The 57,671-nt window shown below is 35.5% G+C and carries 54 protein-coding genes, 3 tRNA genes, 1 other RNA gene, 1 riboswitch and 1 other annotated feature (1 of these 60 running past the window's edge); of the genes, 26 read left to right on the plus strand and 32 right to left on the minus strand.

Annotated elements, in window-relative coordinates:
* Positions 1–203 precede the first annotated feature (203 nt).
* From QNJ52_RS05075 to QNJ52_RS05120, 10 genes are all read right to left on the minus strand, one after another.
* Positions 204–1,055: a patatin-like phospholipase family protein gene (locus QNJ52_RS05075; RefSeq protein WP_219493374.1), complete on the minus strand. Its 852-nt coding sequence runs from the start codon at positions 1,053–1,055 to the stop codon at positions 204–206.
* A gap of 240 nt (positions 1,056–1,295) precedes the next feature.
* Positions 1,296–1,892 (minus strand): recombination mediator RecR, encoded by a 597-nt coding sequence (gene recR, locus QNJ52_RS05080; RefSeq protein WP_120786360.1) that lies wholly within the window; start codon positions 1,890–1,892, stop codon positions 1,296–1,298.
* A 1-nt stretch (position 1,893) separates the two neighbouring features.
* Complete coding sequence (locus QNJ52_RS05085) at positions 1,894–2,214, minus strand: YbaB/EbfC family nucleoid-associated protein (RefSeq protein WP_086043586.1); 321 nt, start codon at positions 2,212–2,214, stop codon at positions 1,894–1,896.
* A gap of 16 nt (positions 2,215–2,230) precedes the next feature.
* On the minus strand, positions 2,231–3,871 hold the full coding sequence (dnaX, locus tag QNJ52_RS05090; RefSeq protein WP_219493375.1) for a DNA polymerase III subunit gamma/tau: 1,641 nt from the start codon (positions 3,869–3,871) through the stop codon (positions 2,231–2,233).
* Positions 3,872–4,027: 156 nt separating this feature from the next.
* Positions 4,028–4,293, minus strand: an RNA gene (ffs, locus tag QNJ52_RS05095) — signal recognition particle sRNA large type.
* Positions 4,294–4,344: 51 nt separating this feature from the next.
* Positions 4,345–5,073: a trehalose operon repressor gene (treR, locus tag QNJ52_RS05100; protein ID WP_283722007.1), complete on the minus strand. Its 729-nt coding sequence runs from the start codon at positions 5,071–5,073 to the stop codon at positions 4,345–4,347.
* A 49-nt stretch (positions 5,074–5,122) separates the two neighbouring features.
* Entirely contained in the window at positions 5,123–6,760 is a 1,638-nt protein-coding gene (gene treC, locus QNJ52_RS05105; protein WP_283722008.1) for an alpha,alpha-phosphotrehalase, read from the minus strand.
* Between the two features lie 82 nt (positions 6,761–6,842).
* Positions 6,843–8,315 carry a PTS system trehalose-specific EIIBC component gene (gene treP / locus QNJ52_RS05110; protein ID WP_120786356.1) on the minus strand — a complete coding sequence of 491 codons (1,473 nt, stop codon included), beginning with the start codon at positions 8,313–8,315 and terminating at the stop codon, positions 6,843–6,845.
* 168 nt (positions 8,316–8,483) lie between these two features.
* A tRNA-Ser gene (locus tag QNJ52_RS05115) sits at positions 8,484–8,576 on the minus strand.
* 63 nt (positions 8,577–8,639) lie between these two features.
* Entirely contained in the window at positions 8,640–9,008 is a 369-nt protein-coding gene (locus QNJ52_RS05120) for a nuclear transport factor 2 family protein (RefSeq protein ID WP_283722009.1), read from the minus strand.
* A gap of 394 nt (positions 9,009–9,402) precedes the next feature.
* Between QNJ52_RS05120 and QNJ52_RS05125 the strand changes: the two genes are divergently transcribed.
* Entirely contained in the window at positions 9,403–9,582 is a 180-nt protein-coding gene (locus QNJ52_RS05125; protein WP_283722011.1) for a hypothetical protein, read from the plus strand.
* A gap of 41 nt (positions 9,583–9,623) precedes the next feature.
* Here the strand turns inward: QNJ52_RS05125 and guaA are convergent, their stop codons facing one another.
* The 4 genes from guaA to xpt all read right to left on the minus strand — a co-directional run bounded on the left by guaA (position 9,624) and on the right by xpt (position 14,595).
* Complete coding sequence (gene guaA / locus QNJ52_RS05130) at positions 9,624–11,165, minus strand: glutamine-hydrolyzing GMP synthase (protein ID WP_219493406.1); 1,542 nt, start codon at positions 11,163–11,165, stop codon at positions 9,624–9,626.
* Positions 11,166–11,228: 63 nt separating this feature from the next.
* Positions 11,229–12,698 (minus strand): IMP dehydrogenase, encoded by a 1,470-nt coding sequence (gene guaB, locus QNJ52_RS05135; protein WP_219494865.1) that lies wholly within the window; start codon positions 12,696–12,698, stop codon positions 11,229–11,231.
* Positions 12,699–12,742: 44 nt separating this feature from the next.
* A complete protein-coding gene (locus tag QNJ52_RS05140; RefSeq protein ID WP_219493408.1) occupies positions 12,743–14,011 on the minus strand; it encodes a nucleobase:cation symporter-2 family protein in 1,269 nt (422 codons plus the stop codon).
* The gene (gene xpt, locus QNJ52_RS05145; RefSeq protein WP_099482390.1) at positions 14,011–14,595 is read right to left on the minus strand and encodes a xanthine phosphoribosyltransferase; all 585 of its coding nucleotides are present in this window, start codon (positions 14,593–14,595) and stop codon (positions 14,011–14,013) included. The genes QNJ52_RS05140 and xpt overlap by 1 nt, the downstream gene beginning before the upstream one ends.
* Positions 14,596–14,661: 66 nt before the next feature.
* Positions 14,662–14,763: riboswitch (purine riboswitch) on the minus strand.
* Positions 14,764–15,098: 335 nt separating this feature from the next.
* On the opposite strand from xpt, the gene QNJ52_RS05150 reads away from it, so the two are divergent.
* Together QNJ52_RS05150 and QNJ52_RS05155 are read left to right on the plus strand one after the other, a co-directional pair.
* Complete coding sequence (locus tag QNJ52_RS05150; protein ID WP_283722012.1) at positions 15,099–16,118, plus strand: DUF2382 domain-containing protein; 1,020 nt, start codon at positions 15,099–15,101, stop codon at positions 16,116–16,118.
* 100 nt (positions 16,119–16,218) lie between these two features.
* Positions 16,219–16,833 carry a GNAT family N-acetyltransferase gene (locus QNJ52_RS05155; RefSeq protein WP_283722013.1) on the plus strand — a complete coding sequence of 205 codons (615 nt, stop codon included), beginning with the start codon at positions 16,219–16,221 and terminating at the stop codon, positions 16,831–16,833.
* A gap of 224 nt (positions 16,834–17,057) precedes the next feature.
* Here the strand turns inward: QNJ52_RS05155 and rpsR are convergent, their stop codons facing one another.
* The 16 genes from rpsR to rpmH form a co-directional block, all read right to left on the minus strand.
* Positions 17,058–17,300 carry a 30S ribosomal protein S18 gene (rpsR, locus tag QNJ52_RS05160; protein ID WP_041636240.1) on the minus strand — a complete coding sequence of 81 codons (243 nt, stop codon included), beginning with the start codon at positions 17,298–17,300 and terminating at the stop codon, positions 17,058–17,060.
* Between the two features lie 32 nt (positions 17,301–17,332).
* Complete coding sequence (gene ssb, locus QNJ52_RS05165) at positions 17,333–17,851, minus strand: single-stranded DNA-binding protein (protein ID WP_219493413.1); 519 nt, start codon at positions 17,849–17,851, stop codon at positions 17,333–17,335.
* A gap of 24 nt (positions 17,852–17,875) precedes the next feature.
* The gene (rpsF, locus tag QNJ52_RS05170) at positions 17,876–18,166 is read right to left on the minus strand and encodes a 30S ribosomal protein S6 (RefSeq protein ID WP_219494866.1); all 291 of its coding nucleotides are present in this window, start codon (positions 18,164–18,166) and stop codon (positions 17,876–17,878) included.
* Between the two features lie 136 nt (positions 18,167–18,302).
* Complete coding sequence (locus tag QNJ52_RS05175) at positions 18,303–18,620, minus strand: hypothetical protein (RefSeq protein WP_283722014.1); 318 nt, start codon at positions 18,618–18,620, stop codon at positions 18,303–18,305.
* A 23-nt stretch (positions 18,621–18,643) separates the two neighbouring features.
* Entirely contained in the window at positions 18,644–19,744 is a 1,101-nt protein-coding gene (gene ychF / locus QNJ52_RS05180) for a redox-regulated ATPase YchF (protein ID WP_219493416.1), read from the minus strand.
* An 18-nt stretch (positions 19,745–19,762) separates the two neighbouring features.
* Positions 19,763–19,951 (minus strand): DUF951 domain-containing protein, encoded by a 189-nt coding sequence (locus QNJ52_RS05185; protein ID WP_283722015.1) that lies wholly within the window; start codon positions 19,949–19,951, stop codon positions 19,763–19,765.
* A gap of 1 nt (position 19,952) precedes the next feature.
* Entirely contained in the window at positions 19,953–20,840 is an 888-nt protein-coding gene (locus QNJ52_RS05190) for a mechanosensitive ion channel family protein (RefSeq protein WP_283722017.1), read from the minus strand.
* Positions 20,841–21,704: a ParB/RepB/Spo0J family partition protein gene (locus tag QNJ52_RS05195; protein WP_283722019.1), complete on the minus strand. Its 864-nt coding sequence runs from the start codon at positions 21,702–21,704 to the stop codon at positions 20,841–20,843. It lies immediately after the preceding gene.
* Entirely contained in the window at positions 21,697–22,458 is a 762-nt protein-coding gene (locus QNJ52_RS05200; RefSeq protein ID WP_219493422.1) for a ParA family protein, read from the minus strand. Before QNJ52_RS05200 ends, QNJ52_RS05195 begins: the two co-directional genes overlap by 8 nt.
* A gap of 137 nt (positions 22,459–22,595) precedes the next feature.
* A complete protein-coding gene (noc, locus tag QNJ52_RS05205; protein WP_219493424.1) occupies positions 22,596–23,435 on the minus strand; it encodes a nucleoid occlusion protein in 840 nt (279 codons plus the stop codon).
* 29 nt (positions 23,436–23,464) lie between these two features.
* Entirely contained in the window at positions 23,465–24,181 is a 717-nt protein-coding gene (rsmG, locus tag QNJ52_RS05210; protein WP_283722021.1) for a 16S rRNA (guanine(527)-N(7))-methyltransferase RsmG, read from the minus strand.
* Positions 24,182–26,056 (minus strand): tRNA uridine-5-carboxymethylaminomethyl(34) synthesis enzyme MnmG, encoded by a 1,875-nt coding sequence (gene mnmG / locus QNJ52_RS05215; protein ID WP_219493427.1) that lies wholly within the window; start codon positions 26,054–26,056, stop codon positions 24,182–24,184.
* Positions 26,057–26,068: 12 nt separating this feature from the next.
* The gene (gene mnmE / locus QNJ52_RS05220; RefSeq protein ID WP_219493428.1) at positions 26,069–27,448 is read right to left on the minus strand and encodes a tRNA uridine-5-carboxymethylaminomethyl(34) synthesis GTPase MnmE; all 1,380 of its coding nucleotides are present in this window, start codon (positions 27,446–27,448) and stop codon (positions 26,069–26,071) included.
* Positions 27,449–27,569: 121 nt separating this feature from the next.
* Positions 27,570–28,313, minus strand: coding sequence for an RNA-binding cell elongation regulator Jag/EloR (gene jag, locus QNJ52_RS05225; RefSeq protein WP_283722022.1), 744 nt, complete (start codon positions 28,311–28,313; stop codon positions 27,570–27,572).
* A 16-nt stretch (positions 28,314–28,329) separates the two neighbouring features.
* The gene (gene rnpA, locus QNJ52_RS05230) at positions 28,330–28,677 is read right to left on the minus strand and encodes a ribonuclease P protein component (protein ID WP_015912456.1); all 348 of its coding nucleotides are present in this window, start codon (positions 28,675–28,677) and stop codon (positions 28,330–28,332) included.
* A gap of 98 nt (positions 28,678–28,775) precedes the next feature.
* Positions 28,776–28,913, minus strand: coding sequence for a 50S ribosomal protein L34 (rpmH, locus tag QNJ52_RS05235; protein WP_041636245.1), 138 nt, complete (start codon positions 28,911–28,913; stop codon positions 28,776–28,778).
* A gap of 474 nt (positions 28,914–29,387) precedes the next feature.
* Here rpmH and dnaA point away from each other — a divergent pair, with 474 nt between their 5' ends.
* The 12 genes from dnaA (at position 29,388) to budA (ending at position 44,118) form a co-directional block, all read left to right on the plus strand.
* Positions 29,388–30,725: a chromosomal replication initiator protein DnaA gene (gene dnaA / locus QNJ52_RS05240; protein ID WP_219493429.1), complete on the plus strand. Its 1,338-nt coding sequence runs from the start codon at positions 29,388–29,390 to the stop codon at positions 30,723–30,725.
* 174 nt (positions 30,726–30,899) lie between these two features.
* Positions 30,900–32,033, plus strand: coding sequence for a DNA polymerase III subunit beta (gene dnaN, locus QNJ52_RS05245; RefSeq protein WP_219493430.1), 1,134 nt, complete (start codon positions 30,900–30,902; stop codon positions 32,031–32,033).
* 89 nt (positions 32,034–32,122) lie between these two features.
* A complete protein-coding gene (locus QNJ52_RS05250) occupies positions 32,123–33,025 on the plus strand; it encodes an ABC transporter ATP-binding protein (protein ID WP_283722023.1) in 903 nt (300 codons plus the stop codon).
* Complete coding sequence (locus QNJ52_RS05255; protein ID WP_219493431.1) at positions 33,018–34,259, plus strand: ABC transporter permease; 1,242 nt, start codon at positions 33,018–33,020, stop codon at positions 34,257–34,259. The genes QNJ52_RS05250 and QNJ52_RS05255 overlap by 8 nt, the downstream gene beginning before the upstream one ends.
* An 89-nt stretch (positions 34,260–34,348) precedes the next feature.
* Positions 34,349–35,056: a DsbA family protein gene (locus QNJ52_RS05260; RefSeq protein WP_219493432.1), complete on the plus strand. Its 708-nt coding sequence runs from the start codon at positions 34,349–34,351 to the stop codon at positions 35,054–35,056.
* Positions 35,053–35,469: a disulfide oxidoreductase gene (locus QNJ52_RS05265; protein WP_219493433.1), complete on the plus strand. Its 417-nt coding sequence runs from the start codon at positions 35,053–35,055 to the stop codon at positions 35,467–35,469. Before QNJ52_RS05260 ends, QNJ52_RS05265 begins: the two co-directional genes overlap by 4 nt.
* A 138-nt stretch (positions 35,470–35,607) precedes the next feature.
* Positions 35,608–35,829 carry a S4 domain-containing protein YaaA gene (yaaA, locus tag QNJ52_RS05270; protein WP_041635745.1) on the plus strand — a complete coding sequence of 74 codons (222 nt, stop codon included), beginning with the start codon at positions 35,608–35,610 and terminating at the stop codon, positions 35,827–35,829.
* Positions 35,826–36,935, plus strand: a complete 1,110-nt coding sequence (gene recF, locus QNJ52_RS05275; RefSeq protein ID WP_283722024.1) for a DNA replication/repair protein RecF — start codon at positions 35,826–35,828, stop codon at positions 36,933–36,935. The genes yaaA and recF overlap by 4 nt, the downstream gene beginning before the upstream one ends.
* A 7-nt stretch (positions 36,936–36,942) precedes the next feature.
* On the plus strand, positions 36,943–38,871 hold the full coding sequence (gene gyrB, locus QNJ52_RS05280) for a DNA topoisomerase (ATP-hydrolyzing) subunit B (RefSeq protein ID WP_481817290.1): 1,929 nt from the start codon (positions 36,943–36,945) through the stop codon (positions 38,869–38,871).
* A gap of 27 nt (positions 38,872–38,898) precedes the next feature.
* Positions 38,899–41,538 (plus strand): DNA gyrase subunit A, encoded by a 2,640-nt coding sequence (gene gyrA, locus QNJ52_RS05285; RefSeq protein ID WP_283722026.1) that lies wholly within the window; start codon positions 38,899–38,901, stop codon positions 41,536–41,538.
* A 200-nt stretch (positions 41,539–41,738) separates the two neighbouring features.
* Positions 41,739–43,406: an acetolactate synthase AlsS gene (alsS, locus tag QNJ52_RS05290; protein ID WP_283722027.1), complete on the plus strand. Its 1,668-nt coding sequence runs from the start codon at positions 41,739–41,741 to the stop codon at positions 43,404–43,406.
* A 10-nt stretch (positions 43,407–43,416) separates the two neighbouring features.
* On the plus strand, positions 43,417–44,118 hold the full coding sequence (budA, locus tag QNJ52_RS05295; protein ID WP_283722028.1) for an acetolactate decarboxylase: 702 nt from the start codon (positions 43,417–43,419) through the stop codon (positions 44,116–44,118).
* A gap of 23 nt (positions 44,119–44,141) precedes the next feature.
* Here the strand turns inward: budA and QNJ52_RS05300 are convergent, their stop codons facing one another.
* On the minus strand, positions 44,142–44,960 hold the full coding sequence (locus QNJ52_RS05300; RefSeq protein ID WP_283722029.1) for an NAD(P)H-hydrate dehydratase: 819 nt from the start codon (positions 44,958–44,960) through the stop codon (positions 44,142–44,144).
* 97 nt (positions 44,961–45,057) lie between these two features.
* Positions 45,058–45,251 (plus strand) — a binding site (T-box leader).
* 53 nt (positions 45,252–45,304) lie between these two features.
* Between QNJ52_RS05300 and serS the strand changes: the two genes are divergently transcribed.
* From serS to QNJ52_RS05335, 7 genes are all read left to right on the plus strand, one after another.
* A complete protein-coding gene (gene serS / locus QNJ52_RS05305; protein WP_219493441.1) occupies positions 45,305–46,576 on the plus strand; it encodes a serine--tRNA ligase in 1,272 nt (423 codons plus the stop codon).
* 226 nt (positions 46,577–46,802) lie between these two features.
* Positions 46,803–47,318 (plus strand): YceI family protein, encoded by a 516-nt coding sequence (locus tag QNJ52_RS05310; RefSeq protein WP_219494789.1) that lies wholly within the window; start codon positions 46,803–46,805, stop codon positions 47,316–47,318.
* 131 nt (positions 47,319–47,449) lie between these two features.
* The gene (locus QNJ52_RS05315; RefSeq protein ID WP_283722030.1) at positions 47,450–48,361 is read left to right on the plus strand and encodes a DUF2232 domain-containing protein; all 912 of its coding nucleotides are present in this window, start codon (positions 47,450–47,452) and stop codon (positions 48,359–48,361) included.
* 29 nt (positions 48,362–48,390) lie between these two features.
* Positions 48,391–50,352 (plus strand): DHH family phosphoesterase, encoded by a 1,962-nt coding sequence (locus QNJ52_RS05320; protein WP_283722031.1) that lies wholly within the window; start codon positions 48,391–48,393, stop codon positions 50,350–50,352.
* A gap of 1 nt (position 50,353) precedes the next feature.
* Positions 50,354–50,800: a 50S ribosomal protein L9 gene (gene rplI, locus QNJ52_RS05325; RefSeq protein WP_219493444.1), complete on the plus strand. Its 447-nt coding sequence runs from the start codon at positions 50,354–50,356 to the stop codon at positions 50,798–50,800.
* Between the two features lie 17 nt (positions 50,801–50,817).
* Positions 50,818–52,224 carry a replicative DNA helicase gene (dnaB, locus tag QNJ52_RS05330; protein WP_283722032.1) on the plus strand — a complete coding sequence of 469 codons (1,407 nt, stop codon included), beginning with the start codon at positions 50,818–50,820 and terminating at the stop codon, positions 52,222–52,224.
* A 322-nt stretch (positions 52,225–52,546) separates the two neighbouring features.
* On the plus strand, positions 52,547–53,836 hold the full coding sequence (locus QNJ52_RS05335) for an adenylosuccinate synthase (protein ID WP_283722033.1): 1,290 nt from the start codon (positions 52,547–52,549) through the stop codon (positions 53,834–53,836).
* Between the two features lie 76 nt (positions 53,837–53,912).
* On the opposite strand, the gene QNJ52_RS05340 is transcribed toward QNJ52_RS05335, so the two are convergent.
* Positions 53,913–54,800: a YitT family protein gene (locus tag QNJ52_RS05340; protein WP_283722034.1), complete on the minus strand. Its 888-nt coding sequence runs from the start codon at positions 54,798–54,800 to the stop codon at positions 53,913–53,915.
* A 121-nt stretch (positions 54,801–54,921) separates the two neighbouring features.
* On the opposite strand from QNJ52_RS05340, the gene QNJ52_RS05345 reads away from it, so the two are divergent.
* The 4 genes from QNJ52_RS05345 to walK all read left to right on the plus strand — a co-directional run.
* A tRNA-Glu gene (locus tag QNJ52_RS05345) sits at positions 54,922–54,996 on the plus strand.
* 24 nt (positions 54,997–55,020) lie between these two features.
* A tRNA-Asp gene (locus tag QNJ52_RS05350) sits at positions 55,021–55,093 on the plus strand.
* Between the two features lie 126 nt (positions 55,094–55,219).
* Complete coding sequence (gene yycF / locus QNJ52_RS05355) at positions 55,220–55,921, plus strand: response regulator YycF (RefSeq protein ID WP_283722035.1); 702 nt, start codon at positions 55,220–55,222, stop codon at positions 55,919–55,921.
* Positions 55,922–55,925: 4 nt separating this feature from the next.
* A protein-coding gene (gene walK, locus QNJ52_RS05360) for a cell wall metabolism sensor histidine kinase WalK (RefSeq protein ID WP_283722036.1) crosses the window boundary here: on the plus strand, positions 55,926–57,671 show its 5' portion. It continues 93 nt past the right edge of the window; the window shows 1,746 of its 1,839 coding nt (coding positions 1–1,746); the start codon lies at positions 55,926–55,928; the stop codon falls past the right edge of the window.

The following is a 57,671-nucleotide window of genomic DNA, read 5'->3' on the forward strand; positions in this document are numbered from 1 at the left end:
CGTTATTCTTTGCGTCTCACAAGATTTAATTATACTCTCTTGTTTTTCGAAAGTCAACAACTTTTTTTAAAAAGTTTTTTGTTGTCTTTCGAAGCGCTTGTCCTGTATGAATTATCTCTTCCGGACAAGATATAACTATACAGGGTTTCAAGCACTATAACAAGCATAAAAATTACACTTTCGCTACTTTTTTTAAAAAGTTTTTACTTTTCTTTTGGATCGAGCCATCCTTTTATCTTAGGAAGTTGTTCTAAAGCATCATGATAGCCTAATTCGTACATTGCTGAAAGCTTATCGCAATTCTTTTCCATACGATCTACTTTTAAATCTTTAGATGGACGAATTACTATTGCATGCCCGCTTTTTTCCTGATTGTCTATATATTGCAACGTCTCATTATAAACTGCGGGTCTTTTCTGCATCGCTTCATCCACTTTCTTATACCCCTTTACTTTAAAGTATTTAGAAAGTCGGCTGGAACGTTTTACATATCCTTTCGGCCTAGTGAGTACGACTACATTATTGATCATGCCATCGCGCTGTGCCTTTCTTAAAGGTATCGGGTCTGTTACTCCACCATCTAATAGTTTCTTACCATCGTACTCTACTATTGGTGCCATTAGTGGCAAAGAACTTGAAGCTCGAAGAATCGTCATTAAGTCTTTTCTTAAATATGCTTTATTAAAATATTCCGTTTCTCCGGTTTCACAGTTAGTACATGCGATGACATATTCTCCATTATATCGAAGAAACTCTTCCATATTGAACGGTACATATTCTTTTGGTATTTCATCAAAGATAAAATCCATTCCAAACATCTCTTTATTCTTTATATAGTTAGAAAGTGATAAGTAACGTTTGTCATCTAAAAAATCTAATGATACTTTCTTATTTCTTCCTTTCTGCTTTGAAAGATAAGATGCTGCCATATTCCCACCTGCTGAAACACCGATTACATAATTAAATTGAACACCATGCTCTAAAAAACAATCCAGGACTCCTGCAGTATATATACCTCTCATACCGCCGCCTTCTAATACTAATCCAGTTGTCATTTTATTCACCTCATTATAATTATTAATTATAACAGCCTATATACAAAATTACTTATTGTAGTATCTATAATCTTTTAATATGTTTGTCATGTAATGCAAATACATCAATCTTTACTTCATAATAACGTCTATATTGGGATGTTTAACGATATATCTAACATGGTTATTATCACTGATACTTAGGCACTATTCGAAAAAGCATCCCCAATCATTGATTGAGGATGCTTTTTCATGATTTCTCTAGATTTCCGTTCTTCCTGTTATTGCTTTGGATAACGTCACTTCATCCGCATACTCTAAATCTCCACCTACTGGAAGACCGTGCGCTAGACGTGTCACTTTAATTCCGATGGGTTTCACGAGTCTTGCAATATACATCGCCGTTGACTCACCTTCAATATTTGGATTTGTTGCTAATATTAATTCCTGTACATGCTCATCACGTAATCTCGTGAGCAACGAAGGGACATTAATATCTTCAGGTCCAACGCCTTCCATCGGAGAAATCGCACCGTGCAGAACATGATACAGTCCTTTATACTCTCGCATCTTCTCCATTGCGATAACGTCTTTAGTTTCTTCTACTACACATATCATAGATTGATCACGCGTCTTATCTTCACATATATAACATGGATCTGTATCCGTAATATGTCCGCAGACTGAACAATACGTTAATTCACGCTTCACATCTACAAGTGCCTTCGCAAAACCTACTACATCGTCTTCTTTCATATCTAACACATGAAAGGCCAGACGACTTGCAGTTTTCGGGCCGATTCCAGGTAATTTCATAAAACTATCAATTAATTTGGAAATTGGTGCAGGATAATGCATATTACATCATTCCCGGAATGTTTAATCCTTTAGTATGTTGTCCTAAACGTTGCGCTGTGACATCATCCGCTTTAGATAATGCATCGTTTGTCGCAGCTAATACTAAGTCTTGTAACATTTCGATATCTTCTGGATCTACTACTTCTTCTTTGATAATTACATCAAGTACTTCTTTATGGCCTGAAACGACAACAGTAACCATGCCGCCACCAGCTGTTCCTTCAATTCTTTCTTCTTTTAATTTCTCTTGCTCTTCAGCCATCTTCTTTTGCATTTTTTGCATTTGTTTCATCATTTGTTGCATATTTCCGCCACCGCGCATAATTTATTCCTCCTAATTAATCTATAATGTTAATTGCATCTTTACCAAACAGGTTTTCTGCCTGAGTAACAATATCATCTTCCACAGACTGCGTTTCCTGCTTTGGTTGCTTTTTATTCTCCAGATAATTATGTCTGACTTGCAGCCACTGAGAACCTGGCACTCCCACCATTTTAACTTGTTTTTCAATAATTGTGTATACTATTGACTCAATCTGTTCCCTTTTTGCGTCATCATTATTAACCATATCGCAATGAATTTCTTCGTCAAATTTAATTAATACGTGCGTGCTGCTTGCAGCAACAGGCTCAGAATTTTTTAGAAGGCTTACTAGCGCTTTCTTCCCCTCGTTTTCCACGTGCTGAATCAATGTATGCCAATTCTGCTTCAAATAGTTTAAATCCTGTCGATTTGCATGATCCAGCACCGTTTCAATTTGACGCATTGAAAATGCATTTTTCGAACGTTTTTGTTCTTTTTTTGGTCTGGACGCTTGCACGGGAGCACTTTGGATTCCACTTGCGACTTGCTTTTCAAGTTGTTGTAAACGCTTTTCTAAGTGCGAAGTATCAACTTGAACAACACTTTGTGTAGCACCTTGTCTACGTTTAATAAGTTCCGACAGTTTAACAATCAGCACCTCAAAGTGAACATTCGTATTTACTGCAAAACGCATAGATACTAATGTATCGTTTATTTTATCTATCATCTCATACAGTAATCCTATATTAAGCTGATAAATACTTTCGTCTCCTTTATTGTCTGCTGCATAATCCATAATAATATCTCTTAAAAAATAAATTAAATCATTTACTAAACGTGTCGTTTCTTTTCCTTCAGACAATAAGCGATGAAATTGTTTGAACGCTTCTTTAACGTCATGTGTGATTATATAATCCGTAAGTTCAAAGAAGTCTTCACGCCCTACACTTCCTGTGACACTATGGACATGTTCTAAAGTCAATGCCTCAGTTCCAAATGCAATTGCCTGATCAAGTATACTCAGCGCATCCCGCATACCACCTTCAGCAGTTGTCGCAATAAAATACAAGGCATCTTCATCATACTTAATCTCTTCTGTTCGACAGACGTAAGCAAGATGTTCAGCGATATCATTAACAGAAATTGCTTTAAAATCAAACCGTTGGCATCTTGAAATAATTGTCGCAGGAATCTTATGTGGTTCCGTTGTAGCAAGAATAAAAACAGCATGAGCAGGTGGTTCTTCTAATGTCTTCAATAATGCATTGAATGCACCTGTTGTCAGCATATGAACTTCGTCGATAATGTAGACTTTATATGTAGATTCACCTGGTGCATATTTTACTTTATCTCTTATATTACGAATTTCATCAACACCGTTATTACTCGCAGCATCAATCTCAATGACATCTGAGTTTGTTCCTTTCGTAATTGAGACACACGTATCACAAGAATTACACGGCTCGCCATCTGTACTCACGGTACAATTAATGGCTTTTGCAAATATCTTAGCGATACTTGTCTTGCCTGTTCCTCTTGGGCCATTAAATAAATAGGCGTGGGAAATCTTATTCTTTTGAATTGCATTCTTTAATGTCGTAGTAACATGTTTTTGTCCGACAACCTCTTCGAATGACTGAGATCTGAACACTCTATATAACGCTTGATAACTCAAAAGGGTTCCCTCCAAAAATATAATAATATTAATTATAACATTGAAAATATCAGCATCATATAAAAACGCTAATGATATTCTGAGTATATTAAAAAAAGTACCGAAACAATTGTTCCGATACTTTATCTATAATAAATGTATTATTTTAAATTAAAACCGTGCACCTTCGCTTCGAATAACAAGCACAAGCGTTACCTAAATCGACAGCTCAAGAACGGCTGCCCTAGCCACATACAAATGACCACTTAATGCTGCTTCCTTCCGGACCTGACATGATTCGTGGGTTTATATTGACTAGGACCGCTCTCTCAACACTACGTGTTCAGGTCAGACCTCACAACTCATTACCCTCAGCAAAGGAATTAGGTCTTACCTAAGCGGATTGTAAGTACAGGGAACCGCTACCTCCCCACTTAGCACGGCAAAGTTAATAATACTATATTTCTCATAGTTATTGCAACTATTTCGTTATACTATTTTCTTATCGTACGTCTTGAGAAGTCTACAAATTTAAACTCACTCGCTCTATGCTTGGATACATTGTATTGGAATGCAGACGCATCTTCCAAGTGTACAACCGAACGAACAACCGCTGCATATGGGGGCATAGTTTCTTTAAACAATTCAAGATCATCGTCTGTCATAGGCTCAAAAGTAATTGCTTTCTTCGAATATGAGATTAAAAGTCCTAGTCGTTTCTCAATATAATCATAGATTGAGTGCTGTGCTATTTCCTCATTTAATCCTGGCATCATCGATTTAATGAAATAATCAGTATCAATAATATTAACACGCTCTTTATCTCTTCTACTTCGTACTACACGATACAACTCTGTATCATCGCCTAAATTCAAAGCTTCTTGAACAGATTTATGATCTTTTGCTCTTACAGTTTCAAAAGATTCTACAACCGTATTATAATCCATATTCAATGAATGCTTAATTTCTTCGAAGCTGATGAGTTGAGAAACAGGGAAATTCATTGCTTGATTATAAATAACTATTGAACCTTTTCCTTTTAACTTTTGTATATAACCATTAGTTTGAAGCAGGCTCAATGCTTTACGTACTGTTTCTCTTGATACACCATAACTTTGTACGAGCAAGTTTTCGGAAGGTAGTTGTGCACCTTCTTTATATTCTCCGTTGATGATCTTTCCGCTTAAGTCCTGATAGATCTTTCTGTACTTATTGCTGTTCAATTCTTTCACCTCTATATCTAAAATATTGTTTTCAGATTAGGGAAATGCATTATCGAAGAATGGCAAATGCTTGATACGGCTTTATTTTATGCGATACATTATCGTTATTTGTTATTAGCACTTCGCCTTCTAGATCAAATGATACTGGTAGTTCTGCAGGTTCTTCACTAAAGTTTGCAACAACAAATAAAATTTGATTACCCAGTGTTCTCTCATAAACAAATAACTGTTTATGTTCTTCTAATAACGGTTTCACTTCTCCATAAGTTATTATATCTCGTTCATGTCTTAATTTTATCAGTTTTTGGTAAGTATAGAAGATAGAATTTTCATCTTTTAAAGCTTTCTCAACGTTTATCTGTTGATAATTATCTGCGACCTTAATCCAAGGTTCATTCGTTGTAAACCCTGCATACTTACTATCATCCCATTGTACCGGAGACCTTGAATTATCTCTTGATTTATCTTGAAGCACCTTTAGAATCTCATTTTCTGAGCGTCCTTCTGCTTTCATGATTTGATAAGCATTTAATGACTCTACATCACGATAATCTTCTATACTATTTAAATAGAGATTTGTCATACCAATCTCTTCTCCTTGGTAGATATAAGGCGTACCTTGAAGCAAGTGCAGAACAATTGCCAGCATTTTTGCAGATTTCACGCGTTCTGCTTCCGTCTTGTCACTACCGAAACGACTTACAACACGAGGTTGATCGTGATTGCACCAGAATATCGCATTCCATCCATTCCCTTTTGAAATCCCCGTCTGCCAGTGAAATAATATACGCTTTAATTCTACAAAATCAAAGGGCATCGTCGTCCATTTTTCACCATTTTTATAATCAACTTTTAAATGATGAAAATTAAAGACACTGCTCAATTCTTGACGATCTGGCCTTGTATAGCGAATACAATGCTCCAATGTCGTGGAACTCATTTCGCCTACTGTCATAAATCCTTCTTTATCACCGAACGTATTGCGATTTAATTCATGCAGAAATTCATGTACTCGAGGGCCATCTGTATAAAATTCTTTACCTATCTTATCAGAATCTTTGAATGTCCCTTTTGAAATCAAATTAATAACATCAAACCTAAAGCCATCCATCCCAAAATCAATCCAGTAGTTAATCATATCGTAAATTTCTTTACGTAGCGATTCATTCTCCCAGTTCAAATCAGCCTGTGTCACATCGAACAGTCGTAAGTAATATTGTCCTGATAATTCATCGTATTGCCATGCATTACCCCCAAACTTGGATTCCCAGTTCGTTGGAGGGTTGTCTTTCGACCCATCTTTCCAAATATAATAATCTCGGTAAGGATTATCTTTAGATTTGCGTGATTCTACAAACCAATTATGATGGGTAGATGTATGATTGATGACAATATCAGACATGATCTTGATACCACGTGCATGGGCTTCATCTAACAAGCGCCTGAAATCCTCCTTAGTTCCAAATTCAGGATTAATCTCATAATAATCGCTAATATCGTAACCGTTATCGTTCATCGGGGAATGATAAACCGGAGTAAGCCATATATAATCAATACCTAGATGCTTTAAATAATCCAGTTTCTCGATAATTCCATTGATATCTCCTTGTCCATCTCCTGTTGTGTCGTTAAATGATTTAGGATAAATCTGATAGACAACCGACTTTCTCCAATCTGTTACCGCCATTGTATTACCCCTAACTTAAAGTATTTATATAATTTTATACCGAACAACATGTATTTACAAGTTGTTCGGTATAATGTAAGTCCTATAACTTTTTATCTGCAACAATCGGTTCTGCAATATCATCGCCCATCTTCTTCTTCGCAAAGTTTGAGAATACTAATGTTAAAATCATCGGCAATACCATCGCGATAAGCATACCGATTAAGAACGTGCCTTTAAACCCGCTATTAATACTCATAATACCAGGGACACCACCAACACCGACTTTACCCAATAGTTGCTGAGAACCAAATAATGCACCAACAAGACCCGTAGTTATTACTGCCGCAATAAATGGATATTTCAGTGGGATGTTTACACCAAACATTGCAGGCTCTGTTACACCTAACCATCCAGAAATACCTGAAGTAAATGCTAAACCTTGTTCTTTAACCATCTTCTTACGTTTATATAAGAACCATGCTGCAAACGCTGCAGACCCTTGAGAAATATTAGAAATTGCTAAGATTGGCCATAAATATGTTCCATCTAATTTAGAACTCATCAGCTGGAAGTCTACCGCTAAGAACATGTGATGTAACCCCGTGATAACAAGCGGAGCATAAACTAGTCCATAAATTAATCCGCCTAACCATCCAGCTTGTTCAAAGATAAATTGAATTGCGCCAGTAATTTGGTTACCTAACCAGAATGCAACTGGCCCAATGATTATAAATGATAAGAAACCTACTAACAATAATGCAACAGGTCCTACGACTAACATCTTAATTGAATCATGTGCACGTTTATTTAAGAAACGCTCAACTTGTGCTAAACACCACGTTGCAATTAAGATTGGTAATACTTGGGCTGCATAGTTTAATTGTTGAACTTTCAATCCAAATACATCCCAAGTTGGAATTTCAACAAGTTTACCTGTTTTCGCATCCGCTAATCCGTATTGTGAAGCAAGTGCAGGGTTAACTAACACTAAACCTAATACTAATCCAAGAATCGGACTGCCCCCAAACACACGCATCGCACTCCAACCGATTAATGCAGGTAAGAAGTGGAATGGAGTTACAGCTATCAACTTGATGATTTCTGCAATACCTTTTATTTGTGGGTATACATCAACTACAGCTTTCCCTTTATAAATTGCACCAGCTTCTAATAATAAATTTGATAAACCAAGTAATAGACCCGCTGTTACGATCGCAGGAAGTAATGGAATAAATACATCACCTAATGTTTTTATCAACTTTTGAATCGGACTCATCTTCTCTGCTGCTGCTGTTTTAACTTCTTCTTTTGAACTCTCGCCGACACCCGTCTCATCTACAAATACTTTATATGCCTCGTCTACAGTACCAGGGCCGATAACAATTTGGAACTGGTTATTTGCTGCGAACGATCCTTTAACTAAACTAATTTTATCTAGAGCTGACTTATCTACTTTATTATCATCATCTAATACTAATCTTAATCTCGTAACACAATGCGTTGCGGCATTAACATTTTCTTTTCCACCAATGGCTTTTATAATATCTTTTACATCTTGTCTGTTGACTGCCATATGTTCCATCCCCTTTTCTTAATATGCTAACATTGTACTCTGTCTATACAAGTATGTAAAGGTTTTATGAAAGGGTTTTCAAAATACATTGACGATAGATATAAGTAAAAAAAGACCTTAACATAATGTTAAGGTCTTCAATATATAAAAGTTTAATTGTCAAAATAATGGCGGAGGAAGAGGGATTCGAACCCCCGCGAGCCGTTAAGCCCCTGTCGGTTTTCAAGACCGATCCCTTCAGCCGGACTTGGGTATTCCTCCAAATAAGACAATATCAATAATATAATATATCAAGGATGCTGTCAATAATTCACGATCAATATTTTAATACATTTTAGTCTCTATGTTACTAATCATCCATTCTTTTCCGAATTTCGCTAAAAATATCGTCAGTTCCAATGGCCAAACAATGCGATAGCCATCAGTTCTTGCATCCACTAAATTACGCGCAATAACACGTGCCGTTTTTTCTCTATAAATGATTTCCAGGAACTCTTCACGAACACTATAATATTTCATCGTTTCCGATTGAACAGCATGGAGCCATTCGCATTTCTTCTGCTTATACCCGGTAATATGTATAATATGACTGCCATCCATCATAATCCTATCGATTGAATGCGTATCCTTTTCAATCATACCATCGACCAACGTTCTATAAATCTCATGTAACTTTTTCTCCGTCATCGGCATAATATCGCTCCTATACAATATAAAAAATATTATAAATAAAGAGGCCAATTATGGCCTCTTTGTTATTCTTCTGACTTAATATCGGCAGCAACCTCTGTTACTGCTTCAGCACAAGATATATGCCTATTATAATCATTCATCTAATTAATATAACGATTAGCTGAAACTACTTTTACTCACTGCAGTAATTGTTGACTGTAATACGTTAATACCCTTCACATTAAAAATGAAACTACGTAAATTCTTAAATAAATCTTAATAATTCATTAAAATGATTTATATTTATCTTTTATACAAAGACATGTCAGTCTAGGATCATTAAGAAAAGAAACGTTTCACATGAAATAAACTATATCCCACCTTTTGTTATAATAAAGAAAACAGGAGGTGCCAAATGGAAATATTATTATTCGGACTCATGATCTTCATTATCTGTATCACAGCAAGTTATGTCACAGCTTTGTTAATCAATCGCTTCTCAAAGAATGAATATCGTTTTAATTTTAAATTTGCCGTGACAAATGCGTTGTTCTTTACAATCGCTTATTTGTTTATCATGTATTTTATGAAATAAAAGAATCCTTTAATCTTTATGATTAAAGGATTCTTTCTAATCTATTCCCACTCAATCGTGCTTGGTGGCTTAGATGTAATGTCATAGACAACGCGGTTAACGTGGTCTACTTCGTTTACGATACGGCTTGATACTTTCTGCAATACTTCCCAGTCGATTCTAGCGAAGTCACTTGTCATACCATCGATACTTGTTACGGCACGTACACCTACTGTATAGTCGTATGTTCTGTAGTCACCCATAACACCGACCGAACGGATATCAGGTAATACAGTGAAATACTGCCAGATGTCGCGTTCAAGACCTTCTTCGGCAATCACTTCTCTTAAAATCGCATCAGATTCACGTACGATTTCTAATTTTTCCTCGGTAATCTCACCTAATACACGAATTCCAAGTCCAGGACCTGGGAACGGCTGACGCCATACTAAGTGTTCAGGAATGCCTAATTCAATTCCTAACGCACGTACTTCATCTTTGAATAATGTATTCACAGGCTCGATTAATTCAAACTGCATATCTTCTGGTAGTCCACCAACGTTATGGTGTGATTTAATCGTTTGTGCAGTCTTTGTACCTGATTCAATAATATCTGTATAAAGAGTTCCTTGTGCTAAGAAATCAGCATCTTTTAATTTCGTTGCTTCTTCATCGAATAAGTATACGAACTCATTACCGATAATCTTACGTTTCTTCTCAGGATCAGATACCCCTGCTAATTTGCTCATGAAACGTTCTTTCGCATCAACGCGAATAATATTCATGTTAAATCCTTCACCGAACTGTTTCATCACCATATCGCCTTCACCTTTACGGAGTAAACCATGGTCAACGAAGATACATGTTAACTGATCGCCGATTGCTTTATGGATTAATACTGCAACAACTGATGAATCTACGCCACCACTCATCGCACAGATAACTTTTCTATCTCCAACTTTTTCGCGAATCTTCTCGATTTCGATTTCGATGAAGTTTTCCATTGTCCATTCGCCTGTACACTTACAGATTTCACGGATGAAGTTACGTAATAAATCATTTCCGTATTCAGAATGACGTACTTCAGGATGGAATTGAACTCCATATAAATTACGTTCAGGGTTCTCAATCGCTGCATATTTACAGCTTGGTGAATGTGCAATGACATTAAAACCTTCAGGTAGGTTGATGACTTTATCGCTGTGACTCATCCATACTGTTTGTTCTTCTGGAAGTTTTGTAAATAATGAATGTGTCTCTGCTTTAATGACTGCTTTACCGTACTCACGTTCATTTGCACGCTCTACTGAACCTCCTAGTAATTTCGTCATTAACTGCATACCATAGCAAATCCCCATTACAGGTACACCTAAATTAAAGATTTCAGGATCTACCGTAAACGAACCTTCTTCATAAACTGAATTTGGCCCCCCTGAAAGAATGATTCCTTTAGGATTCATCTTTTTAATCTCTTCAATTGAAATTTCATGATCGTGAAGTTCTGAATAAACACCCATCTCACGAATACGTCGCGTGATCAACTGGTTATACTGACTTCCAAAATCAAGAACGAGTATGAGCTCTTGTTCAAATGCCATTTCCATAGTTTGTTCTCCTTTTAGTTAAGTTAAATTTATTATAATGTAATTTGCCGTTAGAAGATATTCTTACATTGAATAGTTTGGCGATTCTTTTGTAATTTGAACATCATGTGGATGGCTTTCTATTAAACCTGCACCTGTCATACGAATAAACATTGCTTCTTCACGTAATGCTTCTAAGTCTTTAGAACCTGTATAACCCATACCGCTTCTTAAACCACCCATTAGCTGATACACTGTATCTTGCAATGCGCCTTTGTAAGCAATACGACCTTCAATACCTTCTGGAACAAATTTCTTAGCGTCTTTATCTTCTTGGAAGTAACGGTCTTTTGAACCTTTCTCCATAGCTCCAAGTGAACCCATGCCACGGTATACTTTGTACTGACGTCCTTGGAAGATTTCTGTATCTCCAGGTGATTCAGTTGTACCTGCAAGCAATGAACCTAGCATTACTGCATGCCCCCCTGCAGCTAACGCTTTTGCGATGTCACCTGAGAATTTAATACCACCATCTGCAATGATTGCTTTACCATGCTTTTTAGCTTCTGTCGCTGCCTCGTAAATTGCAGTAATTTGAGGTACACCGACACCTGCTACAACACGTGTCGTACAAATTGAACCTGGTCCAATTCCCACTTTAACAACGTCCGCACCTGCTTCAATTAATGCACGTGTACCTTCAGCTGTTGCTACATTACCAGCAATTAATGTCACTTCAGGAAAATGTTTCTTAAGTTCTGATACCATTTCTAATACACCTTTAGAATGACCGTGTGCTGTATCGATAACTAATGCGTCAGTTCCTGCTTCAACAAGTTTTGTGGCACGTGTAATCGTGTCTTTTGCAATACCTACTGCTGCTGCTACTAATAAACGTCCTTGCTCATCTTTTGCAGCATTAGGGAATTCAATGACTTTCTCGATATCTTTAATTGTGATAAGCCCTTTTAGCTGTCCAGATTCATTCACAATCGGTAATTTTTCAATTTTGTGACGTTGTAATATTTCTTCTGCTTGCTCTAATGTAGTACCTACTGGTGCCGTTACGAGTGCTTCACTTGTCATAACATCTGAAATTTTAATTGAATAATCTTCTATGAAACGAAGATCGCGGTTTGTGAGAATCCCTACAAGCTCCATATTTTCTGCACTGTTTACAATTGGCACACCAGAAATACGATATTTGCCCATTAAATGTTCAGCTGCAAATACTTGCTCATCAGGTGTCAGATAGAATGGATTAGTAATAACCCCATTTTCTGAACGCTTAACTTTTTGAACTTCGTCAGCCTGCTGCTCAATACTCATACTTTTATGAATAACACCTAAACCACCTTGGCGTGCCATAGCTATAGCCATTTTAGCTTCTGTAACAGTATCCATACCCGCTGATAATACTGGAATCTTTAAATTTAATCGTTCTGATAATGATACACTTAAATCGACAGTATGCGGTAATACCTCTGAATGACCTGGCACTAATAACACATCATCAAATGTTAAACCTTCTTTTTGAAATTTATTTTCCCACATATTCACTTTTACCTCCAAATATTTTTATAAATTTAGTAGTTCTATTATTTCATATTTTGACGCATTTGTTTATCATTTAATCCATTAAAAAATAAATTAAGGATAATGGCAGTAAAAGTACCAATAACAATCCCATTTTGTGTCAGCCATTCATAGTCGCTACCGAACTTGCTAAACGCTTCTGGAACGGTTGTAATTCCTAATCCAATACCTACAGATACTGCAATAATCAAGAGATTGTCTTGTCTTGTAAAATCAATGGCGCCAAGCATTTTTACACCGTATGCCATGACCATACCAAACATTGCAATCATTGCGCCTCCAAGTACAGATGTAGGGATGATTGTCGCAATTGCACCAAGCTTAGGAATCGATCCACATAGCAATAACAAAGCGACCATGCCATACATAACTTTATTTGATTTCACACCTGATAATGAAACCAACCCTACATTTTGTGAGTATGCTGTATATGGAAATGCATTGAAGATTGATCCTAATACAATTGCAATCCCTTCAGCACGGTAACCTTTAGATATATCTTTTCTATCTATTTTTGTTTTTGTAATCTCACTTAGCGCAGAATATACACCTGTTGATTCGATTAAGCTGACGATTCCTACAATAACAAACAATAGGATAGAACCTATTTCAAACTTAAATCCTGCAAATCTGAATGGTTTCGGTAATTCAAACCAGTTTGATTCATGCACTGCACCTATATTTACTAATCCAAAGAATGAAGCAATTATTGTACCGATGACTAAACCAAGCAATATCGCAATTGAACGTATAAATCCGGAAGATAACCTATGAATAACCAATATGATAATCAATGTGATGAGACCTAATAGAATATTTATCGGCGCACCATAATCTTTGTTTCCTTGACCTCCTGCCAAATTATTCATCGCTACTGGCATTAACGTAATCCCAATAATCGTTACGACGCTACCTGTCACTACTGGTGGAAATATTTTTACAAGATATGAAAAGAACGGTGAAATAAGAACGATAATAATACCAGAAGCAAAGAGCGACCCGTAAAGTACATCGATACCGTGTTTTGAACCTACCATAATCATTGGGGTTACGGCCGTAAAGGTACATCCAAGTACTACTGGTAATCCAATTCCGATACCTTTATATACTTGAAGGAATGTCGCAACACCACACATAAAGATATCGACAGAAACTAAATATGCCGTTTCTTGTGCACTAAAACCTAACGCATGTCCGACGATAATCGGAACAATAATTGCTCCGGCATACATTGCAAGAAGATGTTGCAAACTTAACAATAAATTTTTCATTAAAGTTCGCCCTCTCCTACTAATGTTACTTTGCCATTATCAAGTGCAGCAATTTCACATAAACTCGTTACATCTAATCCTGCATCAAGCAGACGCTGTTTACCTGACTGAAAACTTTTCTCGACTACAATTCCAACACCAACACACGTAGCTCCGGCTTGTTGTACGAGATTATATAGACCAAGCGCTGCCTCACCATTCGCTAAGAAGTCATCAATGATAACTACTCGATCATTTTCGTTTAAGAATCGTTTTGACACGACAACGTGACTCGTCTTGTTTTTCGTATAAGAATGAATATCCGTATGATATACTTCTTCAGTCAATGTACTTGGTACAGATTTTTTCGCAAAAAGACAAGGTACTTTAAACTTTAATGCAGCCATTATAGCTGGTGCAATTCCAGAAGCTTCAATTGTTAAAACTTTAGTCACCCCTTCGTCTTTATACTTATTGTATATCGTTTCACCAACTTCATACATTAATTCAGGGTCGATTTGATGATTCAGAAACGAATCCACTTTCAAAATACCACCATCAATAACAACACCATCTTCTTTTACACGTTGTTGTAACTTTTCCACTTGTCAGCCTCCCATACTATACAAAAAAACTCATCTAAATCATTTAGATGAGTAATAAATAAAAAAACTCTTTATTTAATTACTCATAGTCGCATCATTTACGGCGATGCGGTAGAAACTCTAAAGCCATATCCTTTAATTTATATGAGTATAATTTGTATGCAATTAATATTAATGTTCTTGATAATAACAAAATCATTAACTTTTAGCAATATTATTTTTATATTTAATAATAAGTCAGAAAATTGAAACCGCTATTTTCATCAAACACATAAAAAAGCTGATATAACATGTAAAAATTACTCAATTTTTTCAAAATAATTTATACAAATTTATAATGTTTTCATAGAGTTTCTTCAATATAAATGTAGTTTGTATGTCAAGTGTTTTTTATGAATTTTTAATGCTTTGTGTTTAGATTATTAACGCTTGGGTATATATTTAGTATAACAATAAAACAAAGACATCATGAAAGTACATAAACCACATTGGAGGTACGAATAATGAGACAAAGACAGTTAGAAACATTTTCAAACGAAGAAACATTATTACGTAGAATCGATCAATTAAAAGCTGAAGGCATTTCTGAACGTGATATTCATGTTATTTCTAAACATAAATTAGAAGGTTCAGCATTGGATTACACTGACGTTCAATATAGAAATGCAGAAGGTACATTCGGTGACAAAGTGGCTGCATTCTTTACTGGTGAAGACCCACAAAGTCGCGTATACGACAAATTAGATTTAACTGATTCTGAGAAGGTTGAATACGAAAACGCTATCGAAAGCGGTCAAATCTTACTTTATGTAGATAATGATGCTTATCGTCATAGCACTGAAAGACAAGAAGGCAGTACATTAAACGATAAAGCTACTCCAGATTATAACAAGGAAGATGATCACACTGGCTTAGGTTTTGCAGCAAGTACAAATGCTGAATCAGATGCAGATTATTCAGGTAAACACCGTGATAACAATTTAAAAAACAGAGAGGAAGTAGTAGATATGAATAACTTTAACAATGAAGAATATAATAAATTAAGCCGTGAGGAACGTTTAAACTTAGTGGACGAAGATATCCGTAACCGTGATGATCTAGGCGAAGATGAGAAAATCCAGTTACACGAAGAACGTTTACGTGTAAACAAAGATACAGTTCAATCAGGTGAAGTTACAATCGATAAAAACGTTGTCGAAGAACGTCAAGAATTCGATGTACCAGTATCACATGATGAAGTAACAATTGAGCGTCGCGATGTGACAGACCGTGCAGTAGCAGATGATCACTTCGATAACAATTTAGAAGATGAAACAATCCGTGTACCATTAACTGAAGAACGCGTTAACATCGAAAAAGACAATGTAGTTTCTGAAGAGTTAGTAATCAAGAAAAACCGTGTAACTGAAACTGAGCATGTATCTGAAAACGTACGTAAAGAAGAAGTTGATATCGACGATTCTAACGCACATTTAAAAGACCGTGACCATAATAACGATGATTTAACAGATCGTCGTTTATAATATAAATTAAAGAAGCCTTAGAGGCTTCTTTTTTTATGTCCATGTATTTAACATTTAGTCATGTTACAATACTAATATATACATGAACAGGAGCCTGATTATGAAAATAATAGCTTTAAATTCAGCCGATCACTATTTCAACGAATGTATGGCACTTTATACAAAAGAGTTTCCAGAATCAATTTGTGAACCAATCGATGTATTCTATAATAGCTTCGATCTTAAACGTCAGGATTTTGAGCGTTATCATTTTATTGCTGCCTATGAAAATGACACGCTATTAGGATTTACTTCATTTCATCTTGAAGTAATGTACAACATTGGATATATCGTATACTTAGTCGTAAGTGAAGAATCTCGAGGTAAAAATGTTGCACGTGCACTAATGAATGAAGCGGAAATCATTATGACAGCGCTATGTGAACAAAATGGTACTACATTAAATACTATTATGCTTGAGTGTGAGCAAGATACAACAGGAAATAGTCCGTTAGCATCTTTCTATGAGAAATTTGGGTTCTACTTATATGATATTAACTATCACCAACCCGGCCTTCATAATGATGCACCTGTTCCAATGAATTTATTTGTAAAGAATATAATAAACCATTCAAGTCTACAATTAGCCATCGAACATATGTATCGAACTAAGTATCTATTATGTAATAATATTGACTCTACTATTGTAGAAGATTTGATTGAACAAATGTACTAACCTAGCATATACATGATATTCTTATAAGTTAAATATGTATTAATTTTTTGCTCCTAACCTAATTCTTCATTTAAGTTAAACCCAAGAAATTTGAAATATAATTGCTGCATAACCTATATTATAATTCAAGAAGGTGTAATTTTAAGATTTTGAAAATAGGATACATGAAAAGAAATATAAAAAAAGAGGAGAGACATTTACTGTCTCTCCTTTATATATTAAGCTTATGCTTCGTCTTTAACATATGGTAATAAAGCCATATGACGTGCACGTTTGATAGCTACAGTTAACATACGTTGGTATTTAGCTGAAGTACCTGTTACACGACGTGGTAAAATTTTACCACGTTCAGAGATGAATTTTTTAAGCATATCTACTTCTTTATAGTCAATGTGTGTAATACCGTTTGCTGTGAAATAACAAACTTTTTTACGACGACGACCGCCTCTTCTTGGTCCACCTGCCATGATTGTTGCCTCCCTTACTTATAGATTAGTAATTAAAATGGTAAATCATCATCACTGATATCAATTGGCCCTGCTGCATTGGCAAATGGGTTATTTGATGGTGCTGATGTATTTGGTTGTTGATTATTTGATGACTGATAGTTTTGATTCTGGCCTTGTGTCTGACCGTAACTTCCTTGGTCATAGCTAGAATAGTCATCTGACGGACTGTTCGTACGTGATTGGTTAGTGTTCTTCGGTTCAAGGAATTGAACTGAATCACAAACGACCTCAGTAACGTATACTTTACGTCCTTCTTGATTATCATAACTACGTGATTGCAATCTGCCATCAACCCCAGCTAAACTACCTTTATGCAAGAAATTATTAACATTTTCAGCTTGCTTACGGAATACGACACAGTTGATAAAATCAGCCTGACGTTCTCCTTGTGCATTAGTAAATGTTCTATTTACTGCTAAAGTAAATGTAGCGACTGACACACCTGATGTTGTGACTCTGTATTCTGGATCTTTAGTTAAACGACCAACTAATACAACTCGGTTAAGCAAATAAATCGCCCCCACATAATCTTATTATTTTTCTTCTTCGCGAACAACGATATGACGGATAATGTCATCGTTGATTTTAGCTAAACGATCAAATTCATTAGTAGCTTCGTCAGTAGACTTAACGCGAACGATTCGGTAGAAACCTTCTTTAAAATCGTTGATTTCATAAGCTAAACGACGTTTACCCCAATCCTTTGATTCGATGATTTCCGCTCCGTTTGAAGTAAGAATTTCTTCGAAACGCTCGATTAAAGCTTTCTTAGCATCTTCTTCAATGTTTGGACGTACGACATACATAATTTCGTAATTTCTCATCATTTACACCTCCTTATGGTCTATGCGGCTTTATAATTTTATAAAGCAAGGAATAATTTTCATTACTCACAATAGAGAATTATAGCATAGTTTACTTATTTCATCAAATATAAATAAAAAACTAAGTAATATATGTTTAACAAATATTACTTAGCTTAAAAGTCCTTATTTGCTTAGAGTAAAAAAGCTGTATATTATCTTTTTGAGCTAAATATAGATACAGTCCATAATCATAGTCATCTGGATATATCATATCCGTCGTATAAACATCTAAATACCGTAATGTACTAGGATGATAAGCAACGTTTTCATAAATAGAATCATCAAGCGTTACACATTCATCTGCTCCTATAACTTGTATAAGATAGTGATAACTTACATCATATATGGGTTGCTCATTACCATCATTATCAATCAGTCTAATGCAGTATATAATACGCTTTAATGGTTTCATCCCTTCACCTCAGCTTGTAAAATTTAAACATTAAATCTGAAATGTACAACGTCTCCATCCTGCATAATATACTCTTTACCTTCTAAACGTACTTTACCTGCTTCTTTGGCTCCGCTCATGCCATTGTATTCAATAAGGTCATCATAGCTGACTGTTTCAGCACGTATGAAACCACGTTCAAAGTCCGTATGAATAATGCCTGCACATTGTGGTGCTGTCATACCTTTTTTGAATGTCCATGCACGAACTTCTTGAACACCTGCAGTGAAGTACGTAGCCAGTCCTAATAAGTGATAAGATGCACGGATAAGTTTGTCTAATCCCGCTTCCTCAATACCAAGATCAGCGAGGTATTCTTCTTTATCTTCATCTTCTAGTGTTGCAAGCTCTTCTTCAATCTTCGCACTAATAACAATCACTTCTGAACCTTCAGCTTCAGCATATGCTTTGATCGCTTTTAAATGTTCGTTTTCTTCACCGCTGATTAAATCATCCTCTGAAACATTTGCAACATAAAGCATTGGTTTTGCAGTAAGTAAGTGCATATTTTTAACAAGCTTTGCCTGTTCCGGAGAAAACTCGATGCTGCGTACTGGCTTTTCAGCTTCTAAAGTTTCTTTGACAATCGCAAGAACCGCTTCTTCTGCCATCGCATCTTTATCTTTTTGTTTCGCCATCTTTTGAACGCGTGCATAGCGTTTCTCTACAGACTCTAAGTCTGCAAGAACAAGTTCCATATTGATAACTTCAATATCATCTACGGGGTTTACCTTACCAGAAACATGAGTAATATTCTCATCTTCAAAAGCACGTACAACCTGACAAATTGCATCTACTTCACGAATATGTGATAAGAACTTATTACCTAATCCTTCTCCTTTAGAGGCCCCTTTAACGATGCCTGCAATATCCGTAAACTCAAATGCTGTCGGGACAGTTTTCTTAGGTTCTACAAGTTCAGTTAATTTATTCAAACGGTGATCTGGGACTTCTACAATTCCTACATTCGGATCAATTGTCGCAAACGGATAGTTTGCAGCTAGCGCTCCTGCTTTAGTAATTGCGTTAAATAAAGTTGATTTTCCTACATTCGGTAAACCAACGATTCCTGCTGTTAATGCCATAATATTATCTCCTCTTACTTACGCATGATGCGTTATTTTTTTTATTTTTTTGTTGAACTCTTGTCTAGGCAGCATAATACTACGGTCACAACCTGTACATTTGATTCTAATATCTGCACCTAAACGAATAATTTTAAAATCCTTTTCACCACATGCATGGGGTTTTTTCATTTCAACTATATCATTTAAATCATACGTTTTATCCATACTATCCACCCTTTTTATCTGGTTGATTATACATAATCATTCGAGGCATTGGTACTTTTACTCCGTTACTATCCAGATAGTCTTTCAAATCACGTCTTAACATACGTGAAACTTTTACATGATGATTTGGTAACGTTTCTGCTGCAATTTTAATCTTAGCTTCCCCGGCTGACACTGCCTCAACGCCTAGTATTTCTGGAGATTTAATCAAATCATCATACTTATCCATCAAAGTTTCCAGATAGGGTTTAATCAACGCCTCAACATCTTCTAGGTTTTCTTCACTTGAAACTGTAATATCAAATACTGCAAGTGAATTATTAACAGAAAAATTGACGATTTCATTCATTGTACCGTTCGGCAGTATCGTAAGCTCTCCTGTAAATGATCGAATTCTTGTTGAACGTAATCCAATTGATTGTACCGTACCTTCCGCTACAGTTGTTCCTGTTGTATTGATTTTAACGTAGTCACCTACGTCAAACTGATTCTCAAAGATAATAAAGAAACCAGTGATAATATCTTTTACTAAAGTTTGTGCGCCAAAACCAATTGCAATACCAGCCACCCCTGCCCCTGCAATAATACTTTCAACTTTGACACCAAAGTTACTTAAGATAGTAGTGATAATGATAAACCATGTCACATAGGAGGCTATATTCTGTAACAATTTGACTAACGTCGTATCTCTTTTTTCAGAATGAGATAAATTTGTTCTTCGGCGGACATAAAAAAATTGTTCGATCATCTTGTGAATAAATTTAATTAGGAACAATCCAAAAACGAGCAATACTAATGCCCAGAAAATATTTGCACCTACTCCAGCCCAAAATTCAGGATCCGTATAAGGCTTAATTAATCGCTTAAAAAAGTATACTAATTTATCCATCTATTCACCTACATTTTCAAGCAAATGAATCAAACGATTAAACTCCTCTTCAGAAGTGAATTCAATTGAAATCTTTCCTTTTTTGCGTGATTTAGAAATTTCTACTTTAGTCCCTAGATTCTGCTTCAAAGATTCTTCATGTTTCACAAGAAACTTTGGCTTTTGCTTTACTTTAACTTCTTTACTATGTGTCTCTACCTCTTCTTGGTTCATCATTTTAATGAGGTCTTCTAAAGCGCGTACACTCATCGCCTCTCGAACAACTTTGTGTGCCACTTTAATTATATCTTCTTCATTTTTTAGCCCTAGTAAAGTACGTCCATGGCCTCCTGAAATTTCTTTGTGATTAATCATTTTCTTTACTTCTTGTGGTAAATTTAATAATCTCAATAAGTTCGCAATGTAAGAGCGAGATTTCCCAAGTCTATCTGCTGTTTCTGCTTGTGTTAAATTCAAATGTTTCATTAGTGACTCATAACTTTTTGCTTCTTCTAATGGATTAAGATCTTCACGTTGCAAATTCTCAATAATTGCGAGCTCCATCATCTGTTGGTCTGTAAGTGTTTTAACAATCGCAGGAATTTTATTTTTACCTGCTAGCTTACTCGCTCTAAAGCGACGTTCACCAACCACTATGTCATAACCTTTAACTGATTTTCGTACAACAATCGGCTGCAGTACTCCATGAAGTTTAATCGACTCACTTAATTCTTCTAACGCTGCTTCATCAAACTCTATTCTTGGCTGATATGGATTTGCACGCAATTCTGCAACATTCAGCTCTTCAACAATTTCATCCTGACGATTTTCTTGAAATAATGCATCCAGCCCTCTACCAAGACCTTTTCCTAAACCTCTAGCCATTACTAATTACCTCCTCAGCTAAGCTTTTATATGTCTTAGCTCCCATAGAACGCGCATCATATACATTAATCGGCTGTCCGTGAGAAGGGGCTTCAGATAAACGTACATTTCTTGGAATAATTGTTTCATATACTTTATCTTCGAAATGTGCTTTCACTTCTGCGATAACATCATTACCTAAATTTGTACGTGCATCGTACATTGTAAGTAATACACCTTCAATTACAAGCGACTGATTAAGATGTCGTTGTACAAGCTTGATTGTATTCAGCAACTGACTCAAGCCTTCAAGTGCATAATACTCGCACTGTACAGGGATAATAATACCACTTGCTGCGGTAAAGGAATTGATTGTAAGTAGTCCGAGAGATGGTGGGCAATCAATAATAATATAATCAAACTCCTCATTTAGCTCTTTAAAAGCATATTTAAGTCGAACTTCTCTACTCATAGCTGACACAAGTTCAATCTCTGCACCCGCCAGGGCGATATTTGCCGGAATAATATAAAGATTTTCCTGTGCTGTTTTCAACACACACTTATTAATATCGGTATCTTCTACAAGCATATCATAAACTGAATTCGTCACATTATTCTTATCAATCCCTACACCACTTGTTGCATTTCCTTGAGGATCTGTATCAATCAGTAGTACTTTCTTACCAAGTTCGCTAAGTGCCGCACTTAAATTTACTGACGTAGTTGTCTTACCCACGCCACCTTTTTGATTGGCAATCGCCAAAATTTTTGTCATGAATACTCTCTCCTAATCGTCATTTCATATAATATCGATTATATCAATTTTAGCTCTATATTGCACAAACAATAAAAGTGTAGACCATAAAGTCCTCAATAAAAAATCCCTGCACTCTCTCTGCAGGGACAATGATTCTATTTATCTGTTTTAAATACTTTTATAGAAATTTCATAGAAGTTTTCATATTCTGTATCTTTTCGCTTTACTTTAACCCCACTTTTTTCTACAGCCTTCAAACTTTCTCCAATTGTATTAAAAGCGAGCTTTATATCACGAGTAAAACCAATTCTCTTAGGTTTCACTTCTTCTCCAGCAAGCATACGTTTCACACGTTCTTCTGTCTGTTTTACATTTAAGTTCTGACTTTTTATAATATTCAACATCTGCGACTGACCCGCTTCATCTAAAGCAAGCAAGCTTCTGGCATGTCTTTCTGTAATTTGATGCTTACTTAATGCGTCCAGTATCGGTTGAGATAACCTAAGTAATCTGAGCTTATTAGCAATAAATGACTGACTTTTTCCTAGGCTCGTTGCAAGATCATTCTGTGTAATTCCATCTAGATCCAGCAATTTTTTATAAGCTTCTGCTTCTTCTACAGCTGATAAATTTTCTCTTTGAATATTTTCAATTAATGCAATTGCAGCAGTTTCTTTATCATTCATCTGCTTAACAATGACTTCTGTTTCAGCTGTATTATTCATCTTAAGTGCTCTGAAACGTCTTTCTCCAGCAATAATCTCATACATTTCTTCTTCGATTGGACGAACGACGATAGGTTGAAGTAATCCATATGAACGAATAGATTCAGCCAACTCTTTAATTTTTTCTTCATCAAAGATTTGTCGTGGTTGATAACGATTCGGTACGATGCGTTCGACAGAAACTTTTACAACATTACCATTTTGGCGCGCTACTTCTACATCTTCTTCCTTTTCTTTCAGCCCAAATAATTTTGAAAAAGGTTTTTTCATAACAATCGACTCACTTTCAATTCAAATACTTATTTTAGTAATGGTTCCTTGTTTGGTGTCCCTGGTTTACGCGGATACTTCTTAGGGGTTTGTCTTTTTTTCTCAATATCTAATATATAACGCATACTATCTTCTTCAGGTAGCGTCAATCGGTGATTTTCAACCACCGCTCCACCTAATATAGATATCGCAAACAATCCTTCTTCAACCTCTATTTCTCCTTGTGCACCTTTAAGCGCAATAAAATGACCACCTTTTTTCACAAGTGGTAAACAGAGTTCACTTAATACAGATAATCTCGCAACCGCTCTTGCTGTAACTACATCAAAGTGTTCTCTGTACTCGCCTTTACCAAATGTTTCTGCTCGATCATGTACAAAATGGCAGTTTGTCAAATTAAGTTCTGCGCTTAAATGATTAAGGAAGTTGATTCTTTTATTTAGGGAATCAACGATTGTAAGTTCTAAATGTGGATATAATATCTTTAATGGGATACTAGGAAATCCTGCACCAGCACCAACATCACAAATAGATTTTACTTTATTGAAATCAAAATAGAAACTCGGTGTAATAGAATCAAAGAAATGTTTCAAATATACCTCTTCTTTTTCTGTTACAGCTGTTAAATTAATTTTCTCATTCCACTCTACTAAAGTTTCATAGTAAATTGCAAATTGTTTTTGTTGTTCATCTGTGAGTTCGAAGCCTTTTTCTTTTAAATGTTGTAAAAATTTCATCTCATTCATCTAATTCACCCTTTTTATTTTCCCTTGTTCAATATAAATTAATAAAATTGAGATATCTGCTGGATTTACGCCAGAAATACGTGATGCCTGTGCAATACTTAATGGTTTCACTTCCTTTAACTTTTCACGTGCTTCAGTTGCCAGACTGTGAATATCATCATAATCAATATTCTCAGGAATTTTTTTGTTTTCCATACGTTTTACTTTTTCCACTTGCTGTAATGATTTTTGAATGTATCCTTCATACTTCGTCTGAATTTCTACTTGTTCTTGTACAGATTCATCAATCATTCCTTGTTCTTCGATTAAAGCAACGACTGAAGCATAATCCATTTCAGGTCTTCTTAATAAATCAATCGCAAGTATGCCATCTTTTAATGGTGTTCCTCCACGCGATTCAATCATACTTTGAGTTTTTTCATTCGGCTTAATTCTGATTTGAGATAAACGATTTATTTCCTCGGAAATAGCAGCTTTTTTATTATTGAATCTATTATATCGAAGCTCATCAATAAGTCCTGCGTTATAGCCTATTTCTGTAAGTCTTAAATCTGCATTGTCATGACGCAGTAATAGACGATGCTCAGCGCGACTTGTCAGTAAACGATAAGGTTCATTCGTCCCTTTTGTTACAAGATCATCTATGAGTACACCAATATATGCTTCATGACGACCTAATATTAATTCATCATGTCCTAGAACCTTCGCTGCAGCATTAATACCTGCCATAAGTCCTTGTCCTGCCGCCTCTTCATAACCACTTGTCCCATTTATCTGACCTGCAGTATAAAGTCCTTCAATTTTCTTCGTCTCTAGTGTCGGCCAAAGTTGCGTTGGTACAATTGCATCATACTCAATAGCGTATCCTGCACGCATCATGTCTGCTTTTTCTAAACCAGGTATCGTTTTTAACATTTGCAATTGCACATGCTCTGGCAAACTTGTAGAAAGTCCCTGCACATATACTTCTTTAGTATGTCTTCCTTCTGGTTCTAAGAAGATTTGATGTCTTGGTTTGTCATTAAATCTGACAAACTTATCTTCAATTGAAGGACAATATCTTGGTCCTGTTCCTTTAATCATACCCGAGTACATTGCTGATAGATGCAGATTATCATCGATAACTTGATGTGTTTCGCCGTTTGTATAGGTTAGCCAGCATGGTAATTGATCCATGATAAACTCTGTTGTTTCGTAACTAAATGCACGTGGCAGATCATCACCTGGTTGAATTTCAGTTTTGCTATAGTCAATAGAATCACTGTTTACACGTGGTGGTGTACCTGTTTTGAATCTAACGATATCAAACCCAATCTCGCGAAGATGGTCAGCTAACTTTATAGAAGGCATCTGATGGTTGGGACCTGAAGAATATTTAATATTTCCAAGAATGATTTCTCCACGTAAAAATGTTCCTGTCGTTAAGACGACAGCATCCGCTAAATACGTAGTCCCTATAACTGTTTCCACACCAAGTACTTTTCCATCCTCAATAATTAAACGCTCCACCATGCCTTGCATAATGTCCAGGTTGTCTTGAGCTTCTATAACAGATTTCATTTCTTGCTGATACAAAACTTTATCTGCTTGAGCACGTAACGCACGAACTGCTGGACCTTTCCCAGTATTGAGCATACGCATTTGAATATGCGTCTTATCGATTGTTTTAGCCATCTGTCCGCCTAAAGCATCAATTTCACGTACAACGATACCTTTCGCCGGTCCACCAACTGATGGATTACAAGGCATAAACGCGACAGAATCCAGATTTATTGTCAGCATCAGTGTTTTTGCACCTTTTCTCGCACTTGCAAGTCCTGCTTCTACACCTGCATGTCCAGCACCAACAACAATTACATCATATTTTTGTTCCAAAATTTTTCCTCCTTATTTTCCGAGACAGAACTGGCTAAAGAGTTGATCAATAAGCCCATCGTCGACAGACTCACCAATAACCTCACCGAGTAATTCCCATGTTTTTATCAGGTCGATTTGAATCATATCAATTGGCACACCTAATTCTGCTGCAGATATCGCATCACCAATCGAAGTTTTTGCACTTTTAAGTAGACTGATATGTCTTGCATTTGATACATATGTCATATCTTGATTTGACACTTCTCCAGCAAAGAATAATGTACGAATCTGTTCTTCGAGTTCTTCAATTCCTTGTTGTGATAGCATTGAAGTCTTAACTATTGGTGCATTCCCTACCATCGTTTTAACTTCTTCTAAATCTAATTTATTTTCTAAATCGGTCTTATTAATAATCACGATTACATCTTCATTTTTTATTATTTCTGCTAACTTATAATCTTCTTCTGTTAAAATTTCATTATTATTTAATACGTACAATATTAAATCTGCTTTCTTAAGCGCTTCTCTACTTCGTTCTACACCGATTTTTTCAACGATATCCTCTGTTTCACGGATACCCGCCGTGTCTACAAGTCTTAGTGGCACGCCACGCACGTTCACATACTCTTCCAGCACGTCACGAGTCGTTCCTGCAATTTCTGTAACGATAGCTTTATTATCTTGAATTAAGTTGTTCAGCATCGAACTTTTTCCGACATTCGGTTTACCAACAATTACTGTAGATAATCCTTCTCTTAAAATTTTACCTTGATTAGCTGTTTGTAAAAGATTCGTAATACTTCCTTCAATCTTACGCGCTTCTTCCATTAAAAATGTATTGGTAGCTTCTTCAACATCATCATATTCAGGATAGTCAATATTCACTTCTACTTGAGCTAATATTTCAAGGATAGATTGTCTTAAACCTTTAATCAGTACACTTAAACGTCCTTCAATCTGCTGCATTGCAACACGACTTGCTCGATCTGTTTTAGAACGAATAAAATCCATCGTGGCTTCGGCTTGAGATAAATCAATTCTTCCGTTTAAGAAAGCACGTTTTGTAAATTCACCTGGTTCAGCAAGTTTTGCTCCATTCGTAAGTGCGAGTTCAAGCACACGATTAACCGTCATAATTCCGCCATGACAATTAATTTCCACGATATCCTCACGCGTATATGTTCTTGGCGCTCGCATCACTGCGACCATCACTTCTTCAACAACTTCTTTCGACGCTGGGTCTATAATGTGCCCGTAATTAATCGTATGTGATGCAACGTCATTTAATTGATACTTGCCTTTATATAATTTATCCGCAATCGATACGGCATCACTACCTGATAGGCGGACAATCGCAATCGCACCTTCACCCATGGGTGTTGAAATACTTGCAATAGTATCCAATTCCATAAAATTCCCTCCTTTGATTCTTTTAAATTTTAAGCTTAATCTTACGAATAATAAATCACTTTGCATCGCATAAACAGATTAACTCTAAAAACAATCGTTTTTAGAGTTAATCAAGTAAATATTATCTTGAACGAATGACAAGGTAACGATGAGGCTCTCTACCTTCTGAATATGTTTCAATGTTCTCTATCTTTCCAAGGATTTGGTGCATAATTTTACGCTCATAGTTCGGCATTGGTTCAAATTTAATTGGCTCACCAGTCGCTATGGCTTTTTTTGACATATTTAAAGCTAGATTCTGCAACGTTTCTCTTCGCTTTTCTCGATAATTTTCGATATCTAACGTAATTGTGACGAATCCCTTTTCAAGATGATTGAAATAGTTTTGTGCAAGGACTTGCAAGCTATTCAGAACTTGACCACGTCTACCAATTATTCGAGATGCTTCTGCTGATGAAATATTCATAATAACTTCATCCTTATTCTTATAGATAATTTCCATAGAAGCTTCATATCCCATAGCAGCAATAACTTGCAATACATACTCTTTAACCGATTCCAGAGATTGTTGATTTCTATTTGACTTTATCTCAATATTCTTTTCAGGCATTGTAACTTTAGGCGTGTCATCTATATTCTTATCTGAAGATTGCTCTTTGATAGGTATACTCGTTTTTTCGCGTTTTACTTCCGGATCAATTATAATGAGCTTAACCTCTGCATTTTGTTTACCAATCCCGAATATCCCTTTCTTTCCAGGATTCAATACTTCAATCTTCACCTGACTTTCAGAAACATTCATGATATCTAATCCTTTTTTAATTGCATCTTCTACAGTAACATCAATAAAGGTTTGTTCTAACAATAGATTTCCTCCGTCTTTAAGTGATTCTTTTGTTAAAACCTTTGGCAATCTTCATTACGTGTTCCAAACTTTTATTGATCTCATTCGTTGTCATTTCTTTAGAAGGTTGCCTGGCGATTACAATAAAATCATCTTTAATAATATCTTCTTTATGTTTCGTAAAACTTTCTCTTATCGCACGCTTTATTCTATTTCGAGTGACAGCATTACCAATTTTCTTAGAAACTGAAATACCGAGTCTGAAATGCTCATTTTCACTATTTTTCTGACGATATATAATAAACTGGCGATTCGCTACAGACTTACCATTTTTATAGATTTTCTGAAAATCTTCATTCTTCTTAATACGATACGCTTTCTCCATTTTATACACCATCTCATCATCATTACATATTCTTATTTATTATACTAAAATTTATATCCTATTTAAACAAAAAAAAGACCACTGAATGTTCAGTGATCTTATGCTGATAATACTTTTCTGCCTTTACGACGACGACGCGCTAATACGTTACGTCCGTTTTTCGTGCTCATACGTGCACGGAATCCATGAACCTTACTATGTTTACGTTTATTTGGTTGATAAGTACGTTTTACCACTTAAAAACACCTCCATTAAATGAAATTTCATCTATCGATTCTTATTAGAATTTCGCCTAGTGATTTATAGTAACTATTGGAGTATACCAAATTTCTATATGTTAAGCAACTTTTAATTTTTATTATGCTTATCCACTTATCCACATATATTTTTAATGGTTTTGTGGATAACTAATAGCCTATTTTTAGCCTTTTAAAGTTATCCACTGGTTTTTCCTAAATTCCACAGCTCATTTTTATAACGTGTGTGATTAAGTATAATTTTGTGGATAACCATTTAAACATATTGATATTATTACTTTTTTTTGATAAGATTTGATTATATTTTCTGTGGATAAAGTTGTTCCTGATTAATTATCCACAATTTGTGTGTAACTTGTGGATAATTAATTTTGAACTTGTTATTAATATTATACACAATTAGATATTATGTGTATAACTAAAAAAGAATTTTGATTAGAAAGAGGATATATTATGAGCGGAATAGATACCATTTGGGAAAAAGTACTCGCAAATATAAAGCATAGGCTTGCACCTGCAAGTTATGATACATGGTTTAAAGATACAAAAATTAAAGTGTTAAATAACCATCAAGTAGTGATTCAGGCACCTACTTCTTTTATTTCAGAATGGCTGCAAACAAATTATATTGATTTTATTCAAGAAGCATTTATCGAAGAGATCGGAGAAAAACTCAATATAAAAGTGATTTCTTCTGAAGATGAACTTACGAATAATGAAAAAGAAGTCCCTGTAAGAAAGATGCAGCAAACAAATCAGGAACTATTACCAAATCAGTTAAATACAGATAATACATTTGATACGTTCGTAATCGGCAGTGGAAATCGATTCAGCCATGCAGCAAGTTTAGCTGTCGCAGAAGCGCCCGCAAAAGCTTATAACCCCCTATTTATCTATGGTGGTGTAGGACTTGGTAAAACGCACCTCATGCATGCAATTGGACATTACGTGATGGAGCATAAAGAAAATGCGAAAGTTGTTTATATTTCTAGTGAAAAGTTTATGAATGAATTTATTAATTCGATTAAAGATAACAAGACTGAAGAATTCCGATCAAAATATCGAAATGTGGATGTTCTTTTAATTGATGATATTCAGTTTCTTGCTGGTAAAGAATCTACCCAAGAAGAATTCTTCCATACTTTCAATGAGTTACATCAGAACCATAAACAAATTGTTATTTCTAGTGACCGTGCACCGAAAGAAATCCCAACATTAGAAGAGCGCCTTCGTACCCGCTTCGAGTGGGGATTAATTACCGATGTAACGCCACCTGATCTGGAAACTAGAATTGCTATCTTAAGAAAGAAATCAGAAGAAGAAAATATTGATATCCCGAACGAAGCAATGCTTTATATCGCTACGCAAATTCAGTCCAATATTCGTGAATTAGAAGGTGCTTTAACACGTGTCTCTGCATATTCAAAACTTGTAAATCGTGAACTTAATTCCGATCTTGTCGCTGAAGCATTAAAAGATATTATTGCTACTAGTAAGCCTAAAAAAGTAACGATTAAGGATATTCAACTTGCAGTCGGAGAATATTATAATGTGCGTCTCGAAGATTTTAGTGCTAAGAAACGTACGAAATCGATTGCTTTTCCTAGACAAATAGCAATGTATCTTGCACGTGAACTAACAGACTTCTCTTTACCAAAGATTGGTGAAGAATTTGGTGGACGAGATCATACTACAGTGATACACGCACATGAAAAGATAAAAAATCAACTGGAAACAGACGAGAGCTTAAAGAACGAACTGAAAAATATCGAAAAAGATATCACCAGCTAATTGTGGATATTGTGGATAATAGTGCTGAGCTTACACACAAGTTATGCACATGTGGATACTTACAGACTCTAATCATTTATCCACTTATCCACCTATTCACAGCCCCTATTACTATTATTACTATTTTAAAAAAGATATTATATACTTATAAATATCAATTAAGGAGATTTATCTATGAAATTTACAATTCAAAGAGACTACTTTATAGCACAATTAAATGACACATTAAAAGCAATCTCACCAAGAACAACTTTACCTGTCTTAACCGGTATTAAATTAGATGTGTTTGATAACCGACTTGTCTTAACCGGTTCAGATTCTGAAGTATCTATCGAAATTACAATTCATTCAGAACTCAATCATGAAGAAATTCTTACAGTAGAAGATAAAGGATCAATCGTACTGCCAGGTAGATTCTTTGTTGATATCATAAAAAAACTTCCTGCTGACACAGTAACCATTGAAACGAATGATCAATTCCAGGCAAAAATCACATCAGGGCAATCAGAGTTCAATGTTTCAGGAATTGATTCTGATCAATATCCACTTCTACCACAAGTAAGTGAAGAAGAAGCAATCACATTACCTGTAAAAGTTCTTAAAAACATTATAAAGCAAACAAATTTTGCAGTGTCCACGTCAGAAACACGTCCAGTATTAACAGGTGTTAACTGGCTGATAAGAGATAATATATTAAACTGTACTGCAACAGATTCACATCGCTTAGCTTTACGTAAACTAAAACTAGAAGATACGAATATCGACGAAATTAATGTCATTATTCCTGGGAAAGCTTTAAGCGAACTCAATAAAATTATTGGAGATAATGAAGATACGATTGATATTTTCTTTGCAGCGAACCAAGTTTTATTCAAATTTGGACATATTAACTTTATTTCTCGTTTACTTGAAGGAAATTATCCAGATACATCGAGATTATTCCCTGAAATCTCAGAAACAGCACTTTCAATTAATAATGGTGACTTTTTCCATGCTATAGATCGTGCATCGTTATTAGCGCGTGAAGGCGGAAATAATGTCATTAAGCTATCTGCAACTGACAATGCGGTAGAATTATCATCTACGTCTCCTGAAATAGGTACTGTAAAGGAAGATGTAAAGACATCTAAATTCGATGGAACTGGAATTAAAATCTCTTTTAACTCTAAGTACATGATGGATGCGTTGCGTGCAATCGATGTTGATGATGTACGTGTTGAATTCTTTGGAACGATGAGACCTTTCATTCTAAAACCTGACGAAGACGATAATTTAATCCAATTGATTTTACCGATTAGAACATATTAAAACTGAGCGATTGCTCAGTTTTTTTTATTATATTTTGAAATTTTTATACTAAAAATTGTATAATATTGTTAGTAAATACAATAAAGGAGATGTCTATGTTAAAACTTGAAAATGTATCAAAGCAGTTTGAAGAGTTTAAAGCTGTGGATAATGTCAATATTGAAGTTCCTCAAGGAGAAATGCTCGGATTTCTTGGTGGGAATGGTGCAGGTAAGACAACAACTTTCAGGATGATTCTTGGTTTGTTAAAAAAGTCATCAGGGACAATTACGTTTGATGGAAAACCGATTAATTATTCAATGACAGATAATATCGGATATTTACCTGAGGAGCGTGGTTTAAATCCGAAATTGAAAGTTTCGGAACAAATTCAATATTTGGCACGTTTAAAAGGTATGAAAAAGTCAGAAGTTGATCAAGCGTTAGATTACTGGTTAGAGCGTTTCGAAGTACCGGAGAATAAACATAAAAAAATTGAAGAATTATCAAAAGGTAATCAGCAAAAAATTCAATTAATCGGAGCAATTATACATAATCCTAAATTATTAATACTAGATGAGCCATTCAGTGGATTAGATCCAGTAAACGTTGAAATTCTTAAATCAGCAGTAAAAGAGATGAACGACAATGGAGCAACGATTGTGTTTAGTTCACATCGTATGGAACACGTAGAAGAAATGTGTGATTATGTGTGCATATTAAATAAAGGCAAGACGGTTGTTTCGGGTAATATTAAGCAAGTGAAACACGATTTTGGAAAGAAAGAAATTATTATCGAAGGGGACCATGATTTTAGTCATCTCGCTGAAATTGAGGGTGTTATAAAGTTCAAACAAAATAAAAATGATGTAAGATTAACGATTAAAGATCAATCGATTGCACCCATTGTTTTTGAAGCGGTAAAAAACATAGGTTTTGTAACAAGATTTCAAGTTGATGAACCTTCTCTGAACGACATCTTTATTGAGAAAGTGGGTGGTGCGATTGGATAAATTTATACCGACATTCTGGCTGACATATTGGAAGAAAATATCAAGTAAATCCTTTATCTTCTCGACGCTATTCATGATTATTATATTCGTTGGATTAAGTAATGCTGATAAAATTTATGACTTCTTTGATAGGAGTGAAGATGAAATTACTGTAATTTCAAGCTCGGATAAAGCTTTGGCAACAGCTTTTAAAGAAAGTTATCATAATCTTGACAAGAAAAAGAAACTAAAAATTGTGGATTTTAAAAAAGGTGAAGAAGGGATTAAAGATGAAACTTATAAATATTTAATTGACATAAAGGAAAACGAAGATAAAACAATTGAAGCAAAAGTATATTCAACCGAATACGCAAGTGACAGTGTGATGGGTGCAGTGCGTTCAACTTTAACAGCATTTCAAAGTAACAATATTGCACAATCATTAAATTTATCACAAGATGATTTAAGCCGTGTGATGAGTGAAGCAAAAGTTACAGATAAAGTTATTAAGCCTAAAGATGCGAACAATAACGTATCAGAACAAAGTAAAGCGCTAAATACGGCACTAGTTTATGCAGGCTTATTTTTAATTTTTATTATTACGATTAATTACGGAAGTCAAATTGCTACAGAAATTGCTCAAGAAAAATCTTCGCGTGTGATCGAAATGATTATTACGAGCATCTCTCCGATTACCCACTTAATGGCTAAAATATTAGGTGTAATCGCTGTGGCAGTGACGCAGATGATGATATACGCCATTGCTATTATCATTTGTATATATGCATTTAGCCTGGAAGAAACCGTCAGTGAATTAGGGTTTACCTTTGGTCCAGAAAATATAAGGATATTAATATATACAATCATCTTTTTAATATTGGGATTACTTATCTATATAAGTTCTAGTGCGATTGTTGGATCTTTGACAAACCGTATCGAAGATATAGGACAGGCAATTATGCCCATAACGATGCTAAATATGATTGCTTTTTATATTGCGATGTTTAGTTTATCTAAACCAGATACATTACTTGTAAAAATTGCAAGTTATATTCCGTTCTTCACACCTCAAATCATGTTACTCAGAACGATTTCAACTAAAACGAGTGATATCGAGATTATGATAGGTATAATTGTTTGTATTGTTACAATCATTTTGCTACTCTTTATCGCCGCTAAAATATATAAAGGAAGTGTGTTCAGTACAGATAAAAGTATGCTTAAAAACTTCAAACGTGCACTTAAAACTAAATAATGTCACAAAATCTTAATGATTATTCACGTGCAAAATTTGGTTAATTAATATAAAATTTATACTATCAATTAATTTTATAGGAGATAGTTATGAAAAATAAAGGCTCACTGATTTTTACGATGATAATGACTCTGCTTGTTATTGGCGTCATTGCTGCATTGATCATTTTTAACCAGAATAAGAAAGAAAGTTCCGTAGATACGGAATCATTAGGTACTGCAGATACAAACAATCAGCAAGGATTAAAATTATTAGATCAAATCGATATTAAAGATCAACCAATGATTGGTAAAGATGATGCAAAGGTGACCATCATAGAATTTGGAGATTTTAAATGTCCTGCATGTAAGGTGTTTGAATTAGATATCAAACCAGATTTGAAAAAGAAATACATAGATAGCGGAAAAGCTAAGCTGTATTTCATTAATACACCATTTCATGGTGAAGGATCGATGCTTGGGAGTCTGGCCGCTGAAACATTGATTAAACAAGAACCTGACAAGTATAGTGCATTTCAACAGGCATTATTCGAAATGCAACCTGATACAGAAGAAGAATGGTTGACGATTGATGCTGTTAAGAAAGCAGCAAAAACTGCCGCTGTCAGTAATGTAGACCAACTTGTAAAAGATGTTGAAGCTTTAAAAGAAAAAGCAGCAGTTAAAAAGGATATCAATCTCGTTGAAAAACATAATGTGACAATGACACCGACGATCGTTGTAAACGGAAAAGAAGTTAAAAATCCAATGGATCCTGCTGAAGTGGACAAAGTAATCGATGAGGCAGTTAAACAATGAAAAATACTACATACTTCTATATTTCCTGGGTAATTGCACTTGTCGCCACATTGGGAAGTCTGTACTTTTCTCAAATACGTCATTTTATTCCTTGTGAGATGTGCTGGTATCAGAGGATACTTATGTATCCTATAGTGATTATTGCAGGGTTTGCAGTATTTAATCACACTTATCATTATAAATATTTAATAATGACTTTCTCTATCATAGGTTTCTGCTTCTCATGTTATCATTATATGGAGCAGAAGATACCAGGATTTGCAGAGGTTAAACCTTGTGTTGGAGGAGTGCCTTGTAGTGCTCAGTATATTAATTATTTTGGATTTGTCACGATTCCTTTTTTAGCGGGCATCGCATTTCTACTAATTACAATAACTATGTTGTGTGTAAAAAAAGAAAATTATGCAAATTAAACTTCAATAATTATGATTTATGTGTAAAAGCGTTGGAATATCTTATTCCAACGCTTTTTATTCTTTTAAAACACATGCATTTTTTGTGAATTAACGGTATAATTATATAATGACTGAATGATAGGAGTGAGCCGTGAAATGATAAATATTATCGAACTTGATAAAGAAATTACGCTAGGACAATTTCTGAAATCAGAAGGCATTATTTCTACAGGTGGACAAGCGAAATGGTATTTGCAGGATCATCCTGTAGTTTTAAACGGAGAACCGGAAAATAGACGTGGTAAGAAGTTGCTTCAGGATGATTTACTGGAAGTTGAAGGTGAAACATATCAGATCACGTATAAGACGACAGAATGAAATTAAAGACGTTAACGCTAACTCATTATCGAAATTATGAAACTGCGGAATTAAATTTTAGTGATGAAGTAAATATTTTCATAGGCATTAATGCACAAGGAAAAACAAACTTACTTGAAGCAATTTACTGTCTCGCAATGGCTAAAAGCCATCGCACTTCTAATGATAAAGAGCTGATAGGATGGGGACATGAATTTAGTCATATCGAAGGTATGTTGTCTTACAAACATGGCACTATGCCATTATCTTTGTCCATCTCTAAAAAAGGAAAAAAAGCTAAAGTAAACTATTTAGAACAGAAACGATTAACGGAATATATTGGTCATATGAATGTTGTACTCTTTGCTCCTGAAGATTTGAATTTAGTCAAAGGGAACCCACAAATAAGAAGAAGATTTATCGATATGGAAATAGGTCAGATATCTGCCATTTACTTAAATGACTTATCAAGTTATCAGCGATTATTAAAGCAGAAAAATCATTTGTTAAAGCAAATGAAATTATCGAGTAGTAATGATAAAACAATGCTTGAAGTTATCAATGAACAGTTTGCCCAATATGCAGTGAAGTTAACATTGAGACGAAAAAAGTTTATCGAACAGCTAGAAGCATTAGCAATACCGATTCATACAGGCATTACAAAAGATAAAGAACACCTCTCTTTACGATACAATGCAAGCTTGAACTATGAATTAGCTGAGCAGGAGATGTTTGAGGAAACGATTCGTATATTAAATGTGCATATGGACAAGGAGATTGAAAGAACTCAAAGCTTATATGGACCGCATCGTGATGACTTAAGCTTTAAAATAAATAATATTGATGTACAGACATATGGTTCGCAGGGCCAGCAGCGTACAACTGCATTATCTATCAAATTAGCAGAGATTGAACTTATTAACCAGGAAATTGGAGAGTATCCAATTTTATTGCTGGATGATGTACTAAGTGAGTTGGATGATGATAGACAGACGCACCTGTTAACGACAATACAACATAAAGTTCAAACATTTGTGACGACAACGTCAGTAGAAGGTATTGAACACGAAACAATCAATAGAGCGAAATTATTCAATGTATTAGAAGGACAGATTTCGACTAACTAAAGGATAGGTGAACATAGTGGAACAACAAAATTTAGATCAGTATGGTGCCGATCAGATACAGGTACTAGAAGGATTAGAAGCGGTAAGAAAACGTCCTGGTATGTATATTGGTTCTACGGCATCAAGGGGGTTACACCATCTTGTCTGGGAAATTGTTGATAATAGTATTGACGAAGCCCTTGCTGGATATGCAGATCATATTGAAGTGACGATAGAAGAAGATAACTGGATAAAAGTTACGGATAATGGTCGTGGTATTCCGGTAGATATTCAGAAAAAAATGGGTCGTCCTGCGGTTGAAGTCATTTTAACTGTACTGCATGCTGGTGGTAAATTTGGTGGCGGCGGATATAAAGTTTCAGGGGGACTGCATGGCGTTGGTTCATCAGTTGTTAATGCCTTATCGTCTACATTGGAAGTATATGTTCATAAAGATGGCAAGATTCATCATCAAGCATATCACCGTGGTGTACCAGCATTTGATTTAAAGGTAATCGGAGAAACCGATAAGACTGGAACTGTCATTCGTTTTAAAGCGGATTCAGAAATATTTTCTGAAACAACAGAATATGAATACGAAATTCTTCAAAAACGAACTAGAGAGCTTGCCTTCTTAAATAAAGGTATCAAGATTGAAGTTAAGGACGAACGAGATAAAGAAGAAATTCGTCATGATATATACCACTATGAGGGTGGAATTAAATCGTACGTTGAATTACTGAACAAATCTAAAGAAGTCCTATTCCCAGAACCGATTTATATTCATGATAATCGTGATGAGATTGAAGTAGAGATTTCAATTCAATATAACAATGGCTATTCAACAAATCTTCTGAGCTATGCAAATAATATTCATACTTATGAAGGTGGTACACATGAAGATGGATTTAAGCGTGCATTAACTCGTGTAATCAATAGTTATGGTGTAAAGAATAAATTGATTAAAGAAGCCGATGAGAAGCTATCTGGAGAAGATGTACGTGAAGGGATTACTGCAATCGTCTCCATTAAGCATGGAGACCCGCAGTTTGAAGGACAAACGAAAACAAAACTCGGTAATACAGAAGTACGTCAAATTACTGATAACTTGTTTGCAGAAAACTTTGAACGTTTCTTATTAGAAAATCCACCAATTGCACGTATTATCGTGGAAAAAGGGATTATGGCATCGCGTGCCCGACTTGCAGCGAAGAAAGCGCGTGAAGTGACACGTCGTAAGTCAGGACTTGAAATTTCCAGTCTTCCAGGAAAACTTGCGGATTGCTCAAGCAAAGATCCATCCATTAGTGAATTATATATCGTAGAGGGAGATTCAGCGGGTGGTTCAGCGAAATCAGGAAGAGACTCTAAGACGCAGGCTATTTTACCGTTACGTGGTAAAATTTTAAATGTTGAAAAAGCAAGACTTGATCGAATTCTTGGAAATAATGAAATCCGTTCTATGATTACAGCAATGGGTACAGGTATTGGTGGAGAATTTGATATTTCTAAAGCTAGATATCATAAGATTGTTATTATGACAGATGCTGATGTGGACGGTGCACACATTAGAACATTATTGCTTACATTCTTCTATCGATTTATGAGACCTCTACTGGAAGCAGGATATATTTATATCGCACAACCTCCATTATTTAAAGTGGAACAAGGTAAGAAAAAATATTATGTATATAACGAACGTGAACTTGATAAATTGAGAAAAGAATTGCCGACGACACCGAAATGGCAACTTGCCAGATATAAAGGTTTAGGAGAGATGAATGCGGATCAGTTATGGGAGACGACTATGAATCCAGAACACCGTTCAATGTTACAAGTGACATTAAACGATGCGATTGAAGCGGATGAAGTTTTCGAGATGCTGATGGGAGACGTTGTAGAACATCGTCGTACGTTCATTGAAGAGAATGCAGAATACGCAAACGTTGATGTATAAAGATAGTATTTTAAGGAGGCGCCATCTATGACTTTAGACCATGATTCAAAATTAAAGGAGCAAAATATCGTCAAAGAAATGAAAGATTCATTTCTAGATTATGCAATGAGTGTTATTGTTTCTCGTGCATTACCGGATGTACGTGACGGCATGAAACCTGTTCATCGTCGAATACTTTACGGCATGAACAACCAAGGAATGACACCAGACAAACCATACAAGAAATCTGCGCGTATTGTTGGAGATGTAATGGGGAAATATCATCCGCATGGAGATTCATCTATATACGAAGCAATGGTGCGTATGGCGCAAGATTTCAGCTACCGTTACATGCTTGTCGATGGTCAAGGTAACTTCGGGTCTATGGATGGCGACGGAGCGGCTGCAATGCGATATACGGAAGCGCGTATGTCAAAAATTGCAATGGAACTTATGCGTGATATTAATAAGGACACAATTGACTTTACAGATAACTATGACGGAAATGAACGCGAACCTGTTGTATTACCGTCGAGATTTCCTAACTTACTTGTAAATGGAGCTTCTGGTATTGCAGTAGGTATGGCAACAAATATTCCTCCACATAACTTAACAGAAGTCATCAATGGTGTATTAGAACTAAGTAAAAATCCTGATATTTCTATTCCTGAATTAATGGAGTTCATTCAAGGACCAGATTTTCCTACGGCTGGGCTTATATTGGGACGAAGCGGTATACGCCGAGCATATGAAACAGGACGTGGATCTGTAATTATGCGCGCAAAGACATTGATCGAGATGCGTCCGAATGGTAAAGAGACAATTATCATTTCAGAAATTCCCTACCAAGTAAATAAAGCGAGATTAGTCGAGAAAATTGCTGAATTAGCACGTGATAAAAAGGTGGACGGCATTACAGATCTTCGTGACGAAACAAGTTTGAAAGAAGGGGTACGTATTGTTATCGATGTACGTCGTGATGCAAATGCAAGTGTAATCCTTAACAATTTATACAAGCAGACACCACTTCAAACATCATTTGGTGTGAATATGCTTGCCCTTGTAAATGGTAAGCCACAAGTATTAAATATTAAACAGGCAATTTATCATTATCTCGAACATCAAAAGACTGTTGTTCGCCGACGAACTGCTTATAATTTAAAAAAAGCAGAAGATCGCGCACATATTCTGGAAGGATTAAGAATTGCACTAGATCATATCGATGAAATTATTGCTTTAATTAGAGCCTCTAGTAACGATGCTGAAGCATTACAAGGATTACAAGATCAATTTAAATTATCAGAGCGTCAAGCACAGGCAATCCTTGATATGCGTTTACGTCGATTAACAGGTCTGGAAAGAGATAAAATTGAGTCTGAGTATCAAGAACTGTTGAAGTATATCGACGAACTCCGCGCCATATTAGCAGATGAAGAGAAGTTACTGCAAATCATCCGCGATGAATTAATTGAAATTCGTGATAAATATGGAGATGAACGCCGTAGTGAAATAGTTGCTGGAGGATTTGAAGATCTTGAAGATGAAGATTTAATTGATGAAGAAAATATCGTGATTACATTAAGTGGTAATAACTATATTAAACGTCTTCCAGCTTCCACTTATCGTGCACAGCATCGTGGTGGAAGAGGAATTCAAGGTATGAATACTTTGGATGAAGACTTCGTCAGTCAAATGGTAACAACTTCTACACATGATAATGTCCTGTTCTTTACGAACAAAGGGCGTGTGTATAAAGTAAAAGGATACGAAATACCTGAACTTTCAAGACAGTCAAAAGGTATTCCGGTTGTTAACGTAATTGAATTGGACAAAGATGAATCCATCAGTACGATGATTGCAGTGAAAAATCTTGAGCGTGAAGATGCTTATATTATATTTGCGACGAAACATGGAGTGATTAAACGTTCTAATTTATCTCACTTCTCGCGTATTAACAAAAACGGTAAGATAGCTATTAACTTTAGAGAAGAAGATGAACTGATTGCTGTTAGACTAACAGATGGTAATAAGCAACTGATTATAGGAACAAAACACGCTTCACTTATTCGTTTCGAAGAGAATAAATTACGTCCTTTAGGTCGTACAGCTGCAGGAGTTAAAGGTATCAGTCTGCGTGAAGGTGACGAAGTTATCGGATTAGATGTAATAGAATCTAATGGCGAACATGAAGTGCTGGTGGTTACTGAGAATGGATACGGAAAACGTACGAAAGAAAGTGAATATCGAATTTCAAATCGTGGGGGTAAAGGAATTAAAACAGCCACGATCACTGAGAAGAACGGAAATCTTGTCTGTGTCACTACTGTGAATGGTAACGAAGATATTATGATTGTAACAGACCATGGTGTAATTATTCGACTTGATGTTACAGAATTCTCACAAAATGGTCGATCTGCACAAGGAGTACGCTTGATTCGACTTGATGAAGGACAATTTGTTGCTACTGTCGCTAAAGTGGAAAAAGAAGAAGAAGTGATGGATGCGGATAAAGAACCAGGCGAAGTTATTGCAGAACAAGGTGCAGATTTAACTGAAGTAGCCAAAGAATCGGTTGATGAAACTATAGAGGTTGAAGATGGTCATGTGATGGGAACCGTTGATGTGTCAGAGCAAGATTCGTTAGAACGTTCTGAATTTCAATCAACATATAATGATAGTGAAGAATAAAGATTAAATTTATGAAATAAAATTTCTTAACCATTAAAATTTTAGAAAATTTTAATGGTTATTTTCTTACCATAAATAGCTTTAAAATAATGTTTTTTTATAAATAAATATCTCAGTTTAATTATTTGCCATTAAAAATGTTTAGTATTATTATAAAAATGTAATAAAAAAACGTAAAATTATATTTAGGAGAGATGATAATGAAAAAATCTGGTGGAGATTTATTTGTTGATACTCTAATTAATCATGGGGTCACTCATGTTTTTGGTATTCCAGGAGCTAAAATTGATAAAGCGTTTGATGTACTTGAAGATAGAGGACCGAAAGTCATTGTGACACGCCACGAACAAAATGCAGCTATGATTGCACAAGGTATAGGACGTATTACTGGTAAACCTGGTGTTGTGCTTGTGACAAGTGGACCAGGCGTAACGAACTTAACTACTGGACTGATTACTGCAAACTCAGAAAGTGATCCGATTGTAGCCATTGGCGGTAATGTAAGACGAGAAGATAGTTTAAAACGTACACATCAATCACTTGATAATGCTGGATTAATGAAGCACGTTACGAAATATTCTGTAGAAGCGCAAGATGCGAAAAGTATTTCTGAAGCAGTGACGAATGCATTTCGTGAAAGTGTGGAAGGTCGTAAAGGTGCAGCGTTTGTAAGTATTCCTCAAGATGTTATTTCTGCTGATAATGTAGAAGGAGAAGCTATTAAAGTAAAAGAAGCTCCAATACATGGACCTGCACCAGTTCACGAAATTGATGCATTAGTTGAACGTATTAAATCAGCAAAATTACCTGTGCTTCTTTTAGGGATGAGAGCTTCTTCTGAAGCATGTACAGCATCTATTCGCGAATTACTCTCAAAAACACCAATGCCAGTTGTAGAAACATTCCAGGGTTCTGGTATTCTATCTCGTGAATTAGAACATAATTTCTACGGCAGAATTGGTTTATTTCGTAATCAGCCTGGCGATGAGTTATTAAAACATGCTGATTTAGTTATCACTGTTGGATATGATCCTATTGAATATGATCCATTTATATGGAATGCAGAAAATGAAAAAACAATCATTCACATTGATGAAGTACAGAGTGATATCGATAACAACTATGCACCAGTTACTGAATTGATCGGTAACACTCCTTTAACAATTCAACGTTTGAATGAAAAACTTCAAAAAGATGATGTGGAATTAGATGATACAACTAAAGAGATATTAGAAAAGATTCAAAAGTTAATTGAAAAAAAATATGAGCTTCCTGAAAACTATAAAGACAGTGAAAAAGTTAACCCTAGACACATTGTTAAAGCAGTACGCGACATAATAGATGATGAAACAACTGTTACTGTAGATGTAGGTTCACTCTATATCTATATGGCACGTTATTTTAGAAGTTATGCACCAAGACATCTGCTCTTTTCAAATGGAATGCAGACGTTAGGTGTTGCTCTACCTTGGGCGATTGCCGCGTCTATTGCACGTCCTGGTAAAAAAGTAGTTTCGATGGCAGGAGATGGTGGATTTTTATTCTCAGGACAAGAATTAATAACAGCTGTTGAAATGAAAGCACCAATCGTTCAATTAATCTGGAACGATGGCTACTATGATATGGTTAAATTCCAGCAAGAAGGTAAATATGGCAAAGGTGCAGCCGTGAGATTACACCCAGTGGATTATGTTAAATATGCTGAATCTATGGGTGCTAAAGGATATCGTGTGACTCATGCTAGTGAATTAGAAGAAATTCTAGAAAAAGCAATGAAAGAAGAAGGACCAGTTGTAGTAGATATTCCTGTAGATTACAGCAATAACTCTAAATTAATGGCAGAACTTTTACCTGATAGCACAAACTAAGGAGGAACTTATGAATCATTTATATCAATATTCAACTATGGGTGCGTTAGTTGGTGGTTTATTTGAAGGCACGTTCAAGATGTCAGAAGTACTGAAATCAGGTAACTATGGTATTGGAACGATGGACGGTCTAGATGGAGAATTGGTTATTATAGAAGGTAAGCCTTATCTCATCGAAAGTAATGGAAATATACGAGAGGTGGATGCTGAAGAGCGCACACCTTTTGCGAGCATGATTGAATTTAAACCTACACACACATTAAATTACAAAGAGATATTAAATAAAGAACAGATGGATGAAATTATCCTAGAAGAAATACAAGGGATGAACTATTTCCATGCGGTTAAGATTACAGGGAAGTTTAAGCTTATCAAAGCACGTGCGGTGAAAAAGCAGAAGAAACCTTATCCGAAATTAGTAGAGGCAGTAAAAGAACAAGGATACTTTGACTATACGGACACTACCGGAACATTGTTTGGTTTCTATACACCACACTTCATTCAAGGCGTTGGTGTTGGTGGCTATCATGTCCATTATCTGAGTGATGATGGTAAAGAAGGTGGCCATGTATTTGATTATGAAATCGAAGATGTATCTGTAGAGATGGCATTAGCAGAAGATTTAATATTAAAGATGCCAGAAACAGAGACATATCGCAAGAATGACTTGAACAACCCTGACATGCTTAAAGATATAGAGGCAAGTGAATAATCGTTTTAGAAGAGGATGAGGCATTATGCCTCATCCTCTTCTAATTCTTTCATCATATAAGGTAGCTGATCTATAATAGCAGATGGTGGTACTACATACATATCACGAGCAAGTTTATCTCCTATAAGACTATGGATATAAACAGCCTGCTTTATCGCTTCCTCTGTATCGAATTGTCCAATAAAGCTTGCAATGATGCCTGCCAAGGCATCACCCATACCTCCTGAGGCCATGGCGGGATCTCCTACTGTAATCTTATAATCACCGCTTTTAAGGTATAGTTCTGTTTCATGTTGTTTCAATATAACATGTGCTCCAAATTCATTAGCTTTTATTCGATTGAGTTCTGGTGTCTGTTCATCGATGCTGATGCCGCTGATACGCTCCCACTCCATCTGGTGTGGCGTAAGTATTACATTACATTTAGGAAATGGATGTTTTAGTTTGCTTAAGATCGTTATTGCATCCCCATCAATAATCAAGCTCTGTTCTTCTTTAATATGTTGAAATAGTAGCGTTAGAACATTATTTCCTTGGAAATCTAAACCGAGTCCTGGTCCGATGAGTATACAATCAGCATTTTCGATAAGTTTTGTTAAACGTTTAATATCATTAATATCTGAAACCATAGCTTCTGGGCAACGGGAATGCAGAGCAGTATGATTTGAATGATGGGTAGCTACTGTTGTTAAACCACCGCCGCTATATACACATGCACGAGCAGCAATCATAATTGATCCGCCCATATTTTGATTACCACCGATGAGTAATATACGTCCGTAATCTCCTTTATGACTATAAGGTTTACGTCTAGGTATACGTATTTCATTGATTAACTGCATAACCATTCTCCTTTTATGTTTCAATGTCCATATAACTATAACAGATATAGTTGAAATTCTAAAATGAATTTGATAATATGAAATTAAATTTAAATATATTATTTGTCTGTTTGGGATAAGTAGTGAATACATTTTTATAAGAGACGTAACGGCTGGTGGAAGTTACGAAATGTATTGATGAATTTCTACCCATTGCATTGAGGATAAATCGGCTTAACCGTTATTTAATTGAGAGAATAGTCGTACTGACTATTAATTAGGGTGGCAACGCGTAAATACCACGTCCCTTTCAAGGGATGTGGTTTTTTTGTTACCCACATATAAAATATGAGGAGGCAATACAAATGTTAGACATTAAATTATTTAGAACAGAACCAGAATTCGTTAAGAAAAAATTAGAAATGCGTGCAATTGATACTTCCATCGTTGATGAAATTTTAGCGCTTGATACAGCAGCACGTGAACTTACAGCAAGAACTGAAGAATTAAAAGCAAAACGTAATAAAACCAGCGAAGAAATTGCACAGAAAAAACGTAATAAGGAAAATGCAGACGATGCAATTAAAGCAATGCGTGAAGTAGGTGAAGAAATAAAGCGTATTGATACTGAGTTGAACGAAGTATCTCAAACGTTGAAGGATAAACTTGTACGTTTGCCGAACTTAGTAAGCGATGAAACACCATTTGGCAAAGATGAGGATGAAAACGTTGAAGTCAAGAAATGGGGAACACCACGTACATTTGATTTCGACGCAAAAGCGCATTGGGATATCGTCGAAAATTTAAAAATGGCTGATTTTGAGCGTGCTGCTAAAGTTTCAGGTGCACGTTTCGCATTTTTAACGAAAGATGGTGCGCGTTTAGAACGAGCATTAATGAACTTTATGTTAGATACACATCGTGCAAACGGATACGAAGAAATGGTGACACCACAACTCGTAAATGCCGCTTCTATGTTTGGTACAGGACAACTTCCTAAGTTTGAAGAAGACTTATTCAAAGTTGAAAAAGAAGGTTTATATACAATTCCGACTTCAGAGGTACCACTAACGAACTTCTATCGTGACGAAATCTTAACAAATGATATGTTACCTACGAAATTTACTGCGATGACAGCATGTTTCAGAAGCGAAGCAGGTTCAGCAGGCCGTGATACACGTGGATTAATTCGTATGCATCAATTTAACAAAGTCGAAATGGTGCGCTTTGAACGCCCTGAAGATTCTTACGCTGCGTTAGAAGATATGACACGTTCAGCTGAAAGTATTCTGGAGAAATTAAATATTCCTTATCGTACGATTGCTTTATGTTCTGGAGATATCGGATTTGGTGCTGCAAAAACTTATGATGTTGAAGTGTGGCTGCCAAGTTATGATGCCTATAAAGAAATTAGCTCATGTTCAAATATGACAGACTTCCAGGCACGACGTGCAAATATTCGCTTCAAGCGCGATAAAAATGCAAAAGCTGAACTTGTAAATACATTGAATGGTTCAGGACTGGCTGTAGGACGTACTTTTGCTGCAGTAGTCGAAAATTATCAAAATGAAGATGGATCTATCACAGTTCCAGAAGTACTCGTTCCATATATGGGTGGACAAACTGTAATTAAATAATAAGCAGAGGCGGTTCAATGTTATCATTTGAATCGTCTTTTAATATGATGTTATAATAAGACAGAATTATCTGAATATAAAAACTTTTGTTATATATTTTTTATAGTTGAATATAATTTTTATATTTGATATATTAATTATAACGAAATGGAAGGTCATAATTATTTAACGATATGAACTGGCATTTCTGAATCGGTATAAAAAACTTAAAAGGTGGAACTTAATGATGACAAACTTTAAACTAGACCCAGTACACAGTAACGTAGAATTCTCTATCAAACATTTAATGGTATCAAAAGTGAAAGGTGAATTTACTGAATTTGATGGACAAGCTACAGGAGACATCAACGATTTAACATCTCTACAATTAACAGCTTCTGTAAAAGTAGATTCTATTAACACGAACAATGCAGACCGTGACGGGCATTTAAAATCTGCTGATTTCTTCGATGTAGAAAAATATCCGGAGATTAAATTTGTATCTAAGTCTATTACTCAAAACAAAGTAACAGGCGACTTAACAATTAAAGATCAAACGCATGAAGAAACATTTGATTTAGAATTTAACGGTGTTCATAAAAATCCAATGGATGGAAGCAGTGTAACTGGATTTATCGTAAATGGATCAGTTAACCGTGAAAAATATGGCATCAACTTTAATCAAGCCTTAGAAACAGGTGGCGTTATGATTGGTAAAGAAGCTAAATTCGAAGTTAACGCTGAATTTGCAATCGAAGAATAATAAATATAATTGTAGCTGGGGCAAAATTGCCTCAGTTTTTTATTTTGTTCTGAAAAATTGAGACTTGAGAAAGAAAGTTGTAAAATAGAGTAGTTATCGAAATTTTTGTTTTAAGAAAGTGAGATTTTAATTTGAATATTGATATAAGAAAAACAATTGTAACTTCTATTATTATGCTATTAGCAACAATAATCATTCATTTTGTACCAGGGCTATTCTTAATTATTGCACCTTTTTTGCTTATTCCTGCAGTGACTTTGTATTATCACTCTAAAGAAAGTTACTATGTGATGAGTTTTGTAATTCTTATCGCTGTTATATTTGCTTCGATATTCACAATGCAAATTATGTTAAGCGTTATTTTTGGAGGTTATATTGTAGGCCAATTATTAAAAGAGAAAGCTTCTAAGGAACGTATACTATACATTTTGACTGTGTTTTATACCGTTTTTTCGTTAATCGCTATAATTATATTGCAAATGGCTGGTGTTATACCGAAAATGGCGGATATTTTTGCCCCTGCTACAGATGCTTACTATAACTTATTAATGGCAGAGGTTGAAAAAGGCACAGTTACTAAAACATACGCTGATTTATTTTTAACGAGTATGGATGCATTAGTGTTACAAATACCAGGGTTATTAATTTTATTTTTATTTATATTATCCCTTATTCAAATCAGCATTACTTTTCCATTTGTAAGAAAGTTTAAAGTATCGACACCAAATTTCCGACCGTTATATATGTGGCGTATTCCAAAATCAGTGCTATATCTATACTTTCTTACGCTTTTTATTGCACTCTTCATTACAGATACGGATGTCGTGCTGTTAGGCATAGTCACAAACTTTAAGTATGTGTTAGAATGGGTTATATTCATCCAGGGACTCTCGCTGTTTAGCTTCTTTATAAAAGTAAAACGTACACATCCAGTATTAAACATTTTAATATACATATTTGCATTTATTTTCTCACCAGTGACACAAATCTTTGGAATGATAGATATGATATTGAATTTAAAATCTAATATTAAGCGCAAGTAAGATTATAAATTTAACGAAGAGGTGTCAACATGAACAGAAAGTATAACAGGCAGACATTGATCATACCCTTTATTGTGATGACGCTTGCTGCTATCATCGTGACAGGGATTTTGTATACTGAAGATGCGATGTTAGCTGGAGTGACCAGTGTGATTCTATTTATTATTATCTGCATTTCCTACTCTTACTTTAAACATAGTTTGAGACAAAATGAACGTTATATTGAGAATTTGTCCACTGTAATTGGTAATGGAAAGAACTATGCGATAAGTGAGTTACCAATAGGGATTCTGCTGCTAGATGAAAATGAGCATATTGAATGGTATAACCATTTTATGAATGAAAAAATTAGTGAGCCTATTATTTCAGAATCTATTCATGATATTTTTCCGAACTTGCTGAACCAACTTAAGGTAAGCGCGGTTAATGAGGCGAATGCTCAATACAAAGACTACAAATTTAAAGTGATGTTTTCTGAAGAGAATAATGTACTATATTTCTTCGATATTACTGATAAGATTGAAACACATCAATTATTTGAAGATGCAAAGCCTGTAATTGGTATTATGTTTTTAGATAATTTTGACGAAGTCACTCAAAACATGACCGACGCCCAACGTACCGAGATTAATAGCTTAATGTCTATGGAAATCAATAAGTGGGCAGAACTTAATAATGTTTATATCAAAAGATATCAATCGGATCAGTTTATGATGTTCTTTAATCAAAAAATATTGCACTCAATCGAAGAAACAAAATTTAATTTACTTGATAATATTAGAGATAAAAGCCGTGAAATTAAGACACATGTCACTTTGAGTGTAGGGATTGGTGAAGGTGCTGATAACTTAATTGAATTAGGTACACTTGCGCAATCAAGTTTAGATTTAGCCCTTGGACGTGGTGGAGATCAAGTAGCGATTAAACATATAAATGGGAATGTGAGATTTTATGGCGGCAAGACAGATCCTATGGAAAAACGTACACGTGTCAGAGCTCGTGTAGTATCACATGCATTGAAGGATATTCTTGTTGAAGGAGATAATGTGATGATTATGGGGCATAAACGCCCTGATATGGACGCTATTGGTGCTGCAATCGGTGTGGCACGATTTGCGAAGATGAATAATCTAAAGGCAAATATAATACTCAATGATCATGATATCGATGATACGTTATCGCGTGTAATGACAGAGATTGCTGAAAAGCCAGAGCTAAACGAAATCTTTATTAGTTCAGAAGATGCTTGGAATCTAATGACGAAACGCACAACTTTAGTCATCGTGGATACACATAAACCAGAGATGGTTATAGATGAAAATATATTAAACAAAGCTTCCAGAAAGGTTGTTATTGACCATCATAGACGAGGAGAAGAATTTGTATCAAACCCATTACTTGTTTATATGGAACAATATGCTAGTTCGACAGCTGAACTGGTGACAGAGTTACTAGAATATCAACCGACCGATTATAAATTAACGCGACTGGAAGCGACTGTAATGCTTGCAGGTATTATTGTCGATACACGCAACTTCACATTACGCACAGGTTCCAGAACATTTGATGCAGCAAGTTTCTTAAGAAATCATGGTGCAGATACGATATTATGTCAGCATTTCCTAAAGGATGATATGGAGACTTACATTAAGCGCTCAGAAATTATTCAGACAGTGGTTCTTGAAGATAACGGTATTGCGATTGCGCATGGTCCTAGTGATGAAGTGATTCATCCTGTTATTGTTGCACAAGCAGCAGATCAGCTACTTAACATTGAAGGTGTTGAAGCTTCATTCGTAGTAGCCAAACGTAAAGATAATGTTGTCGGAATATCAGCGCGTTCATTAGGTGAAATCAACGTACAGCTTGTAATGGAAAAGATGGGCGGTGGTGGCCATTTATCTAATGCAGCAACCCAAATTGAAGACATGACTGTTGAAGAAGTTATCAGTCAGCTTAGAAATATTATTCATGATGAAGGAGAGGAATAAAATGAAAGTTATATTTACACAAGACGTTAGAGGAAAAGGTAAAAAAGGTGAAATTAAAGAAGTACCTGTAGGATATGCGAATAATTTCTTATTAAAGAATAAATTAGCTGTTGAAGCAACACCAGGTAATTTAAAACAGCTAGAAGCGCAGAAGAAAAGAGTAGAGGCAGATAAGCAGCAAGAACTTGAAGATGCACAAGCATTAAAAGAAAAATTAGAAGCATTAGAAGTTAAAGTGACTGCAAAGTCAGGTGAAGGGGGTCGTTTATTTGGTTCAGTCAGCTCTAAACAAGTTGCTGATGCATTAAATAAACAACATGGTATTAAAATTGATAAACGTAAAATGGATTTACATGATGGTATCAGAAGTTTAGGCTATACAAATGTGCCTGTTAAACTTCATAACAAGGTAAGCGGCACATTAAAAGTGCATGTAACTGAAGCATAATAGATAAGGAGGATAATATGGCAGATTATCTTGAAGGTAAGAAACTCCCGTTTAATTTAGTTGCGGAACAGTCAGTTTTAGGCGCTATCTTTATCGATAATGAAGTATTATCTTCCGTTCTAGAAGTACTCGTTCCTGGGCATTTTTACAGACAGTCGCATCAACATATATTTGAAGCGATGATGACATTGTCTGAGAAAAATGAAATAGTAGATATTGTAACTGTAGTAGATCAGATGACATCAGACGGGACATTAGAAGCGGCTGGTGGAGAGATGTATCTTGTAGACTTAGCTGCAATTGTACCGAGTGCCCGTAATGTAGATTTTTACGCGGATATCGTCTATAAAGATGCTGTAAAGCGACGATTAATTCATACGGCAGACACTATTATGGCGGATGGTTATAATGAGACACTAGATCTCGAAACGTTACTTTCTGATGCCGAAAAGCGCATTATGGAAGTGTCTACTTCTAGAGGAACAGAAGGTTTTCAGGAAATCAAAGATGTATTGACGCAAGTCTTTAATAATGCTGAAGAACTTGATAAGAACCAAGGGCAGACCCCAGGTATCCCTACTGGATATAGAGATCTTGATCAAATGACGGCTGGGTTCAACAGAAATGATCTAATCATTATTGCAGCACGTCCTTCGGTAGGTAAGACCGCTTTCGCCTTAAATATTGCAACACAAGTAGCAACGCATGATCGAGGCGATGAGACGCCTTATAGTGTGGGGATATTTAGTCTTGAGATGGGTGCTGATCAGTTAGCAACACGTATGATTTGTAGTACAGGGAACGTAGATTCTAATAGATTACGTACAGGAACAATGGATGGAGAAGACTGGAATCGTTTCACAGTAGCAGTGGGTAAGCTATCTAAGACAAATATATATATAGATGATACACCAGGTATCCGTATTACAGATATCCGTTCTAAGTGTAGAAGACTAAAACAAGAACATGGATTAGATATGATACTGATTGATTATCTTCAACTTATTCAAGGTTCAGGAAGTCGTTCCAGTGACAACAGACAACAAGAAGTATCAGAAATCTCGCGTATGCTGAAAGCTTTAGCTAGAGAACTAGAATGTCCTGTAATTGCGTTATCACAGTTATCTCGTGGCGTGGAACAAAGACAGGATAAACGTCCAATGATGAGTGATATTCGTGAATCAGGTTCGATTGAGCAAGATGCAGATATCGTTGCATTCTTATATCGAGATGATTATTACAATCGTGGTAATGGTGAAGATGGTGAAGAAGAAGTAGATGCAGGGGCTCAAGAGGAAAACGGGGAAATAGAAATTATTATTGCGAAGCAACGTAATGGTCCGACAGGAACAGTTAAACTTCATTTCTTAAAGCAATATAACAAATTTACAGATATTGATTATGCACATTCAGATGTATATTAATGAGTAAAGTGTATAAAATGAATAAAAACCGTACATTAATTTTTATTATTAATTAATTGTACGGTTTTTATATTATATATGACTAGGAAACTACAAGATAGTTTGTGAAAAAATAAAATAATAAATGATCAATTATTAAATTTTTATTTAATAAAATGCTGAAATATCAATGTTTTTTTAAAAGTCAGATGTTCATAATCTCCATTTCTATGTCTTTTAGTGAAATAAGTGAATATTTATTAATGTTCGTTTTTTAGTTGATTTTTCCCGATTTCATTGTTAAAATGTTTAAGGTTAGTGAACAAAATTTGGAGGTGCACTCATGTCATCAATCGTAGTTGTTGGGACTCAATGGGGAGACGAAGGTAAAGGTAAAATCACGGACTTTTTAGCAGAAGAAGCAAACGTTATTGCACGTTTTTCAGGTGGTAATAACGCAGGACATACAATTAAATTTGGTGGAGAAACATACAAATTGCATTTAGTACCATCAGGTATTTTCTATTCAGATAAACTATCTGTTATTGGAAATGGTGTAGTAGTAGATCCTGTTGCATTATTAAAAGAATTAGATGCACTGAATGAACGTGGTGTAAAAACTGATAACTTACGTATTTCAAACCGTGCACAAGTTATTTTACCGTATCATTTAAAACAAGATGAATTAGAAGAAGAAAAACGCGGTGATAATAAGATTGGTACAACGAAAAAAGGAATCGGACCATCTTATGTAGATAAAGTACAACGTATCGGTATTCGTATGGCAGATTTACTTGATAAAGAAACGTTCGAAACAAAGTTAAAAGAAAACTTAGCAATGAAAAACGAAATGTTTGAAAAATTATTCAATGCTGAAGGATTTAAATTTGAAGAAATCTTTGATGAGTATTATGCAGCTGGCCAACGCCTAAAAGAATATACAGTAGATACTGCAAAAGTATTAGACGATGCATTTATGGCAGAGGAAAAAGTGTTATTTGAAGGCGCTCAAGGAGTGATGCTTGATATCGATCACGGGACATACCCATTCGTTACTTCAAGTAACCCGATTGCAGGGAACGTAACAGTTGGTACAGGTGTAGGTCCAACGTTTATAGATAAAGTTGTTGGTGTATGTAAAGCTTACACGTCACGAGTAGGAGACGGACCATTCCCGACTGAATTATTTGATGAAGACGGGCATCATATTCGTGAAGTTGGTCGTGAATACGGAACGACTACTGGACGTCCACGTCGTGTAGGTTGGTTTGACTCTGTTGTATTACGCCATTCTCGCCGTGCAAGTGGTATTACGGACTTATCAATTAACTCAATTGATGTATTAACAGGTTTAGAAACTGTTAAGATTTGTACAGCATATGAATTGGATGGTAAGGAAATTACAGAATACCCAGCGAATCTAAACGAATTAAATCGTTGTAAGCCGATTTTCGAAGAATTACCAGGATGGACTGAAGATGTGACTTCATGTAAATCATTGGACGAGCTACCTGATAACGCACGTCGTTACTTAGAACGTATCTCTGAGTTATGTAACGTTAAGATTTCTATCTTCTCAGTTGGACCAGATAGAAATCAAACGAACTTACTTGAAAACTTATGGGAAAAATAAGAGGCTATCATCTGAGCGATTAGCTTTAAATTAAAAGCCATAAAACATTTAATGTTTTATGGCTTTTAAAATTGTTTTAATGTATATCTTTCTTTTTAAATCTGCCGCCTTTAACTTCAGAGACGTTCCCAATGGCAACAAAGGCGCTGTCATCATAATGATTGACGATATCTTTAAGTTTAAATTCTTCTAATCGCGTAATGACACAGAAGATGACTTTCTTGTCATCACCAGTGTATGCTCCTTCCCCTTTCAAATAAGTAACACCACGACCGAGACGATCATTAATAGCATCTCCAATTTCTTCGTATTGATCGCTGATGATCCATACAGATTTCGATTCGTCGAGACCTTGCTGTACAATATCGATGGTTTTAGATGCGATAAAGTAAGCAATAACAGAATACATGGCAGATTCCCAAGTAAATACAAAGCCTGCAGCGGTGTAGATAAAGAAGTTAATGACCATGACAATTTCACCTACTGAAAAGGGAGTCTTATTGTTGATAAGTATCGCAAGAATCTCTGTACCATCAAGAGAACCTCCGTAACGGATAACAAGTCCAACACCGAGTCCAAGAATGACACCACCAAAGATAGTGACCAAAAACTTTTCATCTGCAAATGCGGGTACTGGATGTAATAGTGCTGTACCGATGGATAGTATACCGATACCATAGAGCGTAGAGAGTGCGAATGTTTTACCAATCTGTTTATAACCAAGGTAGAAAAAAGGGATGTTTAATAAGAAAATAAAGAGTCCAATAGGCAATTTTAAGAAATGGCTTATCATGATCGATATACCAACAATACCACCATCTAATAGATTATTAGGTACGAGAAATAATTCAAGTGCAATGGCCATTAGAATCGCGCCAATTGTAATGATCATAAACCGTTTTAATTTTTCTTTTAACGGAAGTTTTTTATGGGTTTTAAAAGGTTTTGCGGAAGTTATATCCATGTTGTGCACTCCAATCTAATATATATAAATAATTATACAGAAAAAATCAAAATTTATTTAAAAATATGCTTGATATTTATAAATTTATCATGCTATAATCAATCTTGTGTTAAAAAAATTCGGCCCCTTGGTCAAGCGGTTAAGACACCGCCCTTTCACGGCGGTAACACGGGTTCGAATCCCGTAGGGGTCACCATTTTTCAATTACATATTTATACATGGTCCCGTGGTGTAGCGGTTAACATGCCTGCCTGTCACGCAGGAGATCGCGGGTTCGATTCCCGTCGGGACCGCTCAAAAGAAGATACGTTTACGTATCTTCTTTTTTTGTACTTGTCAGCAGTATAGAAAAAGATGTTGAACAGTGGTAAATTATAAGATAGATACTTATAAAAATTTTTATGAGATGAGGGAAATGTATGTCGAGAAAAATCGTAGTTGTAGATGATGAAAAACCGATTGCAGATATATTAGAATTTAACTTAAAAAAAGAGGGTTATGAAGTTCATGTCGCTTATGATGGCGATGATGCAGTGGAACTAATCTATGATATTCAACCAGATATCGTATTGCTAGATATTATGCTTCCAGGTCGTGATGGTATGGAAGTCTGTCGTGAAGTGCGTAAGAAATACGATATGCCGATTATTATGCTGACAGCTAAAGATTCTGAGATTGATAAAGTGTTAGGCCTGGAACTTGGTGCTGATGATTATGTGACAAAGCCATTCTCTACACGTGAACTGATTGCGCGGGTTAAAGCCAATTTACGTCGTCATTACTCACAAACACAATCTGAAGAGAAGGAAGAGTCCACAAATATCATCATTAAAGATATTGTAGTCTATCCTGAAGCTTATTCAATAAAGAAACGTGGTATAGATATCGAACTGACACACCGAGAATTTGAACTTTTTCATTATTTAGCAAAGCATATCGGGCAGGTCATGACACGTGAACATTTACTGCAGACAGTATGGGGATATGATTATTTTGGTGATGTAAGAACTGTAGATGTTACAATTAGACGTCTAAGAGAAAAGATTGAAGATGATGCAAGTCATCCAGAATATATTGTGACACGCCGTGGTGTAGGATATTTCTTGCAGACGCAGGAGTAATAGAATGAAAGCGATCTTTAAAAAACTTCAGTCGTTACATATAAAGCTCGTTGTTATTTACGTCTTATTAATTATTATTGGGATGCAAATTATCGGACTTTATTTTACAAATAATCTCGAAAAAGAGCTTACAAAGAATTTTAAAACAAATATTAATCAGCAAATAAAGTCTATCAACTATGATATTAGGACTGTATATAACGAAAATAAATCTTCGCCAAATAAAATACAAAAAGAAGTCCAGAAAGTTGTAGATGAATATGCATTAAGAACAGAGATAGATACCATTCGTTTTATTAATGATTCCGAAGTTATCCTTGCGACAAGTAACGATACAACTAAAGAAAATATTAACCAGAAGATCAATGATAAACAGATACAAAATTCTTTATCACTTGGGAAAACGAATGATCGTATTAAGCTGCGTGATGATCCTAGCGGTAAGGTGAGGGTCTGGGTAAAGAATTTTCCAATTAAAGATGACAATAAAATCCTTGGTGTTATTCATATTGAAGAATCTATTGAGCCGGTGTATGCGCAGTTGATGAAAATCAATAGCATCTTTATTATCGGTACAGGTCTGTCATTGTTAATTACAATTATTCTTGGGTTCTTTATCGCAAGAACTATTACTAAACCTATTGCAGATATGCGTAATCAAGCGCTAGAGATGTCTAAAGGGAACTACACAAACCGTGTTAAAGTATACGGTAACGATGAAATTGGCGAGCTCGCATTAACTTTTAATAACTTATCTAAGCGTGTGCAAGAAGCGCAGGCGAATACAGAGAGTGAAAAGCGTAGACTTGATTCAGTAATCACGCACATGTCAGATGGGGTTATTGCGACAGATAGACGTGGTCGTGTACGTATTGTTAATGAAATGGCACTAAAGATGCTTGATATGAATAAAGATGATGTAGAAGGACGTCATGTTCTAGACATCCTTGCAATCGAAGCGCATTATTCATTGGATGAACTGCAGGATATTGCAGGTGGTATTATCATCGATATTAATGAAAAAGAAAGGCTTATTGTAAGAGCATCGTTTAGTACCATTATTCAAGATACAGGGTTTATTACGGGTTATATCGCAGTGCTGCATGATGTTACCGAACAACATCACGTTGAGAATGAACGACGTGAGTTCGTTGCGAATGTTTCACATGAATTACGTACACCACTAACAAGTATGCGTAGTTATATTGAAGCATTGGAAGAGGGCGCCTGGAAAGATGAGAATTTAGCACCGCAATTCTTAAGTGTGACGAGAGAAGAAACGGATCGTATGATTCGATTAGTTAATGATCTGCTCCAATTATCTAAGATGGATAATACAGATGATAATTTAAATAAAGAGTTGATTGATTTTAATATGTTTATTCACAAAATTATCAATCGCTTTGAGATGTCAGAAGGAAAGAATGCGACATTCATACGTGATATCCCTAAAAATGGTATATTTGTTGAAATAGAGCCAGATAAGATGACGCAAGTATTTGATAATGTAATTACGAATGCGTTGAAGTACTCTAAAGGAAGAAAGAAAGTTGAATTCCACGTGAAACAAAATACGTTATTCAATCGTATGACAATACAAATTAAAGATAATGGTATCGGTATTCCTTTGAATAAAGTAGATAAAATCTTTGATCGTTTCTTCCGTGTAGATAAAGCACGAACACGTAAAATGGGCGGCACTGGATTAGGTCTCGCAATTAGTAAGGAAATTATCGAAGCCCATAATGGG

It is taken from the genome of Macrococcus sp. S115, from assembly GCF_030067655.1.
Lineage (GTDB): Bacteria > Bacillota > Bacilli > Staphylococcales > Staphylococcaceae > Macrococcoides > Macrococcoides psychrotolerans.

What these genes read in the sequence shown, in the direction of transcription:
- QNJ52_RS05075 (WP_219493374.1), bottom strand. Translation starts at nt 1,055, where the DNA reads ATGACAACTGGATTAGTATTAGAAGGCGGCGGTATGAGAGGTATATAT.
- recR (WP_120786360.1), bottom strand. Translation starts at nt 1,892, where the DNA reads ATGCATTATCCTGCACCAATTTCCAAATTAATTGATAGTTTTATGAAA.
- QNJ52_RS05085 (WP_086043586.1), bottom strand. Translation starts at nt 2,214, where the DNA reads ATGCGCGGTGGCGGAAATATGCAACAAATGATGAAACAAATGCAAAAA.
- treC (WP_283722008.1), bottom strand. Translation starts at nt 6,760, where the DNA reads ATGGCGGTAACAGATTGGAGAAAGTCGGTTGTCTATCAGATTTATCCT.
- treP (WP_120786356.1), bottom strand. Translation starts at nt 8,315, where the DNA reads ATGGCAGTCAACAGACAAGATGTAAAAGATATTATAAAAGCCATTGGT.
- QNJ52_RS05120 (WP_283722009.1), bottom strand. Translation starts at nt 9,008, where the DNA reads ATGCCGATGACGGAGAAAAAGTTACATGAGATTTATAGAACGTTGGTC.
- QNJ52_RS05125 (WP_283722011.1), top strand. Translation starts at nt 9,403, where the DNA reads ATGGAAATATTATTATTCGGACTCATGATCTTCATTATCTGTATCACA.
- guaA (WP_219493406.1), bottom strand. Translation starts at nt 11,165, where the DNA reads ATGGAAATGGCATTTGAACAAGAGCTCATACTCGTTCTTGATTTTGGA.
- guaB (WP_219494865.1), bottom strand. Translation starts at nt 12,698, where the DNA reads ATGTGGGAAAATAAATTTCAAAAAGAAGGTTTAACATTTGATGATGTG.
- QNJ52_RS05140 (WP_219493408.1), bottom strand. Translation starts at nt 14,011, where the DNA reads ATGAAAAATTTATTGTTAAGTTTGCAACATCTTCTTGCAATGTATGCC.
- QNJ52_RS05150 (WP_283722012.1), top strand. Translation starts at nt 15,099, where the DNA reads ATGAGACAAAGACAGTTAGAAACATTTTCAAACGAAGAAACATTATTA.
- QNJ52_RS05155 (WP_283722013.1), top strand. Translation starts at nt 16,219, where the DNA reads ATGAAAATAATAGCTTTAAATTCAGCCGATCACTATTTCAACGAATGT.
- rpsR (WP_041636240.1), bottom strand. Translation starts at nt 17,300, where the DNA reads ATGGCAGGTGGACCAAGAAGAGGCGGTCGTCGTCGTAAAAAAGTTTGT.
- rpsF (WP_219494866.1), bottom strand. Translation starts at nt 18,166, where the DNA reads ATGAGAAATTACGAAATTATGTATGTCGTACGTCCAAACATTGAAGAA.
- QNJ52_RS05175 (WP_283722014.1), bottom strand. Translation starts at nt 18,620, where the DNA reads ATGAAACCATTAAAGCGTATTATATACTGCATTAGACTGATTGATAAT.
- ychF (WP_219493416.1), bottom strand. Translation starts at nt 19,744, where the DNA reads ATGGCATTAACAGCAGGAATCGTTGGTTTACCGAATGTAGGAAAATCA.
- QNJ52_RS05185 (WP_283722015.1), bottom strand. Translation starts at nt 19,951, where the DNA reads ATGGATAAAACGTATGATTTAAATGATATAGTTGAAATGAAAAAACCC.
- QNJ52_RS05190 (WP_283722017.1), bottom strand. Translation starts at nt 20,840, where the DNA reads ATGGATAAATTAGTATACTTTTTTAAGCGATTAATTAAGCCTTATACG.
- QNJ52_RS05195 (WP_283722019.1), bottom strand. Translation starts at nt 21,704, where the DNA reads ATGGCTAGAGGTTTAGGAAAAGGTCTTGGTAGAGGGCTGGATGCATTA.
- QNJ52_RS05200 (WP_219493422.1), bottom strand. Translation starts at nt 22,458, where the DNA reads ATGACAAAAATTTTGGCGATTGCCAATCAAAAAGGTGGCGTGGGTAAG.
- noc (WP_219493424.1), bottom strand. Translation starts at nt 23,435, where the DNA reads ATGAAAAAACCTTTTTCAAAATTATTTGGGCTGAAAGAAAAGGAAGAA.
- rsmG (WP_283722021.1), bottom strand. Translation starts at nt 24,181, where the DNA reads ATGAATGAGATGAAATTTTTACAACATTTAAAAGAAAAAGGCTTCGAA.
- mnmE (WP_219493428.1), bottom strand. Translation starts at nt 27,448, where the DNA reads ATGGAATTGGATACTATTGCAAGTATTTCAACACCCATGGGTGAAGGT.
- rnpA (WP_015912456.1), bottom strand. Translation starts at nt 28,677, where the DNA reads ATGGAGAAAGCGTATCGTATTAAGAAGAATGAAGATTTTCAGAAAATC.
- dnaA (WP_219493429.1), top strand. Translation starts at nt 29,388, where the DNA reads ATGAGCGGAATAGATACCATTTGGGAAAAAGTACTCGCAAATATAAAG.
- dnaN (WP_219493430.1), top strand. Translation starts at nt 30,900, where the DNA reads ATGAAATTTACAATTCAAAGAGACTACTTTATAGCACAATTAAATGAC.
- QNJ52_RS05250 (WP_283722023.1), top strand. Translation starts at nt 32,123, where the DNA reads ATGTCTATGTTAAAACTTGAAAATGTATCAAAGCAGTTTGAAGAGTTT.
- QNJ52_RS05260 (WP_219493432.1), top strand. Translation starts at nt 34,349, where the DNA reads ATGAAAAATAAAGGCTCACTGATTTTTACGATGATAATGACTCTGCTT.
- QNJ52_RS05265 (WP_219493433.1), top strand. Translation starts at nt 35,053, where the DNA reads ATGAAAAATACTACATACTTCTATATTTCCTGGGTAATTGCACTTGTC.
- yaaA (WP_041635745.1), top strand. Translation starts at nt 35,608, where the DNA reads ATGATAAATATTATCGAACTTGATAAAGAAATTACGCTAGGACAATTT.
- recF (WP_283722024.1), top strand. Translation starts at nt 35,826, where the DNA reads ATGAAATTAAAGACGTTAACGCTAACTCATTATCGAAATTATGAAACT.
- gyrA (WP_283722026.1), top strand. Translation starts at nt 38,899, where the DNA reads ATGACTTTAGACCATGATTCAAAATTAAAGGAGCAAAATATCGTCAAA.
- alsS (WP_283722027.1), top strand. Translation starts at nt 41,739, where the DNA reads ATGAAAAAATCTGGTGGAGATTTATTTGTTGATACTCTAATTAATCAT.
- budA (WP_283722028.1), top strand. Translation starts at nt 43,417, where the DNA reads ATGAATCATTTATATCAATATTCAACTATGGGTGCGTTAGTTGGTGGT.
- QNJ52_RS05300 (WP_283722029.1), bottom strand. Translation starts at nt 44,960, where the DNA reads ATGCAGTTAATCAATGAAATACGTATACCTAGACGTAAACCTTATAGT.
- serS (WP_219493441.1), top strand. Translation starts at nt 45,305, where the DNA reads ATGTTAGACATTAAATTATTTAGAACAGAACCAGAATTCGTTAAGAAA.
- QNJ52_RS05310 (WP_219494789.1), top strand. Translation starts at nt 46,803, where the DNA reads ATGACAAACTTTAAACTAGACCCAGTACACAGTAACGTAGAATTCTCT.
- QNJ52_RS05320 (WP_283722031.1), top strand. Translation starts at nt 48,391, where the DNA reads ATGAACAGAAAGTATAACAGGCAGACATTGATCATACCCTTTATTGTG.
- rplI (WP_219493444.1), top strand. Translation starts at nt 50,354, where the DNA reads ATGAAAGTTATATTTACACAAGACGTTAGAGGAAAAGGTAAAAAAGGT.
- dnaB (WP_283722032.1), top strand. Translation starts at nt 50,818, where the DNA reads ATGGCAGATTATCTTGAAGGTAAGAAACTCCCGTTTAATTTAGTTGCG.
- QNJ52_RS05335 (WP_283722033.1), top strand. Translation starts at nt 52,547, where the DNA reads ATGTCATCAATCGTAGTTGTTGGGACTCAATGGGGAGACGAAGGTAAA.
- QNJ52_RS05340 (WP_283722034.1), bottom strand. Translation starts at nt 54,800, where the DNA reads ATGGATATAACTTCCGCAAAACCTTTTAAAACCCATAAAAAACTTCCG.
- yycF (WP_283722035.1), top strand. Translation starts at nt 55,220, where the DNA reads ATGTCGAGAAAAATCGTAGTTGTAGATGATGAAAAACCGATTGCAGAT.